Raw genomic sequence first — 57,671 nt, 5'->3', positions numbered from 1 at the left:
TCAGCGGCAGTTTCGCCCAGTCGAGCTGGCTGGTCGGCTCGGTCAGGTGCAGTTGGGCGGGGATCCGCTCGTGGCCGAGGGCCAGCACCGTCTTGATCAGACCGGTGACTCCGGCGGCGGCCTCCAGATGGCCGACGTTGGTCTTCACCGAGCCCACGACGAGCGGGCTGCGCGCGGTGCGCCCGGTGCCCAGCGCCCCGGCCAGCGCGCGCAGTTCGACCGCGTCGCCGAGCCGGGTTCCGGTGCCGTGCGCCTCGACGTACGACACCTCGTGCGGTTCGACGCCGGCCTGGTCGAGGGCGGTGAGGATGACCTCTTCCTGGGCGGTGCCGCTGGGCACGGTGAAGCCGCCGCTGGCCCCGTCCTGGTTGACCGCGCTGCCGCGGATGATCGCGTACACCCGGTCACCGTCGCGCAGCGCGGTCGAGAGCTTCTTGAGAACGACCACTCCGGCGCCCTCGCCCCGGCCGTAGCCGTCGGCGGAGTCGTCGAAGGTCTTGCACCGCCCGTCGGGGGCGAGCGCCCCGGCCGCGCCCATGGAGAGGAACACCGTCGGGGTGGCCATCACGTTGACGCCACCGGCCAGCGCCAGCCTGCTCTCCCCCGCGCGCAGGCTCTGGCAGGCCAGGTGCACGGCGGTGAGGGAGGACGAGCAGGCGGTGTCGACGGCGAGGCTCGGGCCGCGCAGTCCCAGGAAGTAGGAGATCCGGCCGGCGGTGGCGCTGAAGGAGTTGCCGGTGCCGTAGTAGAGGTCGACATCGGCCTCCCGGCGGGTCACCAGCTGCTGGTAGTCGGTGGTGTTGAGGCCGACGAAGACACCGGTGCGGGTGCCGCTCATCCGGTCGGCCCGGACCCCGGCGTCCTCCAGGGCCTCCCAGGCCACCTCCAGGAACAGCCGCTGCTGCGGGTCCATGGTGCGGGCCTCGCGGGGCGAGATCCGGAAGAAGGAGTTGTCGAACCCGTCGACCTCGTCGAGGAACGACCCCCGAGCGGGCACACCGGCGAGCGCCGAAGCATCCCACCGCTCAAGGGGAACATCCCCACTGGCATCGACCCGCCCCTCGAGCAGCCGCCAGAACCCCTCTCCCCCACTGACCCCACCGGGCAACCGACACCCGATCCCGATCACGGCAACCGGCTCGACCCCGTCGACATCGTCCCCCGGCTCAAGACCGACAGCCGGCGCAGCCAGGACTCCGTCCCGGGAAGCCCCCTGAAGGGGCGCGGGGAACTGCGCAACACCAGCGCCAGCGGACGGCTCAGTCACAACCCCGCCCGGGGAAGCCCCCTGAAGGGGCGCGGGGAACTGCGCGACACCAGCGCCAACGGACGCCCCACTCCCCACTCCGCCCCCGGCAACCCCCTCAAGGGGCGCGGGGAACTGCGCGACCGGCCCGGACGGCGCGACAGCCGCCACCGTCTCCTCGGCCACGGCCGGACCCCCGGCGCTCTCAAGGGGCGCGGGGAACTGCGCGACCGGCCCCGACGCCGCCGCACCCGCCCCCGGAGTCAACGTGACGATGTAATCCGCAAACCCATCGATCGTGCCGTGCGCCAACGCATCCGCCCCATCGACAGGAACACCGAGCTCCTCCGCCACCCGCCGCCCGAACTCCGCCACGGAGATCGAGTCGATCCCCAACTCGAAGAACCCCCGAGTGCGCGGCAGCCGCTTCCGCGGCCCATGCCCGAGCACCTTCACCAGCACGGCATGCACCGTGGACGCGACCTGCTCCCGATCAAGCACGACCGGCACGACAGCCTCACCGCCCGTACCGGCCTCGGCGGACTCCTCCACGGCGGGCGCCAAAGCCACCGGCGCCGAAGAAGGCACCGCAACCGGAGCAGGCACCGCGGAAGAAGCAGGCACCGCAACCGAAGAAGGCGCCGCAACCGCGTCGCCCCCAAGCTCGGCAACCACCCTCCCCCGCGCATCAACCAGCCGGACCTCCGCCCGCAACCCCTCCAGATCCCCCCGCCCGGAGGCACCCTGCTCCCCCCGCTCCACCCCGTCCAGCCAGAACCGCTCGTCCGCCCACCGATGGGGCGGCAACGAAACCGGCCGAACAGAACGCCCGTGCACACCGGCCCAGTCGACGTCGACCCCCGCCGCGTGCAGCACGGCCCGCGACCGGGCCAGCGCCGTCGGCCCGTCCTGCCCCCGCACCAGCGAGGAGACGACAGGCCCGCGCAGCGAGCGATGGGCGAGCGCGGACCGCAGCGGCCGCGCGAGCACCGGATGCGCACCGATCTCGACGAACACCGTCTCCCGCTCGGCGAGCAGCGCGTCGACGACGGGCCAGAGCCGCACCGGCTCCCGCAGGTTGGCACTCCAGTAGGCGGCGTCGAGCGGCACGTCCTGCCCCGGCAGCGCGGTCGACAGGAACGGCACCGACACCGAAGACGGAGTCAAGTCCGCGAGCAGCAGACCGAGTTCATCGGCATAGGGCTGCATCAGCGGCGAGTGGAAGGCGTAGTCGACCGGAAGGGCGACCACGTTCACCCCGTCCGCGGCAAGCTCCCGCACCGCGGCCTCCACCGCTCCGGCGGGCCCGGCGACCACGACGGAGTCGGGCCCGTTCTCGGTGGCGACGCACACCTCGGGGTGCCGGGCGGCGAGCCGCTCGCGGACCTGGTCGGCGCCGAGCTCGACGTTGGCCATCCGTCCGGTCCCGGCGGCGCGGTGCATCAGCCGCCCGCGGTGGGCCACCAGCCGTACCGCGTCCTCCAGTTCGAGCGCGCCGGCCATGTGGGCCGCGGCGACCTCGCCCATGCTGTGGCCGATCACCGCGTCGGGGCGCACGCCCCAGGACTGCCAGAGCCGGGCCAGCGCGACCTGGACCGCGAACACCGCGGGCTGGGCGACGTCGGTGGCCTTGACCCGGGCCGGGTCGGCGTCGCGCAGGACGTCGTAGAGGGACCAGCCGGCCTCGGCGCGCAGCAGTTCGTCGATGTCGTCGAGGGTGTCGCGGACGACGGGTTCGCTCCGGGCGAGGTCGAGGCCCATCTGCGGCCACTGCGAGCCCTGGCCGGAGAAGACGTGGACGACCCTGGGCCGGATGTCGGCCGCGCGGCCGCCCTCGGCGTCGGCGAGGGCCGCGCCGAGTTCGGCGGCGTCGTTGCCGACGACGGCGATCCGGTGCCGGTGGTGGGTGCGGCGTACCGCGGAGGCGGCGGCGATCGGTCCGACCGGGTCGGCGAGCACGCCGGCGTAGTCGGCGGCGAGGTCGCGCAGCCCCTCGGCGGTGGTCGCGGAGATCAGCAGCGTGTGCGGTCCGGCCGTCTCCACGGCGGGCTCGGGCTGCGGCGCGCTGCCGAGGACGATGTGCGCGTTGGTGCCGGAGAGCCCGAAGGCGCTGACTCCGGCGGTCAACGGCTGACCGTCGTCCGGCAGTTGTACGTGGTCCACGGGGACGCGCGTCCCGGACGACTCCCAGTCGATCATCGGCGCCGGGTAGACGTGGTGGATCTGGCCCGGGACCGTACGGTGCCTGAGCACCAGCAGGGTCTTGAGCAGGCCGGCGATGCCGGCGGCGGAGTCCATGTGCCCGAAGTGGGCCTTGTGGGAGCCGACCAGCAGCGGTTCCCCGTCGATCCTGGTCCGGCCGATGACCTCGGTGAGCGCGGAGATCTCCAGCGGGTCCCCGAGCGGGGTGCCGGTGCCGTGGGCCTCCACGAAGACCGGTTCCTCGGGGGTGACGGACGCCGACGCGAGCGCGGAGCGCAGCAGTTCCTGCTGGGCCAGCGCGTTGGGGGCGGTCAGTCCGGCGCTGCGGCCGTCCTGGTTGACGGCGGAGCCGCGGATCAGTCCGTGGATGCGGTCGTGGTCGCGTACGGCGTCGGCGTAGCGCTTGAGGACGACGACGCCGCAGCCCTCGCCGCGGACGATTCCGTCGGCGCGGGCGTCGAAGGGGCGGCAGCGTCCGGTGGGCGACAGCGCCTGCACCTTGCCCATGAAGACGGAGAGTTCGGGCGCGACGATCACGTTGACGCCGCCGGCGAGCGCGGTGTCGGCCTCGCCGTTGCGCAGCGCCTGGCAGGCGAGGTGGACGGCGACCAGGGAGGAGGAGCACGCGGTGTTGACGGTCATCGCCGGGCCGTGCAGGCCGAAGGTGTAGGCGATGCGTCCGGCGGCGAAGCTGAACTCCTTGCCGGAGGCGAAGTAGGGGTCGATGGCGCGGATCCCGGAGGTCCGCGCGTGCAGCAGCAGATAGTCGGAGCCGAGGATGCCCATGTGGACGCTGGTGCGGGTGCCCTCCCAGCCGGCGCGGGGCAGTCCGGCGTCCTCCATGGCCTCCGAGCACACCTCCAGCAGCAGCCGCTGCTGGGGGTCCATGCCGCGGGCCTCGCGCGGGGAGACGCCGAAGTAGTCGGCGTCGAACCGGTCGATCCCGTCGAGGAAGCCGCCCTCCCGGCTGTACGTGGTGCCGGGGTTGTGGCGGTCGGGGTGGTGGAAGTCGTCGCTCCAGCGGTCTGCGGGCACCGGGGTGATGACGTCGACGCCGTCGATCAGTACGCGCCACAGCCCGTCCAGGTCGCGGACGCCGCCGGGGAAGCGGCAGCCCGCCCCGACGACCGCGATGTCGTCGGGGCGGGGCTCGAACCGTCGGTTCTCAGCCATGGACCGGAGTACCTCCCGTTGTGACCTGACGGTGCCGGCCCGCCAGGTATCCCGCCAGGGACCGGATCGTCGGGTACCTGACGAAGGTGTGCGGATCCACCTGGTCGCCGAGCCAGTCCTTCAGGGCGGTGGTGATGACCAGGCTGTCCGCGGAGTCGATGTCGAACTCGTCGAAGCGGAGGTGGACCGAGACTGTCGCCGGGGGCAGCAGGGTTCGTTGGGCAATCTGCTCCACCAGCCAGTTCTCCACCGCTTCCGGGGTGATCTCCTGGGGGGTGACCCCCTGCGCAGTTCCGCTCACCGTGGCACCTCTCTCCCTCAAGTGCGGCCGGAAGCGACGGTAGGCAGACGGACTCAAGACGCCCTTGAGAGAGCCCGGTGGCGGGCGGTGTCCGCCCGTTGTGGGGAGCGTTGCCCGGTGTGCACGGGTTCTCGCCCGACGGGTGCCGGGTGCGTCCGGCCCGCCGGACGCTGCGGTGCGGGGGACTCCGGAACGGCCTCGCCGGTTGGATGCATTCCGGCCAGCGGTGGGCCCCCTCCCACACCGCTGTCGACGGTGACTCGAGCGCCCCCTGTTCCGATCCCGGTCGAGCGACGCCCTCCCGGCGCGCGATCCGAGTACGCGATGCCCGTGGGCGATCCGAGTACGGAATCCGAGTACGCGATCCGAGTACGCAGTCCCAGTGCGGAACCCAAGTGCGGAAGGACCTCCCTTGACGACCGAAGCCCCCCTGACGCTGTTCTGCCTCGCCCACGCGGGCGGCAGCGCGTACCCCTACCGGCAGCTCGCCGCCGACCTGCCCGGCCGTGTCACCGTCGTGCCGCTGGAAATGCCCGGCCACGGAACCCGGTTACGAGAACCCCTGCTGCACCGGCTCGGGGCGCTGACCGAGGAGGCGGTACGGCTGATCGGCGAGCGCCGGCACGAGCCGTACGCGCTGTACGGGCACAGCTTCGGCTCGCTGCTCGGCTACGAGGCGGCCCGGGTGCTGACCCGACTGGGCACTCCGCCCGAGCTGTTGCTGGTCTCCGGCCGCAACGGGCCGACGGAGCCGCTGTCGCACCGCCCCTTCCACCATCTGCCCGACGACGGGTTCGTCCGGGGGCTCCAGCGGATCGGGGGTCTGCCCGAGGCGCTGCTGGCCGAGCCGGACCTGCTGCGCTGCTATCTGCCCGCCATCCGCGCCGACCTCGGGGTGGTGGAGACGTACACACACGTCCCGGGCCCGCGGCTGGCGGTGCCGGTGGCCGCGTTCGCCGGGCGGGAGGACGTGCTGACCGACGCCTCCTCGATGGCGGCCTGGTCGCGGATCACCACCGGTGTCTTCGACCTCACCCTGGTGCCCGGCGGCCATTTCTTCCTCCAGCAACCGGAGTTCAGGTCCGCGCTGAGGGCGCGTCTGACCAGGTCGGCGGGGGCGCCGGTGCCGGTGGCGGCGGCCGCCGGCGCGGCCTCCCGAGCGGTTGCCGAGTGAACCTCAACCGACAGCACCCAGCATCTCGGGCTGTACGGCTCTTCCCGCACGCTCAAGTCAGAGACCAACAGGAGGCCCCAGTGGCGGCGCTGTCGCATGAAGAGATCCGTCGCAGGATCGGCGAGTACATCGAGCAGCAGTTCCTCGGCGAGAGCGAGGTCTCGGAGCTCACGGACGACACCCCGCTGCTGGAGTGGAGCGTCCTGACCTCCATGAACACCTCCCTGCTGCTCTCGTTCATCCGCACCGAGCTGGGGGTCGTCGTGCCCCCGACCCACATCACCGGCCGGCACTTCGCGAACCTGGCGGCGATCACGGACATGGTCTACTCCCTGGCCCCGCAGCCCGCTGCCTGAACCGACCGAAGGAAGAGAGAGCATCGTGGACGCACAATTCGACGTCGCAGTCATCGGCGGCGGCCCCGCGGGATCGACCGTGGCCTCGTACCTGGCCAAGGCAGGGCTGTCCGTGGCCGTGTTCGAGGCGGAGAACTTTCCCCGTGAGCACGTCGGCGAGTCCCTGGTCCCGGCCACCACCCCGGTGCTCCTGGAGATCGGGGCCATGGAGAAGATCGAGGCCGCGGGCTTCCCGAAGAAGTTCGGTGCCGCCTGGACCTCCGCCGAGGACCGCGACATCAACCACAACGGCTTCCGCGGCCTGAACCACGACTTCCGTGCCGCCGAGGTCCTGTTCAGCGAGCGGGACCAGGAGGGCGTGGACCGCGACCACACGTTCCACGTCGACCGCAGCAAGTTCGACCACATCCTCCTCAAGCACGCGGAGGAGCTGGGCGCCAAGGTGTTCCAGGGCGTCCGGGTCGGCAAGGTCGACTTCGACGGCGAACTGCCCGTCGTGGAGGTGAAGGTCGGCTCCTCGTCGACGCAGATCCCGGTGAAGATGGTCGTCGACGCCAGTGGCCGGCAGACCCGGCTGGGCACCCAGCTCAAGTCCAAGATCCCGGACCCGGTCTTCAACCAGTACGCCGTGCACACGTGGTTCGACGGTCTGGACCGCAAGGCCCTCGCCGTCAACAAGGACCAGGCCGACTACATCTTCATCCACTTCCTGCCCCTGCTCGACACCTGGGTGTGGCAGATCCCGATCACCGACACCATCACCTCGATCGGTGTCGTCAGCCAGAAGAAGCGGTTCCAGGAGTACGGCGGCGACCGCGAGAAGTACTTCTGGGAGACCGTGGCGTCCCGCCCCGAGCTGCTCGACGTGCTGAAGAACTGCGAGCAGGTCAAGCCGATGAAGACGGAGGGGGACTACAGCTACGGCATGAAGCAGATCGCCGGTGACAACTACGTCCTCATCGGTGACGCCGCCCGCTTCGTGGACCCGATCTTCTCCTCGGGTGTCTCCGTGGCGCTCAACAGCGCCCGGCTCGCGGCGAAGGACATCATCGCCGCCGCCGAGGCCGGCGACTTCAAGCACGAGCGCTTCGCCGCCTACGAGAACAAGCTCCGCAAGGCGGTCGGCTACTGGCACCGCTTCATCGAGGCGTACTACCGCCTCAACATCCTGTTCACGGCCTTCGTCCAGGACGACCGCTACCGGCTGGACATCCTCAAGATGCTCCAGGGCGACGTCTACGACGACCAGGAGCCGAAGGCGCTCTCCGCGATGTGGGAGATCATCGAGGCCGTGGAGAACGACCCGACCCACCTGTGGCACCCGTACCTGGGTCAGCTGAGGTCGCCCACCGCCGCGCCCAGCTTCTGACGGTCCCGGCCCTCCCCCAGCCGGGAGAGCGGCAGGGCTGGAGCGCAGACGCCGGCCGCGCACATTCTCCGGAGAGATCCGGGAATGTGCGCGGCCGGCACTGTTTTCGGCGCCCGCCGCGCGGGGTGTCAGGCGGCACGCGCGTGCGCGATGACGGTGAGCAGGGCGCGCGGGGTCGGGGCGTCGGCGACGATCGTGTCGGGCAGCATCAGCCCGTACTCGCGCTTGAGCCGTCCGGTGACCTGGAGCAGCGCGAGCGAGTCGTAGCCGAGCCGGTAGAAGGGCGTGTCGACGACGTCGTCGGCGTCGAGGTCGATGCCCTCGGGGACGCCGGCGCTCTCGCTGAGCAGCCGGAGCAGGTCGGCGAGGGTGAAGCCGTCGCGGGAGTCGGACAGGGCCATGGCGGATGCCTCCTGAGGGATGGGTGACGGTGCGGACCCCGGCGGGATGCCGGGGTCGGGTGGTACGGGAAGGGTGCGGCGGTTCAGAGCCGGCCGAGCAGCACGCCCAGCAGGCTCTGGTCCAGTACGGTGTCGGCGGCCGTGTCGGCGGCGGCGCCGAAGCCCTCGTCGCGCAGGGCGGCGCTGACCACGTAGTCGGACTCCAGGGCGTAGGTGGCGAAGCTCCACTCCGGACCGGTGCCCGGGGAGCCGTCCGGCCGCTGGAGCCGGATGCGCGCGTCGTCCAGGGTGAACCCGAACTCGGTGAACCTAAAGCGCAGTCCCTGGCCGATGGCCTTGCTGTACGCCTCCTTGAGCGTCCAGAGCCGGACCAGGGCGCTGTTGCGGGTGGTCTCGGGGAGCGACTCCAGCAGGGCGCGTTCGTGCGGGGTGCAGGCCTGGAACTCGACACCGGTGCCGACCATGGGGCGCTCGGCGCGCTCCACGTCCACCCCGAGCAGCCCGCGCCGGGTGACGCCGACGACCATGACCTCCTCGGTGTGGCTGAGGCTGATGTCGATCTGGTCGCAGCCGCGCAGATAGGGCCGCCCGCCCGGTTTGTAGGCGAGGTCGACGGCCTCGGGACGGCTGGAGAGCACCCGGGCCGCGGTGTGCTTGAGCAGCAGCCGGGAGGCGAGGAAGCCCTCCCGCACCCGGCGGTGGGTCAGCCGTTGGAACCGGTCCCAGTCACGGGGGCCGAGCAAGGGGCGCAGAACCCTTTCTCCAGTGTCCTCGGGGAGCCAGTCGGTGACCCTGCCGTAGGTCACGACGGTGCCGCGTGCGGCGAGCGGTTCCAGCACCGCGTCCCACTGTCCGTGGGGACCGGTCACCGGCACGGGGGCGCCGGCGGCGGGAGCGGCCATCAGACAGCCGCCTTCACCAGGCGGGCGCGCAGGTAGGCGACCAGGGAACCGACGGAGGTCATGCTGTCGACCATGTCGGGTAAGGAGAGTTCGCCCAGCTCCGGCACGGCCTGCTCCACGCGGTACTTCAGCTGCATGATGAGGACGGAGTCGAACCCCAGGTCCTCCCTGAGCAGCGAGTCCGTGCCCACCTCGGCCACCGGGTCGTCGATGACCCGTCGCACCGCCTGGACCACCGCGGGGATCAGATCGCCGGACCCGTCGTCGGCAGGTGTCCGCTCGGCGTGCGCACCGTGGCTCATGGGCCGCTTCCTTCCGGTCAGGATTCGAGAGAGGTCTCGTACAGGTCGTAGGAACGCCGTCGCTCGTAGCGGTCCATGACCGTCTCGAACAGCAGCCGCTCGACCGACTCCGACGGAGCCTTCGGTACGTCGAGCCCGAGCAGGACGCCCAGCCGGTGCAGGGCGCCGGTGATCCAGGCGGGGTCGGCGAGGAAGCTGCCGGGCCGTTCGGCCCGGTGCTCGCGCCAGACGCCGAGGCTCGCGGCCGCGGCACAGACCAGGGCGTAGCGGTCGGTGAGGGCGAGGGTGTCCGGGGAGGACAGGCCGTCGCCGGGGGTGATCCGGGCGAACCGGTCGCGCAGTTCGCGCAGTTCGCCGAGGAAGGCGGTGACGAGCGCGCCCAGCTCGCCGTCGGCGCCGTCGCAGGCCGAAAGCACCGGCACGACGGGGTCCGAGGCGCCGGCGGGGGCCAGCGCGGCTAGGTCGGCGGACGGGAGGTCCTCCCAGGGGCGCAGCAGCGCGGCGGGCGGTTCCTCGTCGTTCAGCCAGGAGTTCCGGGCCAGGTGCGGGAGTTGGGCGAGGAGCATGGCCTGGCGGGCGGCGGTACCGGCGTGGCCCTGGCCCAGGAGGGGCAGGTCGCGCACCATCCGGCCGAAGGCGCCGTAGCGACCCTTGGTGTCGAAGTACGCCTCGCCGAGCACGGTCGACAGGTCGTGCGCGGAGTCCTGGAGCAGCTTGGGCACGGTGTAGGCGGCGGCCGCTGCGCAGGCACTGACCCGGTCGGGCAGGAGGTGGATGCCGCGGGCGGCGGCCAGCGTGATGCTGTCGCCGATCAGCAGGTCCAGCAGCGCGCCGGTCAGCACCTCCCGCCCGTACGGCGACCTGAGCGGGCCGTAGGGGTCCTCGGCGCGGTGGTCCACGGCGAACCGTACGGCGGTGCGCAGGACGGTGTCGCCGGCCGCGACCATCACGGAGGGCAGCAGGGCGCGGGTGACGACGGAGCAGCGTACGACCAGGTTCATGCCCTGGCCGGGCTCGCCCACCACGGCCTCCTCGGGCACCGGGCAGCCGGCGAACTCCAGGCCGCCGAACTCGCAGCCGTCGAGGCCGACGGTGCGGTACCGGTGCAGGGTGCGCAGCGTGTCCGCGGGCAGGATCTCGCGGTCGACGAGCAGCACCTCGTGGCTGCCGTCCTCGGTGCCCGCGACGACGGTGAGCCCGCGCGCGCGTGCGTAGTTGCACACGGCGGTCTTGGCGCCGTCGAGCCGTCGGCGGCCCCCGTCGCGGCGCAGCACGAACTCGTCGCGCACGAAGTCGTTGGCGTGCGAGACGGCGGGCCGGGCGACGGCGATGCGCCCGCCGCCCATCAGCAGGGCGGCGGTCCACTCGCGCTGCGCGAAGTCCCCGGCGGTCCACACGGGGGTGGCGGCGAAGTAGCAGTTGAGCCCGTACCCGAACCCCAGCGAGAGGTCCCGTCGGCACGCGGGCCGTACGACGCGGCCGAGCCCGTCGATCCGTTCGAGCCGTCCGCCGAGTTCGGCGGGCACGAACTCCGCGCCGAACCCCGCGTCGTCCAGGGCGAGTTCGGCACGGGCCCGGTCGTCCGGCCGGAACGCCCGGCCGCCGAACGGGGCCAGCGCCCGTTCCAGTTCGTCCGTACGGCTCCGGATCCGCCCCTCGGCCGTGGTCGCTCGCACAGCTCGCTCCACCGGGTGTCACTCCTCGCGGTCCGTAGGTCCGATCCGCCCCGTGCGCCGCGCCCGCCCGCACAAGAACGACCCCAGACTCCGCCGCCCCGCTCAAGCCCTGGTGGACCCCCCAACCACACCCTGTCGCGCACATATCGACACCCCGTCAACCCCGGCATCTTCGGGGCCTGCCGCGCGCACGAGGGCACCCTTCAACTCCCATAGCCACGCCCAGCCGTACGGCTGGACAGACCACTCCACACAGCTGCGGGCAGCCGCACGGAACCCACCCACCCAGCCGCGGGCAGTCGCACGGAACCCACCCACCCAGCTGCGGGCAGTCGTGCCGCTGGGGCGGCACGGGTGGGCGCAGCGGCACCCGCCCACCGGCGGCAAGCCACCCCCACCCCCACACGCCCCCGCGGAAAGACCTACCCCGGCCCTCCGCCCCGCGGCCGCGGCCGCAGCCGAGCCACCGTCGCACCGGGCGCACACTCACCCCGCTGCTCCTCGGGATCACCCAACACCAGCCGATCCAGACCCCGCCGCACCCGCTCCCGTTCCTCCCGAGGCGCACCAACACAGCCGTCCAACAGGGAAACCGCCCGATGCCCATGCCGCCGGGCCTGCACGGCAAGCCCATGCCCGGGCCCGACCTCGGCACACAACAGAACGCCCACCGTGGCAAGTTGCCCAACGGCCGCATCCAACAGCACCGGCCGCGAAGGCAGCAGAGCCCAGAACTCGGGATCCACGGCCCGCTCCGGCTCGGGCCGCCCGCCCGCACAACCGGACAGCAGCGGCGTATGAGGAAGGGAGAACACGGACTCCCGGAAGTCCGCCAGCGTCCCCCGGCACGCCTCCCCGACCAGCGGCCCGTGCAACCCGGCCGGCACCTGCACCCGCATCCAGGTCAACCCGGCCCCCTCCAGCGCCCGCCGAGTAGCCGCGAGGGCGAACTCCGAACCGGAGACGATCGTCTGCCCCGGCCCGTTGGCCGCCGCGACGGCCGCCCCGCCCCGCAGACAGGACGTGACCGCGGGCGCCGGCGCGGCGACCGCGAGGGCCCCTCCGGCGGGCGCAGCGGCCAGCGCCCGCGACTGCAGGGCGACCAGCCGTACCGCGTCCGCCAGCGGAAGCACCCCGGCCTGAACGGCGGCGACCATCTCACCGACGCTCTGGCCGAGGACCGCGCCGGGGCGCAGTCCTCGGTCCCGCACCGTCTCGCTGAGCGCGTGGCAGACCGCGAACAGCAGCGGATGCACCTCGGCCACGGTGCGCAGCCGCGCACCGGAGGACCACAGCCGGTACAGCCGTTCCCCGTCCTCGCCCATCAGCTCAAGAACAGCGTCCATGGCCGTGGTGAAGGCGGGCTCGTACCGGTACAGGCCATGGCCCATGGCCGGGTACTGGGCTCCCGCACCGGGCAGGAGCAGCGCCACCGCGGGCACCGGGACGTCAGTACCGGCCCGGCGCCCGCACCCGGAAGAGCGAGAGCGGCTGGTCCAGCCGGAGTTCGGAGGAGGAGTCCAGCAACGCCCCCTGGAGCGACTGCAGTTCGTAGCTCGGATCGAGCCCGAGCTCCCCGGCGAGCACGTCCCGCAGCCGCTGGTAGACCTCCAGGGCCGTGGTGCGCCGGCCGGCCCGGTACAGCGCGAGCATCAACTGCAGGTGGATGCCCTCGTGCAGCGGGTGCCGGGCGGCGAGCCCGAACAGCTCCCCGATGATCTCGTGGTGGCGTCCGAGGAGCAGGTCCGCCTCGATCCGGCGGCACAGTATGCCCATCCGGGACTCCTCCAGGCGGGTCACCTCGACGTCCAGCACCCGTCCGCACTCCACGTCGGCGAGCGCGGGGCCGCGCCACATCGACAGGGCCTTGCGGAACAGGTCCGCCGCCGCCTCGTAGTCCCCCTTCTCCAGGGCCCGATGACCGCCGCCGGAGAGCCGCTCGTACTCCCGGACGTCGACGGAACCGCCCTGGGTGTCCAGCAGATAGCCGCCGGGCTGGGTCACGAGCACACTTTTCGCGCCCAGAGGCATATCAGGAGATGGGCCTCCGATGGCGGAGGTGATAAGGTTGCGAAGTTGAAGAATGTACGTCTGCAAGGTAGTTGCGACGCTGGGTGGTGGGGTCTCGCCCCAGACCTCCTCCACCAGCATCCCTACGGAGACGGGACGGTCCGGGTTGAGGGCCAGTACTGCGAGCACCTTGCGTGGCTTGACCGCGGAAGGCACCACAGACTTGCCGGTCTGCATCACTCTGCACGCGCCGAGCACTTCGATGTCCATCGGCATCCTCTCTGTTGCCTGCACTCCGCTGCTGAACGTCCGCAGCGCTGATTGCGCTCTGTGATGTGATGGTGGCTCAGGGTCCGTCGAGCTTCCGGAAGGTCGCTCAATGCGGACTCAAGTCGGCCTGGAACGCCGGGACTTGAGGAAACAGCGGCCGGATACCGCCGCTGCGCAGCAGTCCGCGCATGGCCGAACGCTGAAGCTTGCCGCTGGTGGTGCGCCGTACCACGCCCTGCCGGACGAGCAGGATCTCGGCGTCGGGGATTCCGAACTCCCCGTCCAGATGGGTCCGTACGGCCTCGACGAGCGACGGCAGTTCACCGTCGAGCAGGCCGTTCTCGCGCACTTCCTGGATCACGATGAGCCGATCGCGTTCCGGCCCCGTGGTGATGGCCGCGGTCACCCCGAACGTGGGGTTCAGGCCCTGGACCGAGGTCTCGATGTCCTCCGGCGCGACATCCACCCCGTTGACGACGACGCCTTCCTTGAGCCGTCCGATCACGAACAGTTCGCCGTGTTCGTCGACGGCGCCCAGGTCGCCGCTTCGCAAAAACGATCCATCATGGGCGGAGGTGACCGCTCCGAACGACTCCTCGGTCTCGGTGCGGCGCCGCCAGTAGCCGGTGGCGACGCTCTCGCCCCGGATCCATATCTCGCCCACCCGCCCCGGCTCCAGCACCTGCCGGGTCTCCGGGTCGACGATCCGCAGCTCCACCCCGTGCGGCCGGCCGACGCCGACCAGGGTCCGGCTGAGGGCGCCGCCCGTCGGCTCCGTCATCCGGCCGGCGGCCAGCGCGGCACAGTCCGCCTCCCGCTCCACCGGCGCCCGTTCCGGTGAGCCGCCCGTCACCAGCAGGGTCGCCTCGGCGAGCCCGTACGCCGGGTAGAACGCCTCGGGCCGGAACCCGGCCGGGGCGAAGCGCTTGGCGAAGGCCGTCATGGTGGCCTCCCGCACCGGCTCGGCCCCGTTGACGGCGACCCGCCAGGAGGTCAGATCGAGCCGGTCGACCTCGTCGTCCGTCGCCGCCCGTACGCACATGTCGTACGCGTAGTCCGGGCCGCCGGACAGGGTGACGCCGTACGCCTCGATCATCCGCAGCCAGCTCAGCGGCCGGGCGGCGAAGGTGGCGGCGGGCATCAGCACCCCGCGCGCCCCGACATGGAGCGGATGGAGCAACTGCCCCACCAGGCCCATGTCGTGGTACGCCGGCAGCCAGCCGCCGATCACGGCGTGCTCGTCGCTGCCCAGCGCCCTGGCGATGGCCTCCTGGCCGGCCAGCAGATTGCGCTGGCTGATCAGGACCCCCTTCACCTGGGTCACCGAGCCGGACGTGTACTGGATGAGCGCGAGGTCGTCGTCGGCCGCCACCGTGGGCCGCCAGTCCTCCGGGTCGGGCAGGGCCGCCCGGTCCGCCGCGAGGCAGACCAGGTCGCTGCCCGCGAAGAGCCGGGACAGTTCGGCCGCCACCGCGGAGTCGGCGAGCGCGAGCGCCACGTCGGCGTCCTTGGCGACGGCGGTCAGCCGGCGCGCGTTGCGCCCGCCGTCCAGCGGCGACGGACAGGGCACCGCGGTGGCCCCGGCATAGAGACAGCCGAGCAACGCGGCGATCTGCAGCGGCCCTTCGCAGCTCGGCAGCAGCACCCGCTGTCCCGCGCCGCCCCGCGACTGCACCCAGGCCGCCAACTGCCGTGCCTGCCGGTCGAGTTCACCGTAGGTCAGGGAGCGGGCCGATGGGCCCGGGCTCTCGTCCCCGCGCGTGGCCGACTCGGCGCCGACGAAGCTGAAGGCCTCGCGGCTCGGATCCGCCGCCTCCAGGCGGCGTCGTAATGCGCCAAGAAAACCACCCATTTCGAACCGCCCCCGTTCGACTCAATGGCGTGAAGCTAGCGGCCGATGCTCGAAGAACGCATGACCTCACCTCGACCCCCAGAAGGGAGTCGGGCCCGTGAGACGCATCATAACGAGGCACGATGCCGTCGCGGTACGGGTAATTCATGACGTGTTGAGGAATCGATCCGGTCGGTTCCTGTCCGCGATGAGCCACCGCACCCGCGCTGAACTTGGCAAGTATCGCTCGGAGTCGGTGAGTCCGGATCGGCACTGATTTTCGAAAATCACGACTCGACCACGATCGAGACCGTCTTGGATCTCCAGCGCGGGGCCGGTCGGCTCCGAGATCCGACCGAGTTCCCCTTCAGCGAGCACCCGCCCGGGGCCGACCGACCGGCCCGTTTGTGTCCGGTCGAACACGGACGAGGGTCGCCGCAGGACCTCCGCGGCGCCTCGGCCGCGGTGCGCGCGGTGAAGTCGCCACCGCCGTCGCGACCGCCGTCGCCACCCCGCACGCCGCGTCCGGGGGTTAGTCCGCCGGCAGGGCGGGCGGACGACGAGGTTGGGGTACTTCGCGCGCCCCGGACGACGGGGGCGCAGGCGGCGGCGCCCCTACGGTGCCCGGCGAACGGGCCGGCCATGAGGCCCGTACGCGGCCCCGTCGGCAACCGGCGCGCACGCCGATCGGGCCGCTCCCCCGGTCCGACACCCGGCAAGGGGCCGTCCCACCCCGCCCGGCACCGTCCGGCACCGCCCGCCGAACGAGCCGCCCCGCCGGCACTCGTCGACACCCGGCGATCGGGCCGCCCCTCGGGTCCGGCAACCGGCAGCGGGTCGGACCACGGCACCCCCCGCTTCAGCCCCGCCGTCTCCGCGGCCCCGCGGCGGAGCGGGCCGGGGTGTCACGGGGACGGGTGTCGCGGGGGCGGATCACATCGTGCGGGGTGACGCCCTCGCGTGTGCCGTCGGTGTCGGGCCGGGCCAGCCAGAGCCGTAGCTGATGGCTCCGGAGCCCGGGCCGCTCGTGGTCCTCGAAGGCGCCGCGGGCGTACAGCACCGCGTGCGTGTTGAGCAGCAGCAGGTCACCGGCGCGCAGATCGATGTCGAGCCGGAGGCCGGGCGCGGCCGCCACCTCGTCGACGAGGTCGAACAGCTCGGTGTCCGCCGGCCGAAGCCGGGGCACCCGGGGAAAGCGCTGGGCGGATTCCAGGCAGCGGCGGTCGTACATCATGCTCACCGCCTCGCCCCGCCGGACCACGAGCGGGGCGGCCGTCCAGGGCGGCTCCCCGGGGGCGTGCTCCTCACGGCGGTCGAAGTGGTACGTGCGGTACAGCCGCTCGGCCAGGTCGGGCCGGAGCGCCAGCACCGCGTTGTGCACGGCGGCCGCGCTGACCAGGGAGACCCGCCCGCCGCTGCGGGGCGGACGCAGGCACAGCAGGGCCAGCAGATCGGCCCGGTCGGTGTGGAAGGGCAGCGCGTCCCGGGTCTGGTGGCCACGGGTCGCCGGATCGGCGGGGCCGCGGCCGGTGTCCCTGACATGGCCGAGCATGTCGCCGTACGCGGTCTGCGGGACCGGCCGCCCCAGATGCCGGCCGAGGCCCCAGAAGACCGTGCTCGCGGCCGGCTCCCCCAGCCGCTCGACCGGGACGCCCCGGACCAGTGTGAAGCCCCGGCCGTACTCCAGTTCCTCGGCGACCCGGTCCAGTTCCGGGGCGAGGGTGGGCAGCGGGAAGTCGGCGGCGGTCAGCCTGAGCAGGGTGAGGTCGCGTCGGCGGGCCTCCCGCGCGGCGGCGTCGATCTCGGCCAGCTGCGGCGGGGAGAGCCTCAGCGTCCACCGCTCGGGGCGGTCCGCCAGCTCCCCGCCGCGCCACACCGAGCGTCCCGCGCAGGGCGCGCCCAGCGCCTCCTCCGTGTCCGCCGTACCGGCCATGTGCGCCTCCGTACCCTCGCGACTCCCCGGTCCGCGGGGCGGTGCGTGCCTGGACCGGGCCGGGTGAACGGCGCCATGCTAGGTTGCCCTCCCCCGCTTCGCTTGTCCTGACGTGACAGAGGACTTTTCATTTCGGGACACCCCCGTACGTCCTGGAGCGCGCCCATGAAACCCCTGGTCCGCACGGCGGCCCTCAGCGGCTACGTCGAGCTGTGCCGCTCGCTCGGCATCGACCCGCAGACCCTGATGAAGCGTGTGGGCCTGGACACCGCGGCCCTGGCGGTCCAGGACCGGTGGATCTCCGGCGCGGCGGCGGTCCGGCTGCTGGAGCTGTCGGCGGCGGACTCGGGCCGCGAGGACTTCGGCGTCCGGATGGCGCGGTTCCGGCGCTTCTCCAATCTCGGCCCGGTGAGTCTGGTGGTCCGCGAGGAGCCCGACGTGCGCAGCGCGGTGGGGCTGCTGATCCGCCATCAGCACATGTACAACGAGATTCTGCACGCCCGGCTGTCCGAGGCCGACGGACTGGCCACCCTCAAGGTCGACCTGCGGCTCGGCGAGCCGGCCCGCACCCGGCAGGCGACCGAACTGGCCGTCGGCGCCTTCCACCGCATCCTGCACGGTTTCCTCAGCCCACAGTGGCAGCCGCTCTCCGTCTGGTTCAGGCATCCGACGCCGGCGGACACCACCGCCCACCGGCAGCTGTTCGGACCGAAGGTGGAGTTCGGCCGGGAGTTCGACGGCCTCGTCTTCTTCGCCGACGACCTCGACGCGCCCAACGCCATGGCGGACCCGCAGCTGCGGGCCTACGCCCGTCAGTACTTCGAGACCATCGCGGTCCCCGCGGACACCACCGTCGCGGACCGGGTGCGGGAGCTGATCGAGGTGCTGCTGCCGAGCGGGCGCTGCTCGATCGAACAGGTCGCCCGGAGCCTGGGCGTCGACCGGCGCACGGTCCACCGCCATCTGGCCGCCTCGGACGAGACCTTCTCCTCGCTCCTCAACGCCACCCGCATGGAGCTGGCGGAGCAGTTCGTGGCGAACCCGCGGCGCTCGCTGACGGAGATCGCCGAGCTGCTGGGCTTCTCGTCGCTGAGCGCCTTCTCCCGCTGGTTCAGCGAGCGCTTCGGTTGCAGCCCGCGGGCGTGGCGGGCGGGCCGGGGCGAGCGGCAGGGGCCTGGGCAGGAGCCTGGGCGGGGCTGAAGCCCGCACCCGGCCGGGACTGAAGCCCACGGGACGCCGGGGCTGAAGCCCGCAGGACGCCGGGGCTGAAGGGGCTGGACCCCGCACCCGGCCAGGACCACCGACCCCCGCACCCGGTCGGCGCGACCTGCACCCGGCCGACGCCGAAACCCTCACCCGGCCAGGACCGAGACCGGCGGGCGCCACGCACCCCGCGCGGCCGGCCCGCCTCCGCCCAGCCCCGCGCGCCCAGCCCGGCCCCACCGCTCGTCCGTCCGCCCCCGCCCCTCCGGGTGTCCCGAAATGGCAAGTTATCCGTCCCGGAGGGTCAAGCGGTCGCCGGAGCCCGCCCCTACCTTGGCACCACCGCAGTGAAGCGGTCGGCCGCCGGAGGAGGGCCCGGTACTTCCCCCTGTGTACCTCTCCTCCGGCCCGGCCGAGCGTATCGGGGCCATATCGCCCCCCGCCCCTGTCCCGGTGACCCGCAACGATCCCCGCCGGCCTCTCGCTCCTCGCGCCGCACACGACGGCGCCCCGGCGGACGATCACCGATCGCACGAAGGAGACGGACCGTGCACTTCCACGACGACTCACTCTTCCCGGAGAACCAGGAGAAGCTGGTGATCCAGGCCGCCCCGTACGGGCCGGAGTGGCTGCCCGGGGACGCCGACGACCTTCCCCTGACGATGGACGAGCACGTCCAGGCAGCCGTCGACTGCCACAACGCCGGCGCCACCGTGCTCCACATCCACGTACGGGAGTTGGACGGCAAGGGCTCCAAGCGGATGTCCATGTTCAACGAGTTGCTGGCCCGGCTGCGGGAGGCCGTACCGGACATGGTCCTGCAGATCGGCGGCTCGATCTCGTTCGCCCCCGAGGACGAGGGCAGCGAGGCGAAGTGGCTCAGCTACGACACCCGCCACCTGCTGGCCGACCTCACCCCGGCGCCGGACCAGGTGACGATCGCGATCAACACCAGCCAGATGAACATCGTCGAGATCATGAACGACGACGACCTGGAGGGCACTTCGATCGGGAAGCCCGAGTACTACAAGGCGTACCGCGACATGGTCGTGGAGGCGGGCCCGGACTTCTACCTGGAGCACCTGAAGCGGCTGCGGGCGAGCGGCATCCAGCCGCACTTCCAACTCGCCACGCTCGCCCAGCTGGAGACCGTGGAACGGCTCATCCGGTCCGGCGTGTACACGGGGCCCCTGGTCCTCAACTACGTGGCCATCGGCGGCGGTTTCGCGGGCCGTCACCCCGCCGACCTGATCGAGTTCGTGCGCCGCACCCCCGACGGCGCGGTCCTCACCATCGAGAGCTCCATGCGCGCGGTGGCGCCGATGAACGCGATCGGCATCGCGCTCGGCGTCCACGTCCGGGTCGGCAACGAGGACAACCTGTGGCGGCGCAAGGGCGAGCGCATGACCTCCGTGGCGCAGGTCGAGCAGATGGTGCAGATCTCCGAGGCGCTCGGCCGCGACATCGCCACCGCCGCCGACGCCCGCAGGATCTACAAGCTCGGCGAGTACTACTCCGACGCCGACGAGACCCTGGCCCGCCTGGGCATGGTGCCGAACCGGCGCCCCGGCCGACGCGGCTTCATGCTCCGCGACGACGCCTGAGCAACGCCCCCTTTTCCCCACCGATCCCACGGAGCACGCCCATGGCGCACGCCATCCGCTTCCAGGCCACCGGCGGTCCTGACGTCCTGAGCTGGGAGAAGGTCGCCGTCGGCGACCCCGGCCCGGGCGAGGTACGGATCCGTCACGAAGCCGTCGGACTCAACTTCGCCGACACCTACTTCCGCAGCGGCCTCTATCCCGCAGCACTCCCCGCCGGGCTGGGCGTGGAGGCGGCCGGAGTGGTCGAGGCGGTGGGCGAGGGCGTCACCGGCGTCGGCGAGGGCGACCGGGTCACGTACACGGGCAGCCCGCTCGGCGCGTACAGCACCGAGCGGGTGATGCCGGCCGGCTCCCTGATCCGGCTGCCGGACGGCATCGGCTTCGAGACCGCCGCCGCGATGACCATGCGCGGTCTCACCTCCGCGTACCTGCTGCGCAGGATCCACCCGCTGGCGGCCGGCGACACCATCCTGCTGACCGCGGCGGCGGGCGGCGTCGGCCTCATCGTCTGCCAGTGGGCCAAGCTGCTCGGGCTGCGGGTCATCGGCACCGTCTCCACCGAGGAGAAGGCCGAACTCGCCCGCGCCCACGGCTGCGACCACGTCATCCACCACGGACGCGAGGACGTGGCCGAGCGGGTGCGGGAGCTGACCGACGGCGCCGGCGTCCCGGTCGCCCTCGACAGCGTCGGCCGCACCAGCTACGCCGCCTCGCTGGCCTCGCTGAAGCGCCGGGGTCTGCTGGTCTGCTTCGGCACGGCCTCCGGTCCGGTCCCGCCCATCGACGCCATGCAACTCGCCGTCGGCGGCTCCCTGTTCGTCACCCGGCCGGCGCTCGCCGACTACATCGCCGATCCGGCGGAACGGGCGGAGCTGGCGGGCGAGCTGTTCGACCACGTCACCTCCGGCCGCATCACCATCGAGATCAACCAGCGCTACGCGCTCCCGGACGCCGTACGGGCCCACCGCGAGCTGGAGTCGGGGCGGACCACCGGATCGTCCGTCTTCGTCCTCTGAACCCCACGGGCCCGAAGCGCCCCGATCCGTGAGCGACTCCGGGCCGCCGAACCCATTTCCAGGAGGAAGCACGATGGAACTCTCCGTCGCCCCGGTGTGCGGCGCCCCCGCCCCGGTGCGCGCCCACTCCCTCGGCTCGATCAAGGTCGAGCCGCTGACCTGCACGATCGGCGCCGAACTCACCGGTGTGAGCCTCGCCGACGCCGCCCGCGACGACGACCTGTTCGCCGAGATCAGAACCCTGCTGCTGCGCCACAAGGTGCTGTTCCTGCGGGACCAGGACATCACCCGCGCCGAACACGTCGCCTTCGCCGAGCGGTTCGGGGCGCTGGAGGACCACCCGGTGGCGGGCAGCGACCCCGACCACCCCGGCCTGGTGCGGATCTACAAGGATCTGGACAGCCCGGCGGAGCACTACGAGAACGCGCTCCACACCGACGGCACCTGGCGCGAGAACCCGTCCATGGGCGCCGTGCTGCGCTGCGTGGAGACACCCCCGGTGGGCGGCGACACGATCTGGGTCAACATGGTGGAGGCGTACCGCCGGCTGCCGGAGCACCTCCGGGCGCAGATCCAGGACCTGCGGGCCCGGCACAGCATCGAGGCCACGTTCGGCGCCGTCATGCCGCGGGAGAAGCGGCACGCGCTCAAGGCGCAGTTCCCCGACGCGGAGCACCCGGTGGTGCGCACCCACCCCGAGACCGGCGAACAGATCCTCTTCGTCAACGCGTTCACCACGCACTTCGTCAACTACCACACCCCCGCCAACGTGCGCTTCGGGCAGGACTACGCCCCCGGCGCGAGCCTGCTGCTCAACCACCTGATCAGCCAGGCCGCGGTCCCCGAGTACCAGGTGCGCTGGCGCTGGACGCCGAACAGCTTCGCCATCTGGGACAACCGCTCCACCCAGCACTACGCCGTCCAGGACTACTGGCCCGCCGTCCGACGGATGGAACGCGCCGGAATCGTCGGCGACCGCCCGTTCTGAGCCACCCTCACGCCCCCTCCCGCTTCCCCCCTTCCCGGCCTTCCCCCTTCCTTCCATTCCGACAAGAGCAGTCGAGGTGATGACAATGGGGTTTCTCACCACTGCGGAATCCGCCCCGGGCAGAACCGGTTCCAGTTCCGGTTCCGCTTCCTCCGGGTGGCCCGTGTCCCGGCGCTACGCCTGGGTCGTCTTCGCACTGAGTTTCGGTCTCCTGCTGTCGGACTACATGTCCCGGCAGGTCCTCAACGCCGTCTTCCCGATGCTGAAGGCCGACTGGTTGCTGTCGGACGCCCGGCTGGGCTCCCTCAGCGGCATCGTGGCCCTGATGGTCGGCGTGTTCACCTTCCCCCTCTCCCTGCTGGCCGACCGCTGGGGCCGGGTGCGGTCCCTGGTGCTGGCGGCGACCCTGTGGAGCGTGGCCACGCTGGGCTGCGCGGTCGCCGCGAGCTACGGCCAGATGTTCGTCGGCCGGCTCCTCGTCGGCATCGGCGAGGCCGCGTACGGCAGTGTCGGTATCGCCGTGGTCCTCAGCGTCTTCCCGCGGGCCCTGCGGGCGACGCTCTCGGGTGCCTTCATCGCCGGCGGCGCCTTCGGGTCGGTCCTCGGCATCTCCATCGGCGGCGCCGTGGCCGAGGCGTACGGCTGGCGCTGGGCGTTCGGCGTGATGGGCGTCTTCGGGCTGGTCCTCGCGGCCGTCTACGCGGTCGTGGTCACGGAGAAGCGGCTGGCCCCGCGCGGCGGCCCGGCCGACGAGGCGTCCGGCGCCGGCGGGCCGGAACCCCTGCGGGTGCTCCTCCCCCGGCTGCTCTCCTCCGTCTCCGTCGTGAGCGCCTACGTCGGCAGCGGACTGCAACTGTTCATCGCGGGCTCCCTCATCGCCTGGCTGCCCAGCTACTTCAACCGCTACTACGACATGCCCACCGCCAAGGCGGGCGCGACCGCGGGACTGTTCGCCCTGGTCATCGGGATCGGCATGATCGGCGGGGGCTTCCTCGCGGACCGGATCAGCAGACGCGCCCCGATCCGCAAGTGGGCCGTGGCCATCGGCTGCAGCCTGGGCTCACTGGTCCTGCTGACGGCCGCGTTCCGGCTGCCGGCCGGGCAGGCGCAGTTGGTGGTGCTGGCGCTCGGCGCGCTGCTGTGCGCCGGTACGGCGGGGCCTGGTGCGGCGATGGTGGCCAATCTGACGCCGGCGGCCATCGCGGCCACGGCCTTCGCCACCCTCACCCTCGCCCAGAGCCTGCTGGGTCTGGCCCCCGGTCCCGCCGTCACCGGCGCGCTCGCCGACCGGCTCGGCCTGCTCGGCGCCCTCCGGCTCGTCCCCCTGATCGCCCTGGCCGCCACCGCGGCGTTCCTCATCGGCCGCCACCACTACGACCGGGACCTGATCCGCCTGACCGAACTCGCCTCAGCCCGCAGCCAGTCCGGACCGCCCAAGCCCGAACCCGCGGTAGCGCACGAGGGATGGGAAGCGAGCCACCTCGGATCCGCCTCACCCCTGCACGATCTGAAAGCGCCCCGCCCCGAACCCACAGCGGCTCACTCCGAGCCAGCACTGCCCCACCCCGAGCCCACCGCGGCTCACTCCGAGTCGGCAGCACCCGAGCCCGAGCCCGCCTCGGCTCACTCCAAGTCCGCAGCTCCCCAGCCCGAGCCCGCCTCGGCTCACTCCGAGTCAGCGCTGCCCCATCCCCAGCACACCTCGGTTCAGCCCGAACCCACAGCAGCAAGCGCCGAGTTGGCAGCAAGTCGCGTCGGACCTGTGCCGTCCCTGCCCGAGTTGAAAGCGCCCCAGCCCGAACTCACGCGGGCCCAGGCAGAGTCAGCACCGACCGAGCGCGAAACCGAGGCGGCGGCCCCGCCCGAGCCGGAAGCAGCCCAGCCCGAACCCACGGCGGCCCGGCCCGAGTCAGCACCGACCGAGCGCGAACCCGCGGCGGCGGCCCCGCCCGAGCCGGAAGCAGCCCAGCCCGAACGGTCAGCGTCCCAACTTGCGGCCGACTCGGCCGAGTCCGAGGCCGCCTCGGCCCAGTCGGAGCCCCCGGCGCCCCACTCCGAACCCGCCTCGGCCCCGCCCGAGCCCGACCCGGCTCACCCCGAGCCCCCGACGCCCCACTCCGAGCCGACCTCACCCCACTCCGAGTCCACCCCCTCCCAGCCCCGATCCACCCCTCCCCACCCCAAGGGTGCGAAGGAGCCGGAGGTCTCCGCATGAGCCGTCACCTTCCCGCCGCACCGACGGTCGTGATCGTGCCCGGACTGCGCGACCACGTCGAGGAGCACTGGCAGACCCTCCTGGCCGCCGACCTCACCGAGGCCGGGCGTGCCGTCCGCACCGTCCCCCCGCTCACGAAGGACCGGCTGAGCCGAGAGGCCCGCGTCGCCGCGCTCGCTCAGGTGATCGAGAAGATCGACGGCCCCGTCGTCCTGGTCGCCCACAGCGCCGGCGTGATCACCGTCGTCCACTGGTCCCAGGAGCACCGCGCCGACGTACGCGGAGCGCTGCTGGTGACCCCGCCGGACTTCGAGGTGCCGCTGCCGGAGGGCTACCCCACCCCCGAACTGCTCGACGAGCACGGCTGGACCCCGGTGCCCCGCGCCGTCCTGCCCTTCCCCGGCATCGTCGCCGCCAGCTCCGACGACCCCCTGGCCGCCCTCGACCGGGTGACCGAGCTGGCCCGGCACTGGGCGTGCCGGCTCGTCGAGGTCGGCGCGGTCGGCCACCTCAACCCCGCCTCCGGTCACGGCCCGTGGCCCCGGGCCGCGGACCTCCTCCGGGACCTCGAACCGAGCTGACCCCCGTACGGCCCCCGTTCAGCCCCCGCACGGCCCCCGCGAAAGGCACCGATGAACACCGACACCGATCTGCTGTGGTCCCCTGGCCGCCGCGAGCTGGAGGATTCCAACGTCGCGTGCTTCATGGCATGGCTGGACGAGGAACGGGGGCTGCGCTTCCCCGACTACGCCGCCCTGTGGCGGTGGAGCGCCACCGACCTGCCGGGTTTCTGGTCGGCGGTCTGGGAGTTCTACGGGCTCGACGCCGTCACCGGGTACGACGAGGTGCTGGCCGACGCGTCGATGCCGGGGGCCGTGTGGTTCCCCGGCGCCCGGCTGAACTTCGCCGAGCGCTGCCTGGCCGCGGCGACCGACGCCCGCCCGGCACTGGTCGCCGTGGCCGAGGGCGGCGAGCCGGCCGAGATCTCGTGGCCGGAGCTGCGCCGCCGGGTCACGGACGTCGCCGCCGCGCTGCGCCGGATGGGCGTCGGTCCCGGCGACCGCGTCGCCGGATACCTCCCCAACCTCCCCGAGACGGTGGTGGCCCTGCTGGCCACGGCCGCCGTCGGCGCCGTATGGACCGTGTGCTCCCCGGACTTCGGCACGCCCAGCGTGCTGGCCCGGCTCCGGCAGGCGGAGCCGGTCGTCCTGGTCGCGGCGGACGGCTACCGCCACGGCGGCCGCACCCACGACCGCCGTGCGACGGTCGCCGAACTCGCCGAGGGACTGCCGACCCTCCGCCACGTCCTCGCCGTCGACCACCTCTTCCCGCCAACGGCCCAACCCTGGTCGGCGCGCGAGGACCTCACGCAGCACACCTGGTCTCGACTGCCGTCTGCCGAGGCGCCCCTGGACTTCGCCGACGTGCCCTTCGACCACCCGCTGTGGATCCTGTGGTCGTCGGGCACCACGGGCGTGCCGAAGGGGATCGTGCAGGGCCACGGCGGCATCGTGACCGAACTCCTCAAGGCCCTCGGACTCGGCGCCGACCTGCGCCCCGACGACCGCTACCTCTTCCTGACCTCCACGAGCTGGATGGTCTGGAACTTCCTGGTCGCGGGCCTGCTGCACGGCAGCACAGTCGTCCTGTACGACGGCAGTCCCACGTTCCCCGACGTCAACGGGGCCTGGCGGGCGGCCGAACGGACCGGCGCCACGATGGTCGGCGTGGGCGCGGCCTACCTCACGGCCGTGGAGAAGTCCGGCACCCGCCCGACGGCCGAGTACGACCTGGGCCGGCTGCGCGGCATCCTCCAGACGGGGTCGTCGCTGCCGCCGAGCACCTGGCGGTGGGTGCACGAGGAGTTCGCCGACGGCGTACGGCTCCAGTCGATCTGCGGCGGCACCGACATCTGCTCGGTGCTGGCGGGCGGTTCGGCCCTGCTGCCGGTCCGCGCCGGCCGGATCCAGGCGCCCGCGCTCGGTGTGGCGCTGGCGTCCTGGGACCCGGACGGCAACGCCCTCACCTCGCGGCAGGGCGAGCTGGTGGTGACGGCGCCGCTGCCGTCCATGCCGCTGTACTTCGTCGGCGACCCCGACCGCACCCGCTACCGGGCCGCCTACTTCGACACCTACCCCGGGATCTGGCGCCACGGCGACTGGATCACGATCGACCCGGACCTGTCGGTGACCGTGTCCGGCCGTTCCGACTCCACCCTCAACCGGATGGGCGTGCGGATGGGTTCCGCCGACATCTACGCCGTGGTGGAACAGCTCCCCGAGGTGGCGGACAGCCTGGTCCTGGGCGTGGAACAGCCGGACGGCGGCTACTTCATGCCGCTGTTCGTCGTCCCCGCCGAGGGCGCCGTGCTCGACGAGGCCCTGCGCGGCCGGATCACCGCGGCCCTGCGAAGCGCCCTGTCCCCCCGTCACGTACCGGATGTGATCCTGCCGGTCCCGGCCGTGCCGCGCACCCTCACCGGCAAGAAGCTGGAAGTCCCCGTCAAGCGCGTCCTCCAGGGCGCCCCGCCGGCGGAGGTCGCCGCCGAGGGCGCGGTGACCCACCCCGGGATGCTGACCTGGTTCGCGGAGTTCGCCCGAGGCAGGGCGGCCGTCACACCAGGCGCCTGATCTCCCCGCGCACCCGGTAGAAGCCGCCCGCGGAGGTGTGCAGCGAGTCGACCACGTACCGGGCGCCGGGCTCGCGTATCGCCCGCGGGAACTGCACGTTCCAGCCGGGCTCGTAGCCCTCGGAGAGGACCCGCACCCGCACCCGGCCGCCCTGCTCGAAGCACTCCACGACGACGCCGCCCGCCTCGGGAACGACGCTGACGGTGGCGACCGAGGCCGGGGTGGTCAGGGGCGCGTAGGTCGGCAGTGCGGCGGCCAGCTTGATGTCGGCCGCGACCGGGACGGTGCCCGACTGGGCGGCGTTGATGGCGGCCTCACTGGCGTCGATGCAGGCGAGCGAGCCGTCCGTGGAGACGATGTACAGCCGCTCGTCGTGGTACTGCATGGAGAGCGCCGAGCCGCCGCCCGTGCCGAGCTTCCACAGCCGGGTGCCGTCGGCGGTGAAGCAGTAGACGGAGGAGGCGGAGTCGCCCGCGAAGACGTACCGCCCGCCGGGGGAGGTGGCGCAGGAGTACACGGCGGCGTCGCACTGGTAGGAGGCGTCGATCGCGCCGGTGTACTTGTCGAGCCGCTGCACGACCCGCCGCCCGGTCCCGGCGTAGACCGCGTCCCGTTCCTGCCAGCCGAAGAGGACGTTGCCGCTGGTCGAGGTGTGCCAGAGCTGGCGGGCGCCGTCGACCGCGTAGGCCGTCACACCGCCGCTGTGCCCGTGGTAGACGGCGCGGTCGTCGGCCCGCACCATCCAGCCGTGCTCCCCGGAGGAGTTGCGCGACCACTGGAGCTCGTCCTCGTGGTCGATGACCGTCAGCCCGCCGTCGCGGTCGGAGACGTTGAGCACGCCGGCGTGGATGTCGAGCCAGAAGATGTCCACCTCGGCGGCGATCTCGTACGCGGCGAACGGCACCTTCGCCGAGAGGTCGTAGACCCGGCCGTCGTCACAGCCCGCGTAGATCCAGAAGTCGTCCGCGACCAGGCACTTCACCCCGTCGGGCAGGGAGTAGTGGGCCAGCACCTCGCCGTCGTGGCTGAGGTTGTAGACGTCGCCGTTCTGGTTGCCGACCCAGCAGCGGTCCTCGTCGACATGGATGCCGAACGCCGAGTTGCCGGTGCGGAACCGCCACAGCACCGGGGCGGTCGCCCGCGCGGTGGACGGGGCGGACGTCACCTGGCGCCGTGTGACGGGCCGTGCCGCGCGCTGCCCCTGCACGGCCGGGGCGTACCCCTTGCGCACCTTCTCGGCCACCTTCTTCGCCGCCGCGGCGCGCGCCTTCTCGACGGTCGGGAAGGCGGAGCTCTGCCGCTGCCCGTCGACACCGATCCGCCCGTACCGGACGGAGACGGTGGTCCCCTCGACGATCACCTCGTAGAACTTGTGCGCCCCGCCGCCCTCCTGGGACAGCTCCAGATAGTTCCGGTCCCCCGACTGCCCTGCCTGCGCTGCGGACACAGCACACCCCTCCCCAAAGCCCCGACCGACCGTCCCGGCCGATCTCCAGTGACGCCAAAGCTAGCGGCCCCCACTGACAACGGGCGGGCTGTTCAGGCACGAACCGGAACGGGCGCCTGCCGCACACGGGCGACGGTCGTGGCGTACAGGATCAGACCCCCGGTGGTGAGGGCGAAGCCGGCCCACACGGTGGACAGGGTTCCGAGCCGGCCCTGGTCAGAACGGGCTCTTCACATCACACGGCCATTCCGCGATCTCTGCGGGAATACCGGCATCGCCGCTCAGGAGCAGCGCAGCCTGCCCCTGAGCGATCTCGCGCATCTGCGCAGCCGTAGCAAGGGGTGACCGAATCAGCTTGGCACGGTGGGCACCACGACAGGAGTCAGAAGCGATCAAGGCCCTTCCCCACTGATCCGGTTCCGCTGACACAGGGAGCGTTTTCAGCGTTGCCTCTCCAGAGTGAGGACGGCCTTGGCGATTGACGTCATGCGGTTGGGGCCAATCCGGGATCCTCGGAAGTTGTGCCATGACTTCACTCGCGCCATGCCCCGTGCAACGGGTGCCGGGAGATCCACAGCGCCTGCCCGAGCGGGTCGGCCACGACCTGCGCGTTCACGCCGTGGCGGCGGTGCTTGTGCGAGTAGTCGGCCCGGCCGTCATCCACGCGGTCGCGCTCGGCCAGGGTCCCGTCGAGCAGGACGCACTCCGGTTCATGCTCGCGCACGGCCTTGAGCAGGCCAGGCGCCCGGGCAGCCAGGAGGTCGATCACCGCGGCGGTGTAGGCGTGGGCGGTGCCGACCGAGATGCCGAAGTCCGGCTGCCATCTGGGCCAGGGTGTCGTGCTTGCGCAGGTACACCAGAGCGACGAGAGGGCGTTGGTGCGGCAGGAGCTTGCAGCGGCGGTCACTCTCGCGGGTGACGATGAGCATCCTTACCCACGCGATCGGGGACCGGCCCGCAAGCCCACACGCGGCGTGCAGCGCGAGAGCCGTCATACCAGTACGCGGTGGCCTTGACACCGCGTACTGAGCGAGGATCGCCGACCCTGGACAGACTCAACGCCTCTCCAGTTCCTGAAATCAGCAGGCGGTGGAGTCGGACACCGGCCGAATGCCGGCCCGACGCAGCGTTGTGGTCACCGAGACCGGCGTTCTCGCGGGGCACGCAGCAGGCCGTACCAGAGCCAGAACCTGACCACCCCGCCAAGGGACCGACCCGGGCCGCACAAGCCGAACCGGTGGAGCGCGTCTCCGCCCACGGAGCTCTCGGTCCTGGCCTCCAAGGCGGAGCGGCCGGCCTTCAGTCGGTGGAGTCCAGGACTTCGTAGACATGCCTGATGTAGTCATGGGTGCGCTCCGAGCCGAGGATTCCGCCGCCCAGCCGGTTCATCGTGTACGAGAACGTGACGCGCCGGTCCAGGTCCATCATGACGATCGAACCGCCCCGGCCGACCCAGAAGCAGACCCTTCCAGTGGGCATGTGCGGCATCGTCCTCGCATCGGCGAGCGCGAAGCCGATGCCCCAGCGCACGGGAACACCCAGGAACAGGTCGACCCCGTCTGCCTGTACGTCGAGGACCTTCTCCACCGTCTCCTCGGAGAGGAGTTGGTGGCCGTTCACCTGGCCGCGTCGTGAGATCGCCGAGAGGGCGCGAGCCATGCCTCGTGCGTTGCCGTGTCCGTTGACGGCGCCGAGTTCGGCGCGGCGCCACTGCGGGGTGTCGACATGCTCGTCCCTGGCGGGACTTCCGAGCAATGTCTTGGTGAAGATCCCCTCGGGATCGAGGCCGACGGGTATGCCGGAGAGCTGCGACGGGGCCACCAGCTCGGCGATGCGCGACCAGTCGGCCTGCCGCGCACCGATCTGGACGTCGGCTCGCGACGGCTTGGCGATCTCCGTGTCGACGAACTCGGTCAGGGTACGGCCGCTGACCCGCCGGACGAGCTCTCCCACAAGCTGTCCCTGAGTCTGGACGTGATAGCCCGAGGCACTGCCCGGCTCCCACCAGGGCACCTGCGCGGCCAGCCGGGCGCTCGCGGTCGGCCAGTCGTACAGATCGTCCATGGTGAAGGGCTGCTGCCAGCCGGAGAGCCCCGAGGTGTGTGCCAGGACATGCCGCACTTCGATGTCCTGCTTGCCCTGAGCAGCGAATTCGGGCCAGTAGTGCGCGACCGGGCGGTGGAGATCCAGTGCCCCCCGGTCGACGAGGACGAGGGCCGCCAGACTGCTCAGGGTCTTGGTGGTCGACCACAGGTTAACCAATGTGTCCCGGCGCCACGGAACGGTCCGCGCTTCATCGGCGTGCCCACCCCACAGATCGACTTCCATGACGCCGTCGACATCGACGGCGATCGACGCCCCCACCTCCTCTCCGGACTCCAGGTGCGCTGCCAGCGCCGCTCGGACCGGTTCGAACCGGTCAGTACTCGTTCCTTCGACATTGACCATGTCTTTTCTCCACTTCTGACGACGACCGTCCGATCAGTCAACGGAACGAATGTCACGCTGGTTCACGCGTCGCCGCAGGTAAGGGGCATCTGTCTGGTGGATGCCCTTCCGGTAGAAGGTCGCATCCGGGGAGACGCCGCCGGCGCGAGCGGGCCGCGTACCCATGGGTTCTTCACAGGCCGCTCGGCACGCAGGCTCGCGGATCAGCAGCGCCGGAATCGGCCGGCTACCTGTTCGTCGCAGGGCGGGCCAAGGAGGAAGCCGTCCGGCGCGTGGCCGCCGGCGAATTCATCACGCCGAGTGGCGTCCTGCTAGTGTCCTGTCCGGTATGCGGGAAGCGGACGACGGGGGCCTCGCCGCTCCGATCACCTCGCCGCCCCCCATCTCGGCAGACGGGTCACCGCGACGAGAGTCGCGCGGGCTCGGTTTTCGCCACAGCGGCAGCGGGTCGTCCACCCTTCCGAGGGTCATGGTCATGTGTGCTTCCGATGGTGGCGCGTCGAGCGGAGTTCTGGGTGGGTACGGTGACGGCTTCAGGGCAGGATCTAGACTTCGGGCTGCTGGGGCCGCTGGTGGTACGGCGGGCGGGCTCGGTCCTCGATCCGGGCCGGCGCAGGCAGCGCCTGCTGCTGGTCCGCCTGCTGCTCGCCGACGGCCGGGCGGTCGCTCCCGAGACGCTGTGCGAGGAACTGTGGCCGCAGCAGCCGGGACGGACGCCGGGCGGAGCGATGGCCTCCCTGCACGCCCACGTCAGCAAGGTACGCGCGGTCCTGGAACCACGGCACCTGCGCCGGAAGGGCATCTGCGAGGTACTGGTCACCGAACCCCTGGGCTACGCCCTGCGTGTGCCGCCCGAGAGCCGTGACACCGTGCGCTTCGAGCGGGCCCTTGCCCAGGCATACCGGTTCATGGACCAGGGCCGGCCCGAACGCGTCGTGGAGGAGAGCCGAAAAGCCCTGGGGATGTGGCGCGGCACCGCGTTCGCCGACGCCGCGCACCACCTGTTCGCCGTCAACGAGACAGCACGCCTGGAAGAACTGCGGCAGACCACCCGCGAGATCCGTACCACTGCCCTGCTCCTGCAAGGACGGATCAGCGAGGCCCTGGACGAGGCCCAAGAAATGACCGCAGAGCATCCCCTGCGGGAAACCGGCTGGGCCCTGCTGCTGCGCGCCCTGTACCTGGCCGGCCGGCACCCCGAAGCGCTTCAGCGCTATACCGACCTGCGCCGGCACCTCGCCGACGAACTCGGCCTCGAACCCGGCCCATCCCTACGCGCACTGCACCACGGCATCCTCCACCACGACCTGCCACCCCTTCACTCAGCCGATGAGCTGAACAGGTTCGGCGCGGCATGCGTCTCCGGCGGGAGTACCGGACACGGACGCGCTCCGCTCGGGCCGACCACGTCCAGGACGCCTGAGCAGGACGAGGCGACCACCCCCCTCGGCCCGGCAGACGACGAACCGGCCGACGCCGCCGATCGGTCCGACGCGAGTCGCGACCAGGCCGCGGCTCTCGAGGGAGTCGCGTCGCCGCCCCGGACGCGTCCGGCACAACTGCCGCGCAGCCTGGCGGTTTTCGCGGGGCGGGAAGCCGAGGGCGCCTGGCTGTCGGCCGTGAGCGGTGCAAGGGGCCGACCTGGAACAACCGCTGCCTCCGCCGTCGTCATCAGCGGTGCTCCCGGTGTCGGCAAGACCACCTTCGCCGTCCACCACGCCCACCAGATCACCTCCTCCTTCCCCGACGGACAGCTCTTCGTCAACCTGTGCGGGTTCCACCCCCACGCACCCGCCGTCGAACCCGGTGACGCCCTGCACGGCTTCCTCACCGCCCTCGGCGTCCCCGCCCAGGACATCCCCGAGGACACCCCCGGCCGCAGCACCCTCTTCCGCAGCCTCCTCGCCGACCGGCGGATCCTCCTCGTCCTGGACAACGCCCGCGACGAGCAACAAGTGCGCCCCCTGCTCCCCGGCGGAGCGGGCTGCCTCACACTGATCACCAGCCGCAACCAGCTTCCCGGCCTGATCACCACCGACGGCGCCAAACCCCTCACCCTCCCCCTGCCCTCACAGACGGAGGCCCATCAAGCCCTCGAGCAACGCCTGGGCACCGGACGACTGGCCGCCGAGCCCGCCGCCGCGGCCGACATCATCCGCCTGTGCGGACGGCTTCCCCTGGCCATGGCGGTGGTCGCCGCCCGCGCCGAACTCGATCCCTCCTTCCCCCTTCACTCCATCGTCGACGACCTGCGGGCGCACAGCGGCCTGGACGCGTTCACCGGCTTCGACTCCACCACCGACGTACGCGCCGTCTTCTCCTGGTCATACCAGTCTCTTGACGAGCCCGCGGCCCGACTTCTCCGTCTCCTGGCTCTGCACCCCGGCCCCCACATCACCGCGCCCGCCGCCGCCAGCCTCGCCGACCTCCCTCTCCCCCAGACCCGCCGCGCACTCGCCGGCCTGGCCAGCTCCTGCCTCGTGGAACAACCGCTGCCCGGCCGTTACAGCCTGCACGACCTCCTGCGCGGCTACGCCACCGAACTCACCCACACCCACGACACCGTCCAGGAACGCCACCACGCCACCCTCCGGGCCCTGGACCATTACATGTTCACCGCCCACGAGGCCAACCAGCTCCTCAAACAGGACACACCGCCCGACCTCGACCTCGGTGCACCCGCCCCAGGCGTCACCCCGGAGATCCTCACCACCGTCAAGCAGGCGACCCGATGGCTCGCGGCCGAACACCGGGTGCTGACCGGCCTGCTCCACACCGCCGTCGGCCAGAAGCTGGACCACCACACCACCGGGCTCGCCTGGTCACTCAAGGAATATCTCAACCGTCAGGAATTCTGGCCCGAGGCCATCACCGCGCTGACCCCTGCCCTCGAAGTGGCCCGACGCCAGAACAACAGCCTCGAAGAAGGCCGTTGCCTACGCCACCTCGGCCACATCCACGGCTACCTCGGCCACCAGGAGCAAGCCCTTCACCACCTGCAACGCGCCACCTCGATCTTCGAGGAGCTCGACGCAACCGGTGAGCAGGCACGAGCCCACTACGTCACGGCATGTGCGCTGTTCCTGTTCGGCCGGACCGAGGAGGCCGTGACGTTCTCCGAACGGGGACTGGAGCTGTCCCGGGCGACAGGTGAGGAGTTGTGGTTGGCGGAGTGTCTCGTCGAGCTGGCCTGGTTCCACTCCAACCTGGGGCAGCTCGACAAGAGCCTTCTGTACAACGAGGAGGGCATCGCCTTGTTCCAGCGCCTCGGCGCGCCGTGGCAGCTGGCCCAGGCGTGGGACATCCTGGGCCACAACCTCCGCATGCTCGGCCGTTACGAGGAATCGATGGCCACCTACCAGCGGGCGACGCGGGCGTTCGAGGAACTGGGCGACCACAGGAACGCCATCGGCACGCTGATGCGGCTCGGCGACACCCGGCTGGCCCGGGGCGACCGGGAAGGCGCGCGGGCGGACTGGGTGCAAGCCCTCGAAAGCGCCGACGAGCGAGCCATGTCCCACAGCGCCCAGCAGGTCCGTGACCGGCTCACCGCCCTGGACATGGACACGGACCCCACGCCCCCCTTCCCGGAGAGGGCGGAGGGGAGCCATCGGCTCCCGGTCCCGAGGAATGGCGACCCTGTGCGTCAGGACTCCGAGCGGGACGGTTCGGCGGATGGTCACTCGTCCGCCATCCGCTGAGTTCCAGCTGGCCCACGAGGTTTCTTCTGCGGTCCCGGACCGCATACGGCTTCCCGCCTGAGTGCTGGCCGGTACGGCGTTCCCCCGCGTCGGGATCACACGAGCCGGAAACTCGTCAGCTCGTCGTTGAGTATGGGCAGAACGCCGGTCGAGCCACCAGTCCCGCAACACCCATGTCGTAGACGTGGCCCTCGTGCCGGTACATGCAGATGGTGCGGTTGGTCCGGGTCCAGACCGAGGTCGTACGGTCGTTCATGTAACTGCCGACACTGGATGTGCTGTTCGGGCTCGAGAAGAAGCGGCCTTCATCGTTGCCGTGCTGCCAGGACAGCGCCCCGTCACCGTCGAACGGTGACGGGGCGCCTGCGGGTCGCCATCCGGCCGGTGAGATGCCGGACTCCGCCCCTACTTGGCGAGGAAGGTGAGGAGGGCGTCGGTGACCTCCTGGGCGTGGGTCCACAGCAGGCCGTGCGGGGCGCCCTCGACGACGACGTAGTCGGCCTGCGGGAGCGCCTTGCGGAAGAGCTCGCCGGTGGCCTCGATGGGCAGGATGCGGTCGGCGGTGCCGTGCAGGATCAGTGCCGGCACGTCGATCTTCCGGATGTCGGCGCGGAAGTCGGTGGTCCACGTGGAGACGCAGGCCAGCGAGGCGTACCAGGAGGCGCCGGCGGCCACGTTCCAGCTGTTGCGGACGGCCTCCTCGCTGATCCGGGTGCCGAGGTTCTCGTCCAGGTTGTAGAAGTCCTGGTAGAACGCGCTGAAGTAGGCGTACCGGTCGTCGGTGACGGCCTGCTTGATGCCCTCGAAGACGCTCCCGTCGACGCCTTCGGGGTTGTCGTCGGTCTTGAGCAGGAACGGCTCCAGCGAGGCGAGGAAGGCAGCCTTGGCGACCCGGGCGGAGCCGTAGGCGCCGAGGTAGCGGCCGACTTCGCCGGTGCCCATGGAGAACCCGACGAGAACGGCGTCCTGGAGGTCGAGGGTCTCCATGACGGTGTTCAGGTCGGCGGCGAAGGTGTCGTAGTCATAGCCGGTGGTGGGCTGGCTGGAGCGGCCGAATCCGCGCCGGTCGTAGGTGATGACCCGGTAACCGGCCTTCAGCAGGGCCGCGGCCTGCTTCTCCCAGGAGTGGCCGTCGAGCGGGTAGCCGTGGATCAGCACGACCGGCTGTCCGATGCCGTGGTCCTCGTAGTAGAGGTCGATGGTGGTGGAGTTCTCCTGGCCGACGGTGATGAACGGCATGGTGGTTTCTGCCTCTCGATATGGGTTGTAGTGCGAGGTGGTGGCTCGGGGCCGGTCGGCGGTCCATACAAGCCTCGACCTGGGGTGTCCGGTGTCGGCGCCTCGTCACCCGGGAAACGGTGACGAGGCGAGCGCGGTTCACCGTCTGGCCGAAAAGGGACTACTGACGCGACCGGAGGACAAGGGGGGTCGGTGACCTCATGGGCGCGGATCCGCAGCAGACCGTGCGCGGCGTGCTCGGCCGGTGCTCGGCCCGGGGAAGCACCCGTCGGGGCGGCTCCCCTGCCTGGATCGACAGGTCCCGGTCAGCGGACCGTACGGGCCGCCTTCTCCACGATGCGGGCGACGGTGTCGGGACGCGAGACGGTCACCGCGTGCGAGGCGTCGATCTCAGTCGTGCGGGCGTGTGCCCTGGCCGACATGAAGCGCTGGGCCGCCACGGGGATGTTCCGGTCCCCGGTGGTGACCAGCGACCAGGAGGGAATCGTCTTCCAGGCGGCACGGGTGGAGTTCTCCTCCAGCGCGGCGGCGGCGATCGGACGCTGTCCGGTGGCCATGAGCCTCGCCTTGTCCGCAGGGACGTCCGCGGCGAACTGCTGGTGGAACTTGTCCGGCTTGATGAAGACGTCAGCACCCGAGGCCCCGTCGGGAAGCGTGTAGTTCACCGGGGCGATGACCTGGCCAAGGGTGCTGCCGGGGAACTTGTTCGTCAGCCCCAGCGAGCTCTCGCCCGTGTCGGGCAGGAACGCGGCGATGTAGACGAGAGCCTTGACCTTTTCCTCCAGGCCCGTGGCAGCCTGGCTGATGACGGTGCCTCCGTAGGAATGGCCGACCAGGACCACCGGGCCGTCGATGTGCTCGACGACGCTGCGCAGGTAGGCGGCGTCGACGGCCGGTCCGCGCAGCGGGTTGGCGGCGGCCACCACCGGGTAGCCGGCCCGCTGCAGCCGCTCGACGACTCCGTCCCAGCTGGAGGCGTCGGCGAACGCCCCGTGTTCCAGCACGATCGTCGGCCGGACCGGCTGGCGGGGCGTCGCGCCGGCCGTACCGGGCAGGGCGAGGGCCGTGACGGAGAGGCCCACGGCCGCAACACCGAGCAGGGTGACCAGACGGGCGGGTCTGGTCGGTCGGGTGATGCGCATCTTCGATGTCCTTCTGTATAAGGGCTGTCGCCGTGATGGGGCGGGGTCGGCAAGGCGAACCCGGCTCCGACGAGAAACACGGCACAGCGTTAGGCCGCAGTCGATTGAGTTGCGCGCAATTGAAATTGGCGTGAAGGCCCGTCCTGACTGATCGGACGGTGGCGGCCCCGGGGCCTGAACGGCCCTGCCGGCTGCCGCCACACCAGCCGACAGGGTTGACGTCCGGTCAGGGCTCTCATGCGCCCGGACGTCACTGCTTCCTACGAGCAATCCCGCACTGCGGTTCACCGACGATGGTGACCTCGGCACCGATTCCGGTCCGAGCGGTCACACGGGGGACTCTGCGGAGCAAGGAGCCTCCGTGTCCGGACATACGAGGGCCCTCCGGCCGACAGCCCTGCCACATGTCGTGACGGTGACCGGCAGGTCGGCCGATTCCTGCCGCGTCACCTTCAGCGTGTAGGTGCAGCGGGACGTCTCGTCCGAGGTGCTCCGGCACTCGGCCTTGTCCACGTACCGCAGTTCCGACTCGGTCGAGTCGATTCCGGAGCCCGCAGCTGGGGTGCAGCGTCTGCACCCCAGGTTGGAGAGCGCGATCCGCCTGGGGTCCGAGGACAGCCGCTCACGCGCGGCCATCGCCTTGATCTCTTGTGAAGAGAACCGACGACCGACTCCTGCCCCTCGTACTGCTCGGCGCCCAGACCGCCGTGTGGCCGGGGACGGACCTGATACGCGGAAGCGTTCCGGCGGGATCCGCACTTCTCGTGACGGTCCTCGTCACCGGGACGGTGACGGCGGCGCTCTGCCTGCGCCGTTCGAAACCGGTGACCGCCCTCGTCCTGACCGTCGCCGCCTGCGCCCTGGGAGCGGGATCCCTGCCCACCGGGGCTACGGCCGTACTGGGGACGGCAGGCGTGGCCCTGGCCCTCTTCACCGTGGCCGACGAACGCGACGCCTTCACCACCGTGCTGTGCGTGACGGCCCTCGGCTCCTGGCAGGCCCTGTACGGCCTCACCCCGCACGGGTTCAGCGACCGCGACGGACTCGATGTCGTCCTGACGGTCGCGCTGTACGCCACCGCGTCCGCCGCCGGAATCCTGGTGCGGCGAGACAGGCTCGCCCGGCGGGCCGCCGAGCAGGTGCTGAAGCGGGCCGAGCACGAGCGGCATCGGCTTCCGGCGATCGAGCGGCAGCGGTGGGGGCAAGTCGGACACGTCGTCCTGACGGCGGACGGCACTCGGGGCGGCCCGCCGGATCCGGCCGCCCATGCTCGGCATCGCCTGTCGCCGGGCTGCCGCAACGGCCGTCACGGCCATTCCGTAGGTACAGGCTCGGCGCCCACGTCCCGATCTCCGGGGCCCGGAGTGACGCTCCGACCCCCGGAGAGGGCGGTGACTACTTCTTGAGCCTCTCGTGCACCGCGACGGCTGTCATCAGGTGGCCGACGGCGTTGGGGTGAGCGGAACCGGACGTCCGCGGCAGCAGCGGGTTGATCCACTGCCCGGACGGGGGCCGGCACATGTCGTGACCCCGGAACACCGAGGAGGTGTCGACGAACTCGACCTGCCTCAGGAGGGCGGACATCTCCAGCATGAGGTTCAGCCGGTTCGTGGTCTGGTGGAGCCAGGTGACGTCACCCTTGGCCAGCGGCACCGAGGAACCGCAGGCGCTCCCGTCGGCGGGGAACGGGTTGGGGTAGCCGACCACGACGACACGCGCCCGGGGACTGCGCCGCTTGATGTCGGTGAGCATGTCGGGCAGACGCGTGCTCAGCCTGGCGAAGCCCGCGTCGACCTCCTTGGCCGCCACGTCCCGGCAAGGAGTTCCCTCCCGGGTGGTGAGCCCGGCCAGGACGCATCTGGTGAGCACGTCGGAGAAGCCGAGGTCGTTGCCGCCGAGCGTGACGGTCACCAGGTCGGTGTCCTGGGTGAGGGCATGGACCTGGGGTGCGGCCGACCCCTCGTGGTTCCACAACGAGCGCGTGGTGGCTCCGCCGCACGTGACGTCCTTGAAGACGGCAGGTTTGTACGTCTCGGCGACCCACGCCGGGTAGCTGCCCGTGGAGCGCATGCACGTCTCGTCCGTCTGCCGGGGCAGGCCTGTTCCTGCGGCGTAGGAGTCACCGAGGGCGACGTAGTGCTTGAAGGATCCCTGCCTGGAGACGTCGGTCGCGGCGGCCGGAGCCGCCCCGGACGTCAGCAGCGAGGCGGTGAGGGCAGCGGCCATGACTACCCCTCTGCGGATCTTCGAGTACGGGTGAGAATGAGCCATGAAGTCCCCTTGAGGTGGAAAGAGGCCGCACGAGTCGGCGGCCCTTCCCTGGGCACGCGACGCGTACGGACGTGTCCTTCGCCTCTACGACCGCGGCACGCACCGGGTTCAGGCCTGGCGAACTTCCTCCGCCACTTCACCCTTCTCCGCCAACAGCCGCCCCGGGTAAGGCCGTTATCCACGGCACCCGGCGATCCTGCGGCCGACAACCGGACGCACGGCATCCGACCACCGACGGACGTGCTCCTCCGTGTACGGGTGGGCCCGGTGCTGTAGGCGCTACGGCCGGAGGCGGCGTCCGCCGAAGCGCTGAATCGTCCCGCCCACGCAGTCCTTCAGGCCGGTTGACGCCCTGCTAATGTCCCGATCGGTAGGCGGGAGGTGGACGACGGGGTCCTCCGCTCCGATCACCCGCACCGCTCCTCGTTCTCCGTTCCGGCGAACTGTGCGGACGCGGCAGAGGTGGCAGCGGTCGTGCGGGGCGCGGACGGGGTGGCGTCCGGTGTGGGTCATCGAGCCCACGGCGCATCTGTCCGCGCGGGAGCGGACCGCTCATGTGCCTACGGACATGTGCGTGTGAGGAGCGCCGCCGTCGGGCGGCTCTTCCGGGGGTACGGTGACCGCTGTGGGGGAGTCGCTTGACTTCGCGGTGCTGGGTCCGCTGGTGGTGCGGCGGGCGGGCGCGGTGCTGGACATGGGGCGGCGCAGGCAGCGACTGCTGCTGATCCGACTCCTGCTCGCCGAAGGCCACGCGGTCGATCCCGAGACGCTGTGCGAGGAGTTGTGGCCACAGCCGTCAGGGCGGGCACCGGGTGGGGCGATGGCGTCCCTGCACGCCCACGTCAGCAAGGTCCGCGCGATTCTGGAACCCCGGCATCTGCGCGGGCGGCGCTCGTTCGAAGTGCTGGTCACCGAGCCCCTGGGCTACGCCCTGCACATCCCGCCGGACAGCCGGGACACCGTACGCTTCGAGCGAGACCTGGCCCAGGCGCGCCGGTCGATGGACCGGGGCCGGTCCTCGCGCGTCGTGGAGGAGACCGAAAGGGCTCTGGAGATGTGGCGCGGTGCCGCGCTCGCCGACGCCGCCCCCTATCTGTTCGCCACTCCTGAGGCCGCCCGCTTGGAGGAACTGCTACAGACCGCCCGGGAGCTCCGCACCACCGCCCTGCTCCTGGACGGACAGACGCAGAAGGCCGTGGACGCCGCGCGGGAACTGACGACGCAGCATCCTTTGCGGGAGACCGGCTGGGATCTGCTGTTGCGTGCCCTGTACCTGGCCGGCAGGCACCCCGAGGCGCTGCAGCGTTATACGGACCTGTGCAGACACCTCTCGGACGAACTCGGCCTCGAACCCGGGCCCTCACTGCGCGCCCTGCACCACGGCATCCTCCGCCACGACCTGCCACCGCTGCGCTCGACCGACGCGGCGAACACGACGGGCACGGCGACCGCCCTCGCGGGCAGCCGCGGTTCGGGTCGTCCGGCCGGGGTCGCGGCCGGACGACCCAGACGAGACGGCAGCCGTCGGCGCACGGCAGGCAGGCGCGGTCCACGATGTCACGCGGTCCGGGCCGAACACCGGTGTGACACCGTCCGGTGCGAGGAGAAATCCGGTCGCGGGCGACGGCAGGAGCAGGTCTCCACGGGCTGTACGTCCGGCGCAGTTGCCCGGTGATCTGGCGGTTTTCGCGGGGCGGGAGACCGAGGGCGCCTGGCTGTCCGCCGTGAGCGGAGACCCAGGTCCGACCGGTGCTCCCGTCGTCGTCATCGGCGGTGCTCCCGGTGTCGGCAAGACCACCTTCGCCGTCCACCACGCCCACCAGATCGCCTCCTCCTTCCCCGACGGACAGCTCTTCGTCAACCTGTGCGGGTTCCACCCCCACGCACCCGCCGTCGAACCCGGTGTCGCCCTGCACGGCTTCCTCACCGCCCTCGGCGTCCCCGCCCAGGACATCCCCGAGGACACCCCCGGCCGCAGCACCCTCTTCCGCAGCCTCCTCGCCGACCGGCGGATCCTCCTCGTCCTGGACAACGCCCGCGACGAACAGCAGGTCCGTCCCCTGCTGCCCGCCGGCGACGGCTGCTTCACCCTGATCACCAGCCGCAACCGACTCACCGGCCTGATCACGTCGGAAGGCGCCAAACCCCTCACCCTCGCACTGCCCTCTCAGTCCGAGGCCCACGAGACGCTGGCACGGCGGCTGGGGACGGAACGGCTCGCCGCCGAGCCCGCCGCCGCGGCCGACATCATCCGCCTGTGCGGACGACTGCCCCTGGCACTGGCCGTGGCCGCCGCCCACGCCGAGTACGAACCCGCCTTCCCCCTCCGCGCCATCGCCGACGATCTGCGGGCGCACAGCGGCCTGGACGCGTTCACCGCCTCCGACGCCACCACCGACGTCCGCACCGTGTTCTCCTGGTCCTACCGGTCCCTGGACGGATCCGCCGCACGCCTCTTCCGCCTCCTCGCCCTCCACCCCGGCCCCACATCACCGCCCCGGCCGCCGCCGGCCTCACCGCACTCCCCCTCCACCGGACACGCCGTCTCCTCGCCGACCTGACCCGGTCGTGCCTCGTCGGACAGCCGCTGCCCGGCCGCTACACCCTCCACGACCTGCTGCGCGGCTACGCCACCGAACTCACCCACACCCACGACGACACCGACGAACGCCACGCCGCCACCCTCCGGGTCCTGGACCACCACATGTTCACGGCCTACGAAGCCAACCTGCTGTTCAAGCAGGACTCACTGCCCGGACTCGACCTCGGCTCCCCCGCCACGGGCGTCGTCCCGGAGACGTTCGCCACCATCGAACAGGCACGCCGATGGTTCACCGCCGAACACCGGGTACTGGCCGGCTTGCTGCAGACCGCCGTCAGCCAGAAGCTGGACCACTGGGCCACCAGCCTCGCGTGGACGCTGAAGGAGCACCTGTACCGCCAGGAGTACTGGCCCGAGGCGATCACCGCGCTGACCCCCGCCCTGGAAGTGGCACAGCTCCAGGGCGACCGTTTGAAGGAGGCGCGCTGCCTGCGCCACCTCGGTAGCATCCACATCTGTCTGGACCACCGGAGGCGGGCTCTGGATCACCTGGAACGCGCCTCCGCCCTCTTCGAGGAACTCGGCGTGGCCGGCGAACAGGTTCGCGCCCTGTTCGTGACGGCGATGGCGCTGTTCCGGTTCGGCCGGCACCGGGAGGCGTTGGCTCCCGCCGAGCAAGGACTCGCGCTGGCCCGATCTACGGGGAACAAGCTGTGGACGGCCGAGTGCCTCAACGGGCTCTCCTGGCTGCACTCCAACCTGGGGCGGCCCGGGAGAGGCCTCGTGTACGGCGAGGAGGCCATCGCCCTCTACCAGCGCCTGGACGCCCCGTGGCAGGAGGCCCAGTGCTGGGACAGCGTGGGCTACGCCCTCCATCGACTCGGCCGGTACGAGGAGGCGGCAGCCACCTACCGGCGGGCGCTGGACGCCTTCGAGGAACTGGAGGACCACCGGAACGTGGTCGGCTCGCTGATGCGACGGGGCAACACCCGTCTGGCCATGGGCGACCGGGAGGCCGCACGCACGGACTGGGTCAACGCGCTCGCCGATGCCGAACGACAGGATCTGTCCCACAGCGCCCGGGAGATCCGAGACCGGCTCACCGCCCTGGACATGGATGCGGGCTCCGTACCCGTCCCGCCGCAGAAGGGCGTCGGCAATCGCACGGCGCCGGTTCCGACAGGCGCTGATTCTGCGCACCAGTCACCCGGGGCGGAGATTCACCGGCAGTAGGAGCTGTCTCCGTCCGAACTCGGCGAGCCATCGCTTCACCAGGTTCAGCCAGCAGGACACCATCGGCGCGAAATGCCGAGGGGAATCCGGAAGACCGGTGTGTCCTCACACGACTACCTGTTCTCGGCGGACGCGCGGGAAGTCATCGACGCCGAACTCGTCGGCTCGCGACGCGAACGCCCTGATCCGGTCGTTCCCGTCGGGTCCGAGGGGCCTACGCGCCGTCGGCGCCGCGGAGCGCCCCCTGGCGGACACGAGGACGTGCCGGGAGCGGGCGGCATGGGTCGGCAAGCGGCGCGACAAGGAGACGACAAGGTTTGGCAAAGGGGTCCCGCCGAGTGTTGAGCCACTCACCCGCGCAAGTGGGAGAGCACGCCACGGAACACTCGAACAGAATTGAGCACCACCCATGAACGGGACCATGGAGGCGGGGGCGGCCACCCTCGCCTCGACTCGGGCACATGCCCGGCACGTCGCTTCGGACGCCGACTGCGACGCCTTCATACGAGACATCTACGAGCAGTACGGCCCTCTGCTCATCCGGTACGCCGCGCGGCTGCTGGACGGCGACTGGCACAGGGCTGAGGACATCCTCCAGGAGACCGCGGCGCGCGCCTGGAAACACGTCCGGCTCTTGAGCACCCGCGGCGAACACATCCGGCCGTGGCTGTTCACCGTGGCCAGGAACCTGGTCATCGACCACCACCGGGCCCGCCAGGTCCGGCCGCTGGATCTGATGGCGGTCGAGGATCTGGACGCCTCCTGGGACGGCACGGAGTCCACGATCACCTCCCACGCGGTGCTGGAGGCACTGCGGGAGCTGAAGGAACAGCACCGGACCGTCATCCGCCTCATGTACTCCCTGGAATGCAGCGTGGCCCAGGTGGCCGAGCACCTCGGCATCCCGCCCGGCACAGTCAAGAGCCGTGCCTTCTACGCCGTGCGGGCGCTGCGCAAGTCCTTGGAGAAGCAGGGCGTACTCGGCGTGTAGTCACGGCACGGACGGGCGATGCCGGCCCGGTCATCCACGGTCCGCGTCGCCGCCGGACGGGTCCTGACGTCACCGTCCCGTCCGGTGCCGCTCCCCGGGCGGTTCCGCTCGGCCCCGGGGTGTCGGCATGTCGGGGATGGTCCGTCGCCACCGAAGTCGAGGGGAGGAACCCGGAGAGTCCGGTCTCACGACGATGGCGCATGAACTCGTCAGGCACCGCTGCCCGGCTCCACCCACCTGGTGGGAATCGTGAACCGCCCCGGAGGGTTCTGCTCGGAAAGCAGTGACACCCAGGCACTCAAACGCCCTTGTCGTCTTGCCCTGCTTCTGTCCGGAGCCGTTCGAACGACATGGGCGTCTCGATGATCAGCCCCACTACGGACCGGCTCGCGACCAGCGGCGCACGAGGTCGCCACGGACCCGATACGCCCGTCGTCTTCTTCGCTCGCCCTCGCCAGAGAGGTCGTGATCGCATCACCCTGCCCCCGGACCACGGCGGAACCGGATGGTCAGGAGCGATCTCCGGACTCGTTGCCGAGGAAAGCCCGCTGCGGCAGAAACGGCACGGGACAAGCTGCGGCCCGGCCCCGGACCGCCCCCTGCCGCCACCTCTCCGTGCCGAGTGGATGCCGGCCCCCGGGCTTTTCGCGATCACCGAGCTCCGCCTCGTCCAGGAAGGACCGCTCGGCCTCTTGGCGACAGCTCCTCGGCCGCCGTTCTCATCCGGCAGCCGGCCCGTCCCTGCGGATACCGCAAGCCTCCGGTGACACCGCAGTCGGCGGTCACCCCCTCCGACAGCACGAGTCCCACCTCGTCAGGCCCTGTTCTCCGCCTGGAACATCCAGCTCTGCTTCTCCAGTTCGGCCGTCAGCCCGATGAGGAGATCCTGGCTCACGGCGTCCACCGGACCAGTCTCCTCGATCCGCTGCCGCACCCTCCCGATGACCGCGGAGAACGTACGCACCAGGGCATCGACAGCGTCGCCGTCCTTCGTCCAGCCTGACGGGAAAGCAGGCACGCCGCTGGTGCCCGCGATGGTGACCGCCCGTCCGTCCGGACTCACTCCCAGCGCAGCCGCGCGTTCGGCCACCGTGTCCGCGTGGCCACGTGCGATCGAGGCAACCTCGTCGAGCTGGACGTGGACTGATCGAAAACGCGGGCCGTACAGGTTCCAGTGCGCCTGCTTGGCCACCAGGGACAGGTCGAGCAGGTCGACCAGGGTCGCCTGGAGGGCCGCGCCGGCGATCTCGCGGTCGCCCTCGGGCAGCGGGCTGTTGATCATCGTCATTAGGTCTGTGGTCCTTCGGGAATGGCGCTGGCATCCTGGCAAGGAGGCGGACGGGTTGCCGTCTAGATGAACCGGCCATCGCACGCACCCGTCTGGAGCTCCGATGGCCTCGACGCTATGTACGGCCGCAGGCCCCGAGGGGTTCAGCTCCTCCGGCATACGGTCGTGCATGTCGCACGACGCCCGGTCATCACCGATGCCTCCGGACCGACCGGCGCGCGCTCCACCGCTGCGGCCACGCAGCACCGATCACGAGTCCGGCCGTGCTCGAGAACCGCCCTCCGGCCCATCGGGAGCGGCGACGACCTCAAGCCCTTTCCCGAGCACCGGAGCCATGGCGGCCCCTGACACAACACGCACCGGACACCCCACCTAGCGTCACGGAACGTCACTACCGAGAAGCGGATGGGGCAGGGGCAGCTGACAGCCCGGCAGCCAGCGCCCCAGCCAGCTCAACGTGCCTACGACCACACAGCTGAGGGCTCCATTCGACGGTCACCAATCACGCATGACGACCCATCAGAAACCGCGCCGTCCGTGCGTCAAACGTGCGTCACATGCGTCGAATATGCGTCAAGATATCGCACCTAACGCACGTAACGCCCATAACGCACACTCGGAGAAACGGCAGGTCAGCGGCCCTTCTCGGCAGGCTCAAGGATCGCGACGCACTCGACATGGTGCGTCATCGGAAACAGATCGAACACCCTCAGCGTCCGCACCCGGTACCCCCCGTCCCGGAAGTACCCCAGGTCCCGGGCCAGGGCCGCCGGGTCGCAGGCGACGTAGGCGATGCGGCGGGCGCCGAGGGAGGCGAGGTGCTTCACCGTGGCGCGGCCCGCTCCCGCGCGGGGCGGGTCCAGGACGATCAGGTCGACCTCGGAGATGCCCGTCCGCGGCAGGACCGACTCGACCTTGCCCTGCTCGATCCGGACCCGGGGGAAGTCCGCGAGGTTGTGGCGGGCGTCCTCCACCGCGCGCTTGCCGGACTCGATGCCGAGGACCGCGCCCTGCTCGCCGAGGCGGTCGGCGAGTGCGCCGGCGAAGAGGCCGACCCCGCAGTACAGGTCGAGCGCCATCTCGCCCTTGCGCGGCAGCAGGCCCTGCATCACGGCCTTGACCAGGGTGTCCGCCGCCTGCGGGTGGACCTGCCAGAAGCCGCCGCTGCCGACGCGGTGGGTGCGGCCGTCGGCGCGCTCGCGGACGAAGGGGCGGCCGTGGACCCGGTGGATCCCGCCGTCCTTCTCCTCGACCCGCATCACCGACACCGGCTTGTCCAGCTCGACGATCGGGAGCCGGGCCCCGGGACGCGGGGTGAGGATCACCTGGCGGTCCTGCGAACCGGTCGCCGCGATGGCCTCGACCGACTCCATGCCCGTCCAGTCCCGCTGCTCGATGCCGAGTTCGCTGACGCCCTCCGCGGCGATCATGCAGTGCTCGACGGGCTCTACCTCGTGCGAGCGGTGGCGGCGCAGCCCGGCCCGTCCGCTCTCGGGGTCCACCGCGTACTGGACGCGGGTGCGCCACTGCGGGACCTGCCCGGCGGGCAGCTTGTCGCCCTCGGCCGGCATCACCGTGCCGTCCCAGCCGGCCTCCTCGGGCGTCAGCCCGGCGAGCCTGGCGAGCTGCTCGGTGACGACCTCGCCCTTCATCCTGCGCTGGGCGCCCGGCTTGGCGTGCTGCCAGTCGCAGCCGCCGCAGCGGCCGGGACCGGCGTACGGGCAGGGCGCCTCGATGCGGTCCTTGGAGGCGTCGAGCACCTCGACGGCGTCGGCGCGCAGGAAGCGGGAGCCCTCCTCGCCCTCGGTGACCCGGGCCAGGACCCGCTCACCGGGGAGGGTGTGCCGTACGAAGAGCACCTGGCCGTCCTCGGTGCGGGCGATGCAGTGGCCGCCGTGCGCGACGGGCCCGACCTCGACCTCGAACTCACGCCCCACGAGCGACCCCGCCTGCGACTTCTTCGGTTCTGCCTGCATGGCGGGGTGACTCCAGATGCGTAAGGGGACGGGCCGGGACAACAGCCGACCAGTCTACGACTGTTTCGAGGACTCCTTGGTCCGCTCCACCGCCGGGCCGCGCCGTACGGAGCCCGGCGCGGTCCAGTCCTGCCGCTTGCGGGCCCGCTTCTTGGCGGCCTCGGAGGACTGGAGCTGGTAGGGCACCGAGGTGACCATCACACCCGGGGTGAACAGCAGCCGGCCCTTCAGGCGCAGGGCGCTCTGGTTGTGCAGCAGATGCTCGTACCAGTGGCCCACGACGTACTCGGGGATGATCACCGAGACGGCGTCGCGCGGGGACTCGCGGCGCAGGTTCTTGACGTACTCGATGATCGGCCGGGTGATCTCGCGGTAGGGCGAGTCGAGGACCTTCAGCGGGACGTCGATGCCGCGCTTCTCCCACTCGGACTTCAGCGCCTTGGTCTCCACCGGGTCGACGTTGACGCTGAGCGCCTCCAGGGTGTCGGTGCGCATCAGCTTGGCGTACGCGAGGGCGCGCAGCGTGGGCCGGTGGATCTTGGAGACCAGGACGACGGAGTGCACCCGGGAGGGGCGGACGCTGTCGTCGCTCGGGCCCTCGGGGGCGGCGATCTCGGCGGAGACCCGGTCGTAGTGCTTCCGGATCGCGCTCATGACGACGTAGAAGATGACCATGCCGAGCAGGGCGACCCAGGCGCCGTGCGTGAACTTGGTGACCAGGACGACGACGAGCACCAGGCCGGTGAAGAAGGCGCCGAAGGCGTTGATCGCGCGGGAGCGGACCATGTGGCGGCGCTTGGCCTGGTCGGTCTCGGTGCGCAGGTGCCGGTTCCAGTGCCGGACCATGCCGATCTGGCTGAGCGTGAAGGAGACGAAGACACCGACGATGTACAGCTGGATCAGCCGCGTGGAGTCGGCTCCGTAGATCCACACCAGCAGGGCGGCGGCGCCGGCCAGCAGGACGATGCCGTTGGAGAAGGCGAGGCGGTCGCCGCGGGTGTGCAGCTGGCGGGGCAGGTAGCGGTCCTGGGCGAGGATCGAGCCGAGCAGCGGGAAGCCGTTGTACGCGGTGTTGGCCGCGAGGAAGAGGACCAGGGCGGTGGCGGCGGCGAGCAGCACGAAGAAGAAGGTGCCGTCACCGAAGACGGCGGCCGCGACCTGGGAGATGACCGGGTCCTGGACGTAGTCGGCGCCGACCGGAACACCGTTGTGGACGAGGTCCTTGGCCGGGTTCTCCGCCATGTGCACATCGGTGGCCATGGCGAGACCGATGATGCCGCAGAACATGGTGACCGCGAGCAGGCCCATCATGGCGAGGGTGGTCGCCGCGTTCCGCGACTTGGGCTTGCGGAAGGCGGGGACGCCGTTGCTGATCGCCTCGACGCCGGTGAGCGCGGCACAGCCGGAGGAGAAGGCGCGCAGCAGCAGGAAGACCAGGGCGAAACCGGCCAGGCCCTGGTGCTCGGGCTTGATCTCGTAGTCGGCGGTCGGGGCCTTCATGGTCTCGTCGAGGACCAGCCCCTGGAAGGCGCCCCAGGCGATCATGATGAAGACGCCGGCGACGAAGACGTAGGTCGGGATCGCGAAGAGCTTGCCCGACTCCTTCACCCCGCGCAGGTTCATCAGGGTCAGCAGGACGATGATGCCGACGGCGCACAGGACCTTGTGCTCGACGACGAACGGGACGGCCGAGCCGAGGTTCTCCACGCCGGAGGAGATGGACACGGCGACCGTGAGGACGTAGTCGACGAGCAGGGCGCTGGCCACGGTGAGGCCGGCCCGGGGGCCGAGGTTGGTGTTGGCGACCTCGTAGTCGCCGCCGCCGCTCGGGTAGGCGTGCACGTTCTGCCGGTAGGAGGCGACGACCGTGAACATCAGGACCACGACGGCGACCGCGATCCAGGGGCTGAAGTGGTACGCCGACACGCCCGCGATGGACAGCACCAGCAGGACCTCGCCGGGCGCGTAGGCCACGGAGGACAGCGGGTCGGAGGCGAAGACGGGGAGTGCGATGCGCTTCGGCAGGAGCGTTTCCCCAAGCCGGTCACTGCGCAGTGCGCGCCCGATCAGAATCCGTTTGGGCACGTCGGTCAGTTTGGACACAACAGAGGATCGTAAGCGTTCGAACGCGCTGCCGCCCACCCGCCACCCCCTATCCGCACAGCACCTGCCCACCGGGTGAAATCGCGGGGCGCGCGGCTGCGGATTTCGTGGCGCACGGCGTCGGCGTGCCTATATGACAAAACCCGTTGATTCCCACCGCCGTTGCCGTCCCCGGAGGCTCCATGCACACCACCGCCCAGCTGATCGGCGCCGCCGCTTCCCTCGTCGGCCTCGGATTCCTGACTCTCGCCAGCGTCCGCAGCATCAGCCGCCGTTGATCGGTCCCGATCCCGCGGCAACCGTGCACAGGGGTGCCGACGTCCTACCGCGCGTGTGTAGCTTGGGCGTCGATCTGAGACCCTGATCTGGCTGAGCAGAACTCTTGACGTTGGAAGGACGGTCGTGCACATCGTCATCATGGGCTGCGGACGAGTGGGATCCGCTCTCGCCCAGACCCTGGAGCAACAGGGGCATACGGTCGCTGTGATCGATCAGGACCCCACCGCCTTCCGCCGGCTCGGCCCCGGGTTCGGCGGCCGCCGGGTCACCGGGATCGGCTTCGACCAGGACACCCTGCGCGAGGCGGGGATCGAGGAGGCCGGCGCCTTCGCCGCGGTCTCCAGCGGCGACAACTCCAACATCATCTCCGCGCGGGTGGCCCGAGAGATGTTCGGCGTCGAGAACGTCGCGGCGCGGATCTACGACCCCCGCCGTGCCGAGGTCTACCAGCGTCTGGGCATCCCGACCGTGGCCACGGTGCGCTGGACCGCCGACCAGATGCTGCGCCGGCTGCTCCCCTCGGGCGCCGAGCCGCTGTGGCGCGACCCCACCGGGGGCGTCCAGCTGGCCGAGGTGCACACCGCCGCCTCCTGGGTGGGCCACAAGATCAGCAAGCTGCAGGAGGAGACGGGCGTCCGCGTGGCGTTCCTGACCCGCCTCGGCGAGGCGATCCTGCCCAGCTCGCAGACGGTGTTGCAGGAGGGCGACCTGGTGCACGTGATGATGCGCACCGACGAGGTCGACAAGGTCGAGGCCGTGTTCGCCAAGGGTCCCGAAGAGGAGGGCGGTCACTGATGAGGGTCGCCATTGCCGGTGCCGGTGCCGTGGGCCGCTCGATCGCGGGCGAACTGCTGGAGAACGGCCACGAGGTCCTGCTCATCGACAAGGCGCCGACCGCGATCTCGGTCGAGCGCGTGCCCCAGGCGGAGTGGCTGCTCGCCGACGCCTGCGAGATCACCTCGCTGGACGAGGCGGCGCTGCAGCGCTGCAACGTGGTGATCGCCGCGACGGGCGACGACAAGGTGAACCTGGTCGTCTCCCTGCTGGCGAAGACGGAGTACGGCGTTCCGCGCGTTGTCGCCCGCGTCAACAACCCCAAGAACGAGTGGCTCTTCAACGAGTCCTGGGGCGTCGACGTGGCCGTCTCCACCCCGCGTCTGATGTCCGCCCTGGTCGAGGAGGCGGTGAGCGTCGGCGACCTGGTCCGGCTGCTGCGCTTCAGCCACGGCGACGCCAACCTGGTGGAGCTGACCCTGCCCGAGGAGTCGGCCCTGGCCGGCACCCAGGTCGGGGACGTGGAGTGGCCGCAGGACACCTCGCTGGTCACCATCATCCGCGGCACCCGGGTGCTCACGCCGACCCGGGAGGACTCGCTGGAGGCGGGCGACGAACTGCTGTTCGTGGCCGCGCAAGCCCGCGAGGAGCAGCTGGAGGACCTGCTGTCGGTGCGCCGCGAGGACGCGAAGGGCTGAGCAGCGGGCCGTACGACGGCGAAGGGCGCCCCGGGAGATCCCGGGGCGCCCTTCGCGTGGTCCGTGTGGTTCGGCCGGCGCGGTCCGTGCGCTTGAGGCCGGCGCGCAATCCGTGCGCTTGAGGCCGGCGCGCAATGCGTGCGCTTGAGGCCGGCGCTGGTTCCCACGGTTCAGCCCGCGGCGCGACCCGTACGGTTCGGTCGGCGGCGCGGCCCATACGGTTCAGTCGGCGGCGCGGGCCGCGGCCTTCCGCTCCTTCTCCGCCTTCTCCGCCGCCTCCATCTCCGCGAACACGTCGATCGGCGCGGGCGCCTTGGCGAGGAAGACCCAGGTCAGCCAGACGGCCAGCAGGAACGGCGGGATCTTGAGGGCGACCAGCACCCAGCCCAACTGGGTGGTGTCCGCCCACCAGTAGAGCGGGAAGAGGATCGCGCACTTGGCGAGCAGGATCGCGCCCCAGGCGTAACTCGCCTTGGAGTACGCCTTCTTGCGCCCCGGGTTCCGCTTGCGCCAGGAGAGGTTCTCCTTGAAGACCGGGCCGAGGATCACGCCGATCAGCGGCACCCCGCACAGCGTCGTGATGATGTACGCGAGGCCCAGGCCCAGCGTGTAGAGCATGCCGGGGAGGTAGAAGTCCTTGGCGTTGCCGGTCATCATCGCGAAGACGACACCGAAGGCGACGCCGAAGACCCCGCTGAAGGCGTGCTTGAGGGTGTCCCGCTTCACCAGGCGGACGACGACCAGCAGCAGGGAGACACCGAGGGCGGCGATCGCCGACAGGTGCAGGTCCTTGTTGATCGTGTAGATGGTGACGAAGAGGAGACCGGGCAGCACCGTCTCGACCATGCCGCGCACGCCGCCGAACGCCTCGAACAGCGCGGCCTCCGTCACCGCCCGGGCGTCCCGCTCCGCGTCTGCGGTGGTGTCTTCGGTCGGCTTGTCGAGCGACGTCACCGGCTACTCCCGTCCGAGGGGTCTCAGTTCGTATTTCGGGTTGAACAGCACCCGGCGGCCCCGGCTCATCGAGATCCGGCCCGATGCGATCAGCTTGCGCCCCGGCTCTATCCCCACGATGGAGCGTCTGCCGAGCCACACCACGTCCAGCGCGGCGGAACCGTCGAAGAGCTCGGCCTCCAGGGCCGGTACTCCGGCCAGCGGCCGCAGGGTGACCGTGCGCAAGGTACCAGTAACGGTGACTATCTGTCGGTCGTGGCAGTCACAGATACGGATGCAGCCGGCGGTCGCGGCGTCCTCCCGCAGTTCCTCGGACTCCAGGTCCTCCTGCGACGAGGAGAGCCGGTCGAGCATGCGCCGGAACCGGCCCACCGGCTTCTCGGAACGAGGAACAGAACTCATGTCTGAAGCGTACCGGGGCACGCCAACACCTACGTACCCACCGGGTCGGGCGCTCGAACCGGCGGCGGAGGCTCCGGACTTGCCTAATAGCTATAGGCAGATTCATAATCTATCTAGGTAAAGGAAAGGATGTCATGGTACGTGCGGGACTCACCCCGGAGCTGCTCACCCGGGCCGGGGCGGAACTGGCCGACGAGGTCGGCTTCGACCAGGTGACCGTCTCGGCGCTGGCCCGGCGGTTCGACGTCAGGACCGCCAGCCTGTACTCGCACCTGAAGAGCTCCCACGACCTCAGGACCCGGATCGCCCTGCTCGCCCTGGAGGAGCTCGCCGACCGGGCGGCCGACGCCCTCGCGGGCCGGGCAGGCAAGGACGCCCTGGTCGCCTTCGCCGACGTGTACCGCGACTACGCCCGCGCCCACCCCGGCCGCTACGCCGCCGCCCGCTACCGCCTCGACCCCGAGACGGCCGCCGCGAGCGCGGGCGTACGGCACGCCCAGATGACCCGGGCGATCCTTCGCGGCTACGACCTGACCGAGCCGGACCAGACCCACGCCGTCCGCCTGCTGGGCAGCGTCTTCCACGGGTACGTCGACCTGGAGCTGGCGGGCGGCTTCAGCCACAGCGCCCCCGACAGCGAACAGTCCTGGTCCCGCGTCCTCGACGCCCTCGACGCCACCCTCCGCAACTGGCCCGCCCCCTGACCCCGTACGCAGAAAGGCGGAACGCGCGCACCATGCACCCCACCCCTCTCACCGCCGGCCTCGTCCGCGGCGCCCTGGACCTGGAGCGCACCGAGCGCGGTCTGCTGCCGCACCGGCTCCCCGCCAGGGCCCGCGCCCAGTGCTCCGACCCGCAGCTGGCGATGGTCGAGTCCCAGCCCTCGGGCGTCCGGCTGGCCTTCCGCACCCGGGCCACCGCTCTGGAGCTGGACACCCTGCCCACGAAGCGGAACTACGTCGGCGTCCCGTCCCGCCCCGACGGCATCTACGACCTGCTCGTCGACGGCGAGCTGACCGAGCAGGCCGTCGCCAGGGGCGGCGACACCCTCGTCGTCGACCTGGCCACCGGCTCCACCGAACGCCACCGGGGCCCGGCCGCCACGCTGTCCTTCTCCGGGCTGCCGGACCGGGACAAGGACGTGGAGATCTGGCTGCCGCACAACGAGACCACCGAGCTGCTCGCCCTGCGCGCCGACGCCCCCGTGGAGCCGCTGCCGGACCGCGGCCGCAAGGTGTGGCTGCACCACGGCAGCTCCATCAGCCACGGCTCCGACGCGACCAGCCCCACCGGCATCTGGCCCGCCCGCGCCGCGGCGCTGGCCGGCTGGGAGCTGATCAACCTGGGTCTGGGCGGCAGCGCCCTCCTCGACCCGTTCACGGCCCGCGCGATGCGGGACACCCCGGCCGACCTGATCAGCGTCAAGATCGGCATCAACCTGGTCAACCTCGACCTGATGCGGCTGCGCGCCTTCGCCCCGGCCGTGCACGGGTTCCTCGACACGATCCGCGACGGCCACCCCGACACCCCGCTGCTGGTCGTCTCCCCCATCCTGTGCCCCATCCACGAGGACACCCCGGGCCCGGGCGCCTTCGACCCCGAGGCGCTCGGCGAGGGCCGGCTGAGGTTCGTCGCGACCGGCGACCCCGCCGAGCGGGCGGCCGGAAAGCTGACGCTCACCGTGATCCGCGAGGAGCTGGCCCGCGTGGTGGAGCAGCGCCGGGCCGACGACCCGCACCTGCGCCTGCTCGACGGCCGCGCCCTGTACGGCGAGCGCGACCACGCCGAACTGCCGCTCCCCGACGCGCTCCACCCGGACGCCGCCACGCACCGCCTCATGGGCGAGCGGTTCGCCGAACTGGCCTTCCGGGACTGAGCCGGGCAGGCCGACCGGGCGGCCCGCGGTCAGCGTTCGAAGCGGTAGCCCATGCCCGGCTCGGTGATGAAGTGCTTCGGGTGGGAGGGGTCCGCCTCCAGCTTCCGCCGCAGCTGGGCCATGTAGACCCTCAGATAGTTGGTCTCCGTCCCGTAGGACGGCCCCCAGACCTCCTGGAGCAGCTGCTTCTGGCTGACCAGCCGTCCGGCGTTGCGGACGAGGACCTCCAGCAGATGCCACTCGGTGGGGGTCAGGCGGACGTCCGCGCCGTCGCGGTTGACCTTCTTGGCGGCCAGGTCGACGGTGAAGGTCCCGGCGTCGAGGAGGACCTCCTCCTCACCTCCGCCGACCGGCTCGGCGCGCCGGACCGCCGCGCGCAGCCGGGCCAGCAGCTCGTCCATGCCGAAGGGCTTGGTGACGTAGTCGTCGGCGCCCGCGTCGAGGGCCTCGACCTTCTCGTCGGAGGAGTGGCGCGCGGACAGGACGAGGATCGGCACCCGGGTCCAGCCGCGCAGCCCCCGGATCACCTCGACGCCGTCCATGTCGGGCAGACCGAGGTCGAGCACCACCACGTCGGGGTGGCGGGCGGCGGCGAGCTGGAGGGCGGTGGCGCCGTCGTGCGCCGCGTCGACCTCGTACTTGCGGGCCTTGAGGTTGATCACAAGGGCGCGCACGATCTGCGGCTCGTCGTCGATCACGAGCACCCGGGTCATGAGGCCTGCCTTTCGGGTTCCGGTACGTCGGCGGGGACAAGCTTCTCAGCGGCCGCGCGCAGGGTCAGCACCATGGTGAGCCCGCCGCCGGGGGTGTCCTCGGCGTGCAGGGTGCCGTCCATGGCCTCGGCGAAGCCGCGGGCCACCGCGAGGCCCAGGCCGACGCCGGCGCCGCGGGGCGCGTCACCGTACCGCTGGAAGGGCGCGAAGATGCGCTCCTTGCCGTCGTCGGGGACGCCGGGGCCGCGGTCCACGACGCGGACCTCGACACGGTCGGCGAGGGCGCTGGCGGAGACCAGGACGGGAGTGCCGGGCGGGCTGTACTTGACGGCGTTCTCGACGACGTTGGCGACCGCGCGCTCCAGCAGTCCGGGGTCGACGGCGACCATGGGCAGCGTCTCGGGGACGTCCAGTTCGACGCTGTCCTCGGGGACGCCGCCGAGCGCCATGGGCACGACCTCGTCGAGGTCGATCTCCCGCACGATCGTGCTGACGGTGCCGGTCTGGAGCCGGGACATGTCGAGGAGGTTGCCGACCAGGTGGTCCAGGCGGTCGGCACCCTCCTCGATCCCGGCCAGCAGTTCCGCCTCGTCCTCCTCGGACCACGCCACGTCGTCGGAGCGCAGGCTGCTCACCGACGCCTTGATCCCGGCGAGCGGGGTGCGCAGGTCGTGGCTGACGGCGGCCAGCAGCGCGGTGCGGATGCGGTTGCCCTCGGCGAGCGACCGGGCCAGGTCGGCCTCCTCGCGCAGCCGGCGCCGGTCCAGGACGACGGCGGCCTGCGCGGCGAACGCGGCCAGCACCCGCCGGTCCTCGGCTGGCAGCACCCGGCCGGTCAGGGCGAGCGCCATGTGGTCCCCGACGGGCATGTCGACGTCGGCGTCCTCCGGCCGCTTTACGGGCCGCCCGGTGCCGACGCGTCCGGCGCAGGTCCACGGATCGACGTCGCCGGCCCGCTCCAGCAGGGCCGCGGACTCCATCCCGAAGGTCTCCCGGACCCGTTCCAGCAGCGCCTCCAGGCTGGTCTCGCCGCGCAGCACGTTCCCGGCGAGGAAGGAGAGGATCTCCGACTCGGCGCGCAGCCGGGCCGCCTGATGGGTGCGGCGGGCGGCGAGGTCGACCACCGAGGCCACCGACACCGCGACGCCGACGAAGATCGCCAGGGCGACGATGTTCTTCGGGTCGGCGATGGTGATGCGGTGGACGGGCGCGGTGAAGAACCAGTTCAGCAGCAGGGAGCCGAGCAGGGCCGAGGCCAGCGCGGGGAGCAGTCCGCCGATCAGCGCCGCGGCCACGGTCAGGGCCAGGAACAGCAGCATGTCGTTGGTCAGACCGAGGTGGGCGTCGACGTTGGTCAGCAGCAGGGTGAGCAGCACCGGGCCACCGACCCCGGCCAGCCAGCCCCACACCAGGCGGGACCGGCCGAGCCGGGCGCCGCGCGCGACGGGCAGTCCGCGCCCCTTGGCGACGGCCTCGTGGGTGACGATGTGGACGTCGAGGTCGGGCCCCGACTCCCGGGCCACGGTCGCCCCGACCCCCGGCCCGAGCACGTACTGCCAGCTCTTGCGGCGCGAGGAGCCGAGCACGATCTGGGTGGCGTTCACCCCGCGCGCGAAGGCCAGCAGCGCAGCCGGGACGTCGTCCCCGACGACGTGGTGGAAGGTGCCGCCGAGATCCTCGGCCAGGGTCCGCTGCACCGCGAGTTCCTTCGGCGACGCCGAGGTGAGCCCGTCGCTGCGGGCGATGTAGACGGCGAGCACCTCGCCGCCGGCGCCCTTCTCCGCCAGCCGCGCGGCCCGCCGGATCAGCGTGCGCCCCTCCGGGCCGCCGGTCAGACCCACCACGATCCGCTCCCGGGAACCCCAGATGCGCGAGACGTGGTGCTCCCCGCGGTACTCCCGCAGGTACTCGTCCGCCCGGTCCGCCACCCACAGCAGCGCCAGCTCCCGCAGCGCCGTCAGGTTCCCCGGCCGGAAGTAGTTCGACAGCGCCGCGTCGACCTTGTCCGGCCGGTAGACGTTGCCGTGCGCCAGCCGCCGGCGCAGCGCCTGCGGGGACATGTCCACCAGCTCGATCTGATCGGCCCGCCGCACGACCTCGTCGGGCACCGTCTCCTGCTGCCGCACCCCCGTGATCGACTCGACGACGTCGCCGAGGGACTCCAGGTGCTGGATGTTGACGGTCGATATGACGTCGATGCCGGCCGCGAGGAGTTCCTCCACGTCCTGCCAGCGCTTGGCGTTGCGCGAGCCCGGCACGTTGGTGTGCGCCAGCTCGTCGACGAGGGCGACCCGGGGGCGGCGCGCCAGCACCCCGTCGACGTCCATCTCCGTGAACGACGCGCCCCGGTAGGCCAGCTCCCGGCGCGGGACCTGCTCCAGACCGGCGAGCATCACCTCGGTACGCGGCCGGCCGTGGTGCTCGACGAACCCGACCACGCAGTCCGTGCCGCGCTCCAGCCGCCGGTGCGCCTCCGAGAGCATCGCGTACGTCTTGCCCACACCCGGTGCCGCACCGAGATAGATCCGAAGCCTGCCGCGTCCCATGTCCTCATTGTCTTCCGGTCGCCACTCCACGCAGCGTCGACCTTACGACCAGCAAAACGGACATAAGGCACCGGGTGCGGCGACCGGGGCGCTTTTGACGCAACCCTGACGCACCACGTCCGGCGGCCGGCCCGGAGGAGGCCGGCGGCCCGGGCACGCGCTCACCTCGCTGTCCTCCGGTTGACCCCTGCACACGCCACGCTTCCCTACGCTGGGTTACGTGCAGCGCCTCTATGACTTTCTCCG

The 57,671-nt window shown here is 71.4% G+C and carries 44 protein-coding genes and 1 pseudogene (1 of these 45 running past the window's edge); 20 read left to right on the top strand and 25 right to left on the bottom strand.

Going from position 1 to position 57,671, the window contains the following annotated elements:
* Together ABT296_RS29275 and ABT296_RS29270 are read right to left on the bottom strand one after the other, a co-directional pair.
* Positions 1-4,621 carry the 5' portion of a type I polyketide synthase gene (locus tag ABT296_RS29275; RefSeq protein ID WP_351931681.1) on the bottom strand. It extends 1,637 nt beyond the left edge of the window, so only the first 4,621 of its 6,258 coding nucleotides appear in the window; its start codon is at positions 4,619-4,621; its stop codon lies beyond the left edge, outside the window.
* A complete protein-coding gene (locus ABT296_RS29270; RefSeq protein WP_351931680.1) occupies positions 4,614-4,922 on the bottom strand; it encodes an acyl carrier protein in 309 nt (102 codons plus the stop codon). Before ABT296_RS29270 ends, ABT296_RS29275 begins: the two co-directional genes overlap by 8 nt.
* Before the next feature lie 412 nt (positions 4,923-5,334).
* Between ABT296_RS29270 and ABT296_RS29265 the strand changes: the two genes are divergently transcribed.
* The 3 genes from ABT296_RS29265 (at position 5,335) to ABT296_RS29255 (ending at position 7,821) form a co-directional block, all read left to right on the top strand.
* Positions 5,335-6,096, top strand: a complete 762-nt coding sequence (locus ABT296_RS29265) for a thioesterase II family protein (RefSeq protein ID WP_351931679.1) — start codon at positions 5,335-5,337, stop codon at positions 6,094-6,096.
* Between the two features lie 80 nt (positions 6,097-6,176).
* On the top strand, positions 6,177-6,452 hold the full coding sequence (locus ABT296_RS29260) for an acyl carrier protein (protein WP_351931678.1): 276 nt from the start codon (positions 6,177-6,179) through the stop codon (positions 6,450-6,452).
* Between the two features lie 25 nt (positions 6,453-6,477).
* The gene (locus tag ABT296_RS29255) at positions 6,478-7,821 is read left to right on the top strand and encodes an NAD(P)/FAD-dependent oxidoreductase (protein WP_351931677.1); all 1,344 of its coding nucleotides are present in this window, start codon (positions 6,478-6,480) and stop codon (positions 7,819-7,821) included.
* Positions 7,822-7,949: 128 nt separating this feature from the next.
* Here the strand turns inward: ABT296_RS29255 and ABT296_RS29250 are convergent, their stop codons facing one another.
* The 8 genes from ABT296_RS29250 to ABT296_RS29210 all read right to left on the bottom strand — a co-directional run bounded on the left by ABT296_RS29250 (position 7,950) and on the right by ABT296_RS29210 (position 17,146).
* The gene (locus ABT296_RS29250; RefSeq protein ID WP_351931676.1) at positions 7,950-8,222 is read right to left on the bottom strand and encodes an acyl carrier protein; all 273 of its coding nucleotides are present in this window, start codon (positions 8,220-8,222) and stop codon (positions 7,950-7,952) included.
* Positions 8,223-8,305: 83 nt separating this feature from the next.
* Positions 8,306-9,124 (bottom strand): 4'-phosphopantetheinyl transferase family protein, encoded by an 819-nt coding sequence (locus ABT296_RS29245; RefSeq protein WP_351931675.1) that lies wholly within the window; start codon positions 9,122-9,124, stop codon positions 8,306-8,308.
* Positions 9,124-9,426: an acyl carrier protein gene (locus tag ABT296_RS29240; RefSeq protein WP_351931674.1), complete on the bottom strand. Its 303-nt coding sequence runs from the start codon at positions 9,424-9,426 to the stop codon at positions 9,124-9,126. The genes ABT296_RS29245 and ABT296_RS29240 overlap by 1 nt, the downstream gene beginning before the upstream one ends.
* Positions 9,427-9,443: 17 nt before the next feature.
* The gene (locus ABT296_RS29235; protein ID WP_351931673.1) at positions 9,444-11,102 is read right to left on the bottom strand and encodes an acyl-CoA dehydrogenase family protein; all 1,659 of its coding nucleotides are present in this window, start codon (positions 11,100-11,102) and stop codon (positions 9,444-9,446) included.
* A gap of 422 nt (positions 11,103-11,524) precedes the next feature.
* Positions 11,525-12,544, bottom strand: coding sequence for an acyltransferase domain-containing protein (locus ABT296_RS29230; protein WP_351931672.1), 1,020 nt, complete (start codon positions 12,542-12,544; stop codon positions 11,525-11,527).
* Between the two features lie 7 nt (positions 12,545-12,551).
* Complete coding sequence (locus tag ABT296_RS29225) at positions 12,552-13,382, bottom strand: AfsR/SARP family transcriptional regulator (RefSeq protein WP_453168646.1); 831 nt, start codon at positions 13,380-13,382, stop codon at positions 12,552-12,554.
* A 106-nt stretch (positions 13,383-13,488) separates the two neighbouring features.
* Positions 13,489-15,234, bottom strand: a complete 1,746-nt coding sequence (locus ABT296_RS29215; RefSeq protein WP_351931671.1) for a fatty acyl-AMP ligase — start codon at positions 15,232-15,234, stop codon at positions 13,489-13,491.
* 838 nt (positions 15,235-16,072) lie between these two features.
* Entirely contained in the window at positions 16,073-17,146 is a 1,074-nt protein-coding gene (locus ABT296_RS29210; RefSeq protein ID WP_351931670.1) for a TauD/TfdA family dioxygenase, read from the bottom strand.
* A gap of 165 nt (positions 17,147-17,311) precedes the next feature.
* Here ABT296_RS29210 and ABT296_RS29205 point away from each other — a divergent pair, with 165 nt between their 5' ends.
* The 7 genes from ABT296_RS29205 to ABT296_RS29175 all read left to right on the top strand — a co-directional run bounded on the left by ABT296_RS29205 (position 17,312) and on the right by ABT296_RS29175 (position 26,802).
* Entirely contained in the window at positions 17,312-18,346 is a 1,035-nt protein-coding gene (locus ABT296_RS29205; RefSeq protein ID WP_351931669.1) for an AraC family transcriptional regulator ligand-binding domain-containing protein, read from the top strand.
* Positions 18,347-18,897: 551 nt separating this feature from the next.
* Positions 18,898-19,953 (top strand): beta-keto acid cleavage family enzyme, encoded by a 1,056-nt coding sequence (locus tag ABT296_RS29200; protein ID WP_351931668.1) that lies wholly within the window; start codon positions 18,898-18,900, stop codon positions 19,951-19,953.
* A gap of 41 nt (positions 19,954-19,994) precedes the next feature.
* Positions 19,995-20,969, top strand: coding sequence for a quinone oxidoreductase family protein (locus ABT296_RS29195; RefSeq protein ID WP_351931667.1), 975 nt, complete (start codon positions 19,995-19,997; stop codon positions 20,967-20,969).
* Between the two features lie 73 nt (positions 20,970-21,042).
* Positions 21,043-21,957 carry a TauD/TfdA dioxygenase family protein gene (locus tag ABT296_RS29190; protein WP_351931666.1) on the top strand — a complete coding sequence of 305 codons (915 nt, stop codon included), beginning with the start codon at positions 21,043-21,045 and terminating at the stop codon, positions 21,955-21,957.
* Between the two features lie 163 nt (positions 21,958-22,120).
* Complete coding sequence (locus tag ABT296_RS29185) at positions 22,121-24,172, top strand: MFS transporter (protein ID WP_351931665.1); 2,052 nt, start codon at positions 22,121-22,123, stop codon at positions 24,170-24,172.
* Positions 24,169-24,753 carry an RBBP9/YdeN family alpha/beta hydrolase gene (locus tag ABT296_RS29180; protein WP_351931664.1) on the top strand — a complete coding sequence of 195 codons (585 nt, stop codon included), beginning with the start codon at positions 24,169-24,171 and terminating at the stop codon, positions 24,751-24,753. Before ABT296_RS29185 ends, ABT296_RS29180 begins: the two co-directional genes overlap by 4 nt.
* Before the next feature lie 51 nt (positions 24,754-24,804).
* Entirely contained in the window at positions 24,805-26,802 is a 1,998-nt protein-coding gene (locus ABT296_RS29175; protein ID WP_351931663.1) for an acetoacetate--CoA ligase, read from the top strand.
* On the opposite strand, the gene ABT296_RS29170 is transcribed toward ABT296_RS29175, so the two are convergent.
* From ABT296_RS29170 to ABT296_RS29160, 3 genes and pseudogenes are all read right to left on the bottom strand, one after another.
* A complete protein-coding gene (locus ABT296_RS29170) occupies positions 26,786-28,249 on the bottom strand; it encodes a WGR domain-containing protein (RefSeq protein ID WP_351931662.1) in 1,464 nt (487 codons plus the stop codon). The two genes, ABT296_RS29175 and ABT296_RS29170, sit on opposite strands and share 17 nt — an antisense overlap.
* A 440-nt stretch (positions 28,250-28,689) precedes the next feature.
* Positions 28,690-29,244: pseudogene (locus ABT296_RS29165) on the bottom strand (transposase family protein).
* 304 nt (positions 29,245-29,548) lie between these two features.
* The gene (locus ABT296_RS29160; RefSeq protein WP_351931661.1) at positions 29,549-30,697 is read right to left on the bottom strand and encodes a serine hydrolase domain-containing protein; all 1,149 of its coding nucleotides are present in this window, start codon (positions 30,695-30,697) and stop codon (positions 29,549-29,551) included.
* A 524-nt stretch (positions 30,698-31,221) separates the two neighbouring features.
* Here ABT296_RS29160 and ABT296_RS29155 point away from each other — a divergent pair.
* A complete protein-coding gene (locus ABT296_RS29155) occupies positions 31,222-34,398 on the top strand; it encodes an AfsR/SARP family transcriptional regulator (protein ID WP_351931660.1) in 3,177 nt (1,058 codons plus the stop codon).
* A gap of 115 nt (positions 34,399-34,513) precedes the next feature.
* Here the strand turns inward: ABT296_RS29155 and ABT296_RS29150 are convergent, their stop codons facing one another.
* The 4 genes from ABT296_RS29150 to ABT296_RS29135 form a co-directional block, all read right to left on the bottom strand.
* Positions 34,514-34,858 (bottom strand): peptidase inhibitor family I36 protein, encoded by a 345-nt coding sequence (locus ABT296_RS29150; RefSeq protein ID WP_351931659.1) that lies wholly within the window; start codon positions 34,856-34,858, stop codon positions 34,514-34,516.
* Positions 34,804-35,637, bottom strand: coding sequence for an alpha/beta fold hydrolase (locus ABT296_RS29145; RefSeq protein WP_351931658.1), 834 nt, complete (start codon positions 35,635-35,637; stop codon positions 34,804-34,806). The genes ABT296_RS29150 and ABT296_RS29145 overlap by 55 nt, the downstream gene beginning before the upstream one ends.
* A gap of 305 nt (positions 35,638-35,942) precedes the next feature.
* Positions 35,943-36,779 (bottom strand): alpha/beta fold hydrolase, encoded by an 837-nt coding sequence (locus ABT296_RS29140; RefSeq protein ID WP_351931657.1) that lies wholly within the window; start codon positions 36,777-36,779, stop codon positions 35,943-35,945.
* 327 nt (positions 36,780-37,106) lie between these two features.
* The gene (locus ABT296_RS29135; protein ID WP_351931656.1) at positions 37,107-37,415 is read right to left on the bottom strand and encodes a DUF5707 domain-containing protein; all 309 of its coding nucleotides are present in this window, start codon (positions 37,413-37,415) and stop codon (positions 37,107-37,109) included.
* Positions 37,416-37,429: 14 nt separating this feature from the next.
* On the opposite strand from ABT296_RS29135, the gene ABT296_RS29130 reads away from it, so the two are divergent.
* Entirely contained in the window at positions 37,430-38,185 is a 756-nt protein-coding gene (locus ABT296_RS29130; RefSeq protein WP_351931655.1) for a hypothetical protein, read from the top strand.
* Here ABT296_RS29130 and ABT296_RS29125 read toward each other — a convergent pair.
* The gene (locus ABT296_RS29125; RefSeq protein ID WP_351931654.1) at positions 38,175-39,005 is read right to left on the bottom strand and encodes an SGNH/GDSL hydrolase family protein; all 831 of its coding nucleotides are present in this window, start codon (positions 39,003-39,005) and stop codon (positions 38,175-38,177) included. The genes ABT296_RS29130 and ABT296_RS29125 overlap by 11 nt on opposite strands.
* A 670-nt stretch (positions 39,006-39,675) precedes the next feature.
* On the opposite strand from ABT296_RS29125, the gene ABT296_RS29120 reads away from it, so the two are divergent.
* The 4 genes from ABT296_RS29120 to ABT296_RS29105 all read left to right on the top strand — a co-directional run bounded on the left by ABT296_RS29120 (position 39,676) and on the right by ABT296_RS29105 (position 43,816).
* The gene (locus ABT296_RS29120; protein ID WP_351931653.1) at positions 39,676-40,725 is read left to right on the top strand and encodes an AfsR/SARP family transcriptional regulator; all 1,050 of its coding nucleotides are present in this window, start codon (positions 39,676-39,678) and stop codon (positions 40,723-40,725) included.
* Positions 40,726-40,774: 49 nt separating this feature from the next.
* Entirely contained in the window at positions 40,775-41,611 is an 837-nt protein-coding gene (locus ABT296_RS29115; RefSeq protein ID WP_351931652.1) for an NB-ARC domain-containing protein, read from the top strand.
* Positions 41,612-41,754: 143 nt separating this feature from the next.
* Entirely contained in the window at positions 41,755-42,825 is a 1,071-nt protein-coding gene (locus ABT296_RS29110; protein ID WP_351931651.1) for a tetratricopeptide repeat protein, read from the top strand.
* A gap of 409 nt (positions 42,826-43,234) precedes the next feature.
* The gene (locus ABT296_RS29105) at positions 43,235-43,816 is read left to right on the top strand and encodes a sigma-70 family RNA polymerase sigma factor (RefSeq protein WP_351931650.1); all 582 of its coding nucleotides are present in this window, start codon (positions 43,235-43,237) and stop codon (positions 43,814-43,816) included.
* Positions 43,817-44,630: 814 nt separating this feature from the next.
* On the opposite strand, the gene ABT296_RS29100 is transcribed toward ABT296_RS29105, so the two are convergent.
* The 3 genes from ABT296_RS29100 to ABT296_RS29090 form a co-directional block, all read right to left on the bottom strand.
* A complete protein-coding gene (locus ABT296_RS29100; protein ID WP_351931649.1) occupies positions 44,631-45,104 on the bottom strand; it encodes a Dps family protein in 474 nt (157 codons plus the stop codon).
* 632 nt (positions 45,105-45,736) lie between these two features.
* A complete protein-coding gene (locus ABT296_RS29095; protein ID WP_351931648.1) occupies positions 45,737-47,080 on the bottom strand; it encodes a class I SAM-dependent RNA methyltransferase in 1,344 nt (447 codons plus the stop codon).
* A 54-nt stretch (positions 47,081-47,134) separates the two neighbouring features.
* On the bottom strand, positions 47,135-49,183 hold the full coding sequence (locus tag ABT296_RS29090) for an APC family permease (protein ID WP_351931647.1): 2,049 nt from the start codon (positions 49,181-49,183) through the stop codon (positions 47,135-47,137).
* A 402-nt stretch (positions 49,184-49,585) separates the two neighbouring features.
* Between ABT296_RS29090 and ABT296_RS29085 the strand changes: the two genes are divergently transcribed.
* Both ABT296_RS29085 and ABT296_RS29080 read left to right on the top strand, forming a co-directional pair.
* Positions 49,586-50,257, top strand: a complete 672-nt coding sequence (locus ABT296_RS29085) for a potassium channel family protein (protein ID WP_351931646.1) — start codon at positions 49,586-49,588, stop codon at positions 50,255-50,257.
* Positions 50,257-50,934, top strand: coding sequence for a potassium channel family protein (locus ABT296_RS29080; RefSeq protein WP_351931645.1), 678 nt, complete (start codon positions 50,257-50,259; stop codon positions 50,932-50,934). The genes ABT296_RS29085 and ABT296_RS29080 overlap by 1 nt, the downstream gene beginning before the upstream one ends.
* 222 nt (positions 50,935-51,156) lie before the next feature.
* Here ABT296_RS29080 and ABT296_RS29075 read toward each other — a convergent pair whose 3' ends face one another.
* Together ABT296_RS29075 and ABT296_RS29070 are read right to left on the bottom strand one after the other, a co-directional pair.
* Positions 51,157-51,888, bottom strand: a complete 732-nt coding sequence (locus tag ABT296_RS29075) for a DUF3159 domain-containing protein (RefSeq protein ID WP_351931644.1) — start codon at positions 51,886-51,888, stop codon at positions 51,157-51,159.
* A gap of 3 nt (positions 51,889-51,891) precedes the next feature.
* The gene (locus tag ABT296_RS29070; RefSeq protein ID WP_351931643.1) at positions 51,892-52,290 is read right to left on the bottom strand and encodes an OB-fold nucleic acid binding domain-containing protein; all 399 of its coding nucleotides are present in this window, start codon (positions 52,288-52,290) and stop codon (positions 51,892-51,894) included.
* Positions 52,291-52,424: 134 nt separating this feature from the next.
* Here ABT296_RS29070 and ABT296_RS29065 point away from each other — a divergent pair, with 134 nt between their 5' ends.
* On the top strand, positions 52,425-52,994 hold the full coding sequence (locus tag ABT296_RS29065; RefSeq protein ID WP_351931642.1) for a TetR/AcrR family transcriptional regulator: 570 nt from the start codon (positions 52,425-52,427) through the stop codon (positions 52,992-52,994).
* 32 nt (positions 52,995-53,026) lie between these two features.
* Complete coding sequence (locus ABT296_RS29060; protein ID WP_351931641.1) at positions 53,027-54,166, top strand: GDSL-type esterase/lipase family protein; 1,140 nt, start codon at positions 53,027-53,029, stop codon at positions 54,164-54,166.
* A 29-nt stretch (positions 54,167-54,195) separates the two neighbouring features.
* Here ABT296_RS29060 and ABT296_RS29055 read toward each other — a convergent pair whose 3' ends face one another.
* Positions 54,196-54,879, bottom strand: a complete 684-nt coding sequence (locus ABT296_RS29055) for a response regulator (RefSeq protein WP_351931640.1) — start codon at positions 54,877-54,879, stop codon at positions 54,196-54,198.
* Positions 54,876-57,425 (bottom strand): DUF4118 domain-containing protein, encoded by a 2,550-nt coding sequence (locus ABT296_RS29050; protein ID WP_351931639.1) that lies wholly within the window; start codon positions 57,423-57,425, stop codon positions 54,876-54,878. Before ABT296_RS29050 ends, ABT296_RS29055 begins: the two co-directional genes overlap by 4 nt.
* Positions 57,426-57,671: the final 246 nt, after the last annotated feature.

This window comes from Streptomyces sp. NPDC000983 (assembly GCF_040299205.1).
Classification (GTDB): Bacteria; Actinomycetota; Actinomycetes; order Streptomycetales; family Streptomycetaceae; genus Streptomyces.
Note: the sequence above shows the minus strand (reverse complement) of the source record. Positions and strands in the feature narration are given on the sequence as shown.

Bases quoted from the DNA above. Each gene is read 5' to 3' on its own strand.
- ABT296_RS29225 (WP_453168646.1), bottom strand. From the start codon at position 13,382: ATGGACATCGAAGTGCTCGGCGCGTGCAGAGTGATGCAGACCGGCAAG.
- ABT296_RS29135 (WP_351931656.1), bottom strand. From the start codon at position 37,415: ATGGCCGCGCGTGAGCGGCTGTCCTCGGACCCCAGGCGGATCGCGCTC.
- ABT296_RS29145 (WP_351931658.1), bottom strand. From the start codon at position 35,637: ATGCCGTTCATCACCGTCGGCCAGGAGAACTCCACCACCATCGACCTC.
- ABT296_RS29250 (WP_351931676.1), bottom strand. From the start codon at position 8,222: ATGGCCCTGTCCGACTCCCGCGACGGCTTCACCCTCGCCGACCTGCTC.
- ABT296_RS29060 (WP_351931641.1), top strand. From the start codon at position 53,027: ATGCACCCCACCCCTCTCACCGCCGGCCTCGTCCGCGGCGCCCTGGAC.
- ABT296_RS29100 (WP_351931649.1), bottom strand. From the start codon at position 45,104: ATGACGATGATCAACAGCCCGCTGCCCGAGGGCGACCGCGAGATCGCC.
- ABT296_RS29065 (WP_351931642.1), top strand. From the start codon at position 52,425: ATGGTACGTGCGGGACTCACCCCGGAGCTGCTCACCCGGGCCGGGGCG.
- ABT296_RS29180 (WP_351931664.1), top strand. From the start codon at position 24,169: ATGAGCCGTCACCTTCCCGCCGCACCGACGGTCGTGATCGTGCCCGGA.
- ABT296_RS29110 (WP_351931651.1), top strand. From the start codon at position 41,755: ATGTTCACGGCCTACGAAGCCAACCTGCTGTTCAAGCAGGACTCACTG.
- ABT296_RS29215 (WP_351931671.1), bottom strand. From the start codon at position 15,234: ATGGGTGGTTTTCTTGGCGCATTACGACGCCGCCTGGAGGCGGCGGAT.
- ABT296_RS29070 (WP_351931643.1), bottom strand. From the start codon at position 52,290: ATGAGTTCTGTTCCTCGTTCCGAGAAGCCGGTGGGCCGGTTCCGGCGC.
- ABT296_RS29240 (WP_351931674.1), bottom strand. From the start codon at position 9,426: ATGAGCCACGGTGCGCACGCCGAGCGGACACCTGCCGACGACGGGTCC.
- ABT296_RS29210 (WP_351931670.1), bottom strand. From the start codon at position 17,146: ATGGCCGGTACGGCGGACACGGAGGAGGCGCTGGGCGCGCCCTGCGCG.
- ABT296_RS29095 (WP_351931648.1), bottom strand. From the start codon at position 47,080: ATGCAGGCAGAACCGAAGAAGTCGCAGGCGGGGTCGCTCGTGGGGCGT.
- ABT296_RS29050 (WP_351931639.1), bottom strand. From the start codon at position 57,425: ATGGGACGCGGCAGGCTTCGGATCTATCTCGGTGCGGCACCGGGTGTG.
- ABT296_RS29055 (WP_351931640.1), bottom strand. From the start codon at position 54,879: ATGACCCGGGTGCTCGTGATCGACGACGAGCCGCAGATCGTGCGCGCC.
- ABT296_RS29080 (WP_351931645.1), top strand. From the start codon at position 50,257: ATGAGGGTCGCCATTGCCGGTGCCGGTGCCGTGGGCCGCTCGATCGCG.
- ABT296_RS29245 (WP_351931675.1), bottom strand. From the start codon at position 9,124: ATGGCCGCTCCCGCCGCCGGCGCCCCCGTGCCGGTGACCGGTCCCCAC.
- ABT296_RS29140 (WP_351931657.1), bottom strand. From the start codon at position 36,779: ATGCGCATCACCCGACCGACCAGACCCGCCCGTCTGGTCACCCTGCTC.
- ABT296_RS29105 (WP_351931650.1), top strand. From the start codon at position 43,235: ATGAACGGGACCATGGAGGCGGGGGCGGCCACCCTCGCCTCGACTCGG.
- ABT296_RS29125 (WP_351931654.1), bottom strand. From the start codon at position 39,005: ATGGCCGCTGCCCTCACCGCCTCGCTGCTGACGTCCGGGGCGGCTCCG.
- ABT296_RS29205 (WP_351931669.1), top strand. From the start codon at position 17,312: ATGAAACCCCTGGTCCGCACGGCGGCCCTCAGCGGCTACGTCGAGCTG.
- ABT296_RS29195 (WP_351931667.1), top strand. From the start codon at position 19,995: ATGGCGCACGCCATCCGCTTCCAGGCCACCGGCGGTCCTGACGTCCTG.
- ABT296_RS29160 (WP_351931661.1), bottom strand. From the start codon at position 30,697: ATGGTCAATGTCGAAGGAACGAGTACTGACCGGTTCGAACCGGTCCGA.
- ABT296_RS29175 (WP_351931663.1), top strand. From the start codon at position 24,805: ATGAACACCGACACCGATCTGCTGTGGTCCCCTGGCCGCCGCGAGCTG.
- ABT296_RS29190 (WP_351931666.1), top strand. From the start codon at position 21,043: ATGGAACTCTCCGTCGCCCCGGTGTGCGGCGCCCCCGCCCCGGTGCGC.